Origin of the sequence: Nocardiopsis sp. FIRDI 009, from assembly GCF_003386285.1 — a bacterium.
GTDB lineage: Bacteria > Actinomycetota > Actinomycetes > Streptosporangiales > Streptosporangiaceae > Nocardiopsis.
Map to the genome: position 1 here is coordinate 115,344 of NZ_QPNC01000005.1, position 57,671 is coordinate 173,014.

At 70.4% G+C, this 57,671-nt stretch carries 46 protein-coding genes and 1 pseudogene (2 of these 47 cut by a window edge); 17 read left to right on the forward strand and 30 right to left on the reverse strand.

The genetic code is table 11. From position 1 onward, the window contains the following. Positions 1 to 2,445, forward strand: a pseudogene (gene adhE / locus DVR05_RS03070) (bifunctional acetaldehyde-CoA/alcohol dehydrogenase); its annotated part reaches 147 nt to the left of the window's first position; the annotation flags it as partial. A 776-nt stretch (positions 2,446 to 3,221) separates the two neighbouring features. Further along, positions 3,222 to 3,386, forward strand: a complete 165-nt coding sequence (locus tag DVR05_RS26885; protein WP_198659019.1) for a hypothetical protein — start codon at positions 3,222 to 3,224, stop codon at positions 3,384 to 3,386. Between the two features lie 70 nt (positions 3,387 to 3,456). On the opposite strand, the gene DVR05_RS03080 is transcribed toward DVR05_RS26885, so the two are convergent. Beyond that, positions 3,457 to 3,906, reverse strand: a complete 450-nt coding sequence (locus DVR05_RS03080) for an ATP-binding protein (protein ID WP_116244269.1) — start codon at positions 3,904 to 3,906, stop codon at positions 3,457 to 3,459. A 682-nt stretch (positions 3,907 to 4,588) separates the two neighbouring features. On the opposite strand from DVR05_RS03080, the gene DVR05_RS03085 reads away from it, so the two are divergent. From DVR05_RS03085 to DVR05_RS03110, 6 genes are all read left to right on the forward strand, one after another. Continuing rightward, positions 4,589 to 6,121, forward strand: coding sequence for a family 2 glycosyl transferase (locus DVR05_RS03085; RefSeq protein WP_116244270.1), 1,533 nt, complete (start codon positions 4,589 to 4,591; stop codon positions 6,119 to 6,121). 612 nt (positions 6,122 to 6,733) lie between these two features. Further along, positions 6,734 to 7,714, forward strand: coding sequence for an ABC transporter permease (locus tag DVR05_RS03090; RefSeq protein ID WP_116244271.1), 981 nt, complete (start codon positions 6,734 to 6,736; stop codon positions 7,712 to 7,714). A 79-nt stretch (positions 7,715 to 7,793) separates the two neighbouring features. Next, positions 7,794 to 8,705, forward strand: a complete 912-nt coding sequence (locus DVR05_RS03095) for an ABC transporter permease (protein ID WP_116244272.1) — start codon at positions 7,794 to 7,796, stop codon at positions 8,703 to 8,705. Positions 8,706 to 8,717: 12 nt separating this feature from the next. Continuing rightward, entirely contained in the window at positions 8,718 to 10,919 is a 2,202-nt protein-coding gene (locus tag DVR05_RS03100; RefSeq protein ID WP_116244273.1) for an ABC transporter ATP-binding protein, read from the forward strand. A gap of 71 nt (positions 10,920 to 10,990) precedes the next feature. Then, positions 10,991 to 12,715, forward strand: a complete 1,725-nt coding sequence (locus DVR05_RS03105; RefSeq protein WP_116244274.1) for an ABC transporter family substrate-binding protein — start codon at positions 10,991 to 10,993, stop codon at positions 12,713 to 12,715. 194 nt (positions 12,716 to 12,909) lie between these two features. Further along, positions 12,910 to 13,980, forward strand: a complete 1,071-nt coding sequence (locus tag DVR05_RS03110) for a polysaccharide lyase family 1 protein (RefSeq protein ID WP_116244275.1) — start codon at positions 12,910 to 12,912, stop codon at positions 13,978 to 13,980. Here DVR05_RS03110 and DVR05_RS26485 read toward each other — a convergent pair. From DVR05_RS26485 to DVR05_RS03160, 8 genes are all read right to left on the reverse strand, one after another. Beyond that, positions 13,973 to 14,908 carry a hypothetical protein gene (locus tag DVR05_RS26485; protein ID WP_157982379.1) on the reverse strand — a complete coding sequence of 312 codons (936 nt, stop codon included), beginning with the start codon at positions 14,906 to 14,908 and terminating at the stop codon, positions 13,973 to 13,975. The genes DVR05_RS03110 and DVR05_RS26485 overlap by 8 nt on opposite strands. Positions 14,909 to 15,373: 465 nt before the next feature. After that, on the reverse strand, positions 15,374 to 16,246 hold the full coding sequence (locus DVR05_RS03130; RefSeq protein WP_116244279.1) for a hypothetical protein: 873 nt from the start codon (positions 16,244 to 16,246) through the stop codon (positions 15,374 to 15,376). A gap of 67 nt (positions 16,247 to 16,313) precedes the next feature. After that, entirely contained in the window at positions 16,314 to 17,411 is a 1,098-nt protein-coding gene (locus tag DVR05_RS03135; protein ID WP_116244280.1) for a pilus assembly protein TadG-related protein, read from the reverse strand. Between the two features lie 193 nt (positions 17,412 to 17,604). After that, positions 17,605 to 20,025, reverse strand: a complete 2,421-nt coding sequence (locus DVR05_RS03140) for a glycosyltransferase family 4 protein (protein ID WP_116244281.1) — start codon at positions 20,023 to 20,025, stop codon at positions 17,605 to 17,607. A gap of 231 nt (positions 20,026 to 20,256) precedes the next feature. After that, complete coding sequence (locus DVR05_RS03145; protein ID WP_116244282.1) at positions 20,257 to 20,934, reverse strand: hypothetical protein; 678 nt, start codon at positions 20,932 to 20,934, stop codon at positions 20,257 to 20,259. 36 nt (positions 20,935 to 20,970) lie between these two features. Then, entirely contained in the window at positions 20,971 to 21,498 is a 528-nt protein-coding gene (locus DVR05_RS27235) for a hypothetical protein (RefSeq protein ID WP_232831951.1), read from the reverse strand. A gap of 11 nt (positions 21,499 to 21,509) precedes the next feature. Next, the gene (locus DVR05_RS27240; RefSeq protein WP_232831952.1) at positions 21,510 to 22,562 is read right to left on the reverse strand and encodes an OmpA family protein; all 1,053 of its coding nucleotides are present in this window, start codon (positions 22,560 to 22,562) and stop codon (positions 21,510 to 21,512) included. A gap of 48 nt (positions 22,563 to 22,610) precedes the next feature. After that, positions 22,611 to 22,862, reverse strand: a complete 252-nt coding sequence (locus DVR05_RS03160; RefSeq protein WP_116244283.1) for a hypothetical protein — start codon at positions 22,860 to 22,862, stop codon at positions 22,611 to 22,613. A gap of 457 nt (positions 22,863 to 23,319) precedes the next feature. On the opposite strand from DVR05_RS03160, the gene DVR05_RS03165 reads away from it, so the two are divergent. Continuing rightward, on the forward strand, positions 23,320 to 24,495 hold the full coding sequence (locus DVR05_RS03165; RefSeq protein ID WP_116244284.1) for a TIGR04222 domain-containing membrane protein: 1,176 nt from the start codon (positions 23,320 to 23,322) through the stop codon (positions 24,493 to 24,495). Positions 24,496 to 24,515: 20 nt separating this feature from the next. Here DVR05_RS03165 and DVR05_RS03170 read toward each other — a convergent pair whose 3' ends face one another. Further along, complete coding sequence (locus DVR05_RS03170; protein WP_116244285.1) at positions 24,516 to 25,529, reverse strand: LLM class flavin-dependent oxidoreductase; 1,014 nt, start codon at positions 25,527 to 25,529, stop codon at positions 24,516 to 24,518. Between the two features lie 180 nt (positions 25,530 to 25,709). On the opposite strand from DVR05_RS03170, the gene DVR05_RS03175 reads away from it, so the two are divergent. Continuing rightward, positions 25,710 to 26,051, forward strand: coding sequence for a helix-turn-helix transcriptional regulator (locus DVR05_RS03175; protein WP_116244286.1), 342 nt, complete (start codon positions 25,710 to 25,712; stop codon positions 26,049 to 26,051). Positions 26,052 to 26,085: 34 nt separating this feature from the next. Here the strand turns inward: DVR05_RS03175 and DVR05_RS03180 are convergent, their stop codons facing one another. Next, on the reverse strand, positions 26,086 to 26,784 hold the full coding sequence (locus tag DVR05_RS03180; protein WP_116244287.1) for a toxin-antitoxin system YwqK family antitoxin: 699 nt from the start codon (positions 26,782 to 26,784) through the stop codon (positions 26,086 to 26,088). Positions 26,785 to 27,228: 444 nt separating this feature from the next. Here DVR05_RS03180 and DVR05_RS03185 point away from each other — a divergent pair, with 444 nt between their 5' ends. Then, positions 27,229 to 28,707, forward strand: coding sequence for a sodium/glutamate symporter (locus DVR05_RS03185; RefSeq protein WP_116244288.1), 1,479 nt, complete (start codon positions 27,229 to 27,231; stop codon positions 28,705 to 28,707). Between the two features lie 57 nt (positions 28,708 to 28,764). Here DVR05_RS03185 and DVR05_RS26890 read toward each other — a convergent pair whose 3' ends face one another. Continuing rightward, entirely contained in the window at positions 28,765 to 29,007 is a 243-nt protein-coding gene (locus DVR05_RS26890) for a DUF418 domain-containing protein (RefSeq protein ID WP_198659020.1), read from the reverse strand. 454 nt (positions 29,008 to 29,461) lie between these two features. Here DVR05_RS26890 and DVR05_RS03195 point away from each other — a divergent pair, with 454 nt between their 5' ends. Continuing rightward, complete coding sequence (locus tag DVR05_RS03195) at positions 29,462 to 30,379, forward strand: nitroreductase/quinone reductase family protein (protein ID WP_116244289.1); 918 nt, start codon at positions 29,462 to 29,464, stop codon at positions 30,377 to 30,379. Between the two features lie 77 nt (positions 30,380 to 30,456). Here DVR05_RS03195 and DVR05_RS03200 read toward each other — a convergent pair whose 3' ends face one another. The 9 genes from DVR05_RS03200 to DVR05_RS03240 all read right to left on the reverse strand — a co-directional run bounded on the left by DVR05_RS03200 (position 30,457) and on the right by DVR05_RS03240 (position 38,886). Further along, positions 30,457 to 31,368, reverse strand: a complete 912-nt coding sequence (locus tag DVR05_RS03200) for a type II secretion system F family protein (protein WP_116244290.1) — start codon at positions 31,366 to 31,368, stop codon at positions 30,457 to 30,459. A 13-nt stretch (positions 31,369 to 31,381) separates the two neighbouring features. Continuing rightward, complete coding sequence (locus tag DVR05_RS03205) at positions 31,382 to 32,314, reverse strand: type II secretion system F family protein (RefSeq protein ID WP_116244291.1); 933 nt, start codon at positions 32,312 to 32,314, stop codon at positions 31,382 to 31,384. A gap of 58 nt (positions 32,315 to 32,372) precedes the next feature. Continuing rightward, positions 32,373 to 33,698, reverse strand: coding sequence for a CpaF family protein (locus tag DVR05_RS03210; RefSeq protein ID WP_116244292.1), 1,326 nt, complete (start codon positions 33,696 to 33,698; stop codon positions 32,373 to 32,375). A gap of 220 nt (positions 33,699 to 33,918) precedes the next feature. Further along, positions 33,919 to 34,314, reverse strand: coding sequence for a TadE/TadG family type IV pilus assembly protein (locus DVR05_RS03215; RefSeq protein ID WP_116244293.1), 396 nt, complete (start codon positions 34,312 to 34,314; stop codon positions 33,919 to 33,921). Next, positions 34,311 to 34,784 carry a pilus assembly protein gene (locus DVR05_RS03220; protein ID WP_369974489.1) on the reverse strand — a complete coding sequence of 158 codons (474 nt, stop codon included), beginning with the start codon at positions 34,782 to 34,784 and terminating at the stop codon, positions 34,311 to 34,313. Before DVR05_RS03220 ends, DVR05_RS03215 begins: the two co-directional genes overlap by 4 nt. After that, the gene (locus tag DVR05_RS03225) at positions 34,768 to 36,153 is read right to left on the reverse strand and encodes an AAA family ATPase (RefSeq protein WP_116244294.1); all 1,386 of its coding nucleotides are present in this window, start codon (positions 36,151 to 36,153) and stop codon (positions 34,768 to 34,770) included. Before DVR05_RS03225 ends, DVR05_RS03220 begins: the two co-directional genes overlap by 17 nt. 3 nt (positions 36,154 to 36,156) lie before the next feature. Continuing rightward, complete coding sequence (gene cpaB, locus DVR05_RS03230) at positions 36,157 to 36,927, reverse strand: Flp pilus assembly protein CpaB (protein ID WP_116244295.1); 771 nt, start codon at positions 36,925 to 36,927, stop codon at positions 36,157 to 36,159. A gap of 57 nt (positions 36,928 to 36,984) precedes the next feature. Then, on the reverse strand, positions 36,985 to 37,989 hold the full coding sequence (locus DVR05_RS03235) for a hypothetical protein (RefSeq protein WP_116244296.1): 1,005 nt from the start codon (positions 37,987 to 37,989) through the stop codon (positions 36,985 to 36,987). A 501-nt stretch (positions 37,990 to 38,490) separates the two neighbouring features. Continuing rightward, a complete protein-coding gene (locus tag DVR05_RS03240) occupies positions 38,491 to 38,886 on the reverse strand; it encodes a MarR family winged helix-turn-helix transcriptional regulator (protein WP_116244297.1) in 396 nt (131 codons plus the stop codon). Between the two features lie 87 nt (positions 38,887 to 38,973). On the opposite strand from DVR05_RS03240, the gene DVR05_RS03245 reads away from it, so the two are divergent. Both DVR05_RS03245 and DVR05_RS03250 read left to right on the forward strand, forming a co-directional pair. Next, positions 38,974 to 40,485, forward strand: a complete 1,512-nt coding sequence (locus DVR05_RS03245; protein ID WP_116244298.1) for an MFS transporter — start codon at positions 38,974 to 38,976, stop codon at positions 40,483 to 40,485. A 70-nt stretch (positions 40,486 to 40,555) separates the two neighbouring features. Beyond that, a complete protein-coding gene (locus tag DVR05_RS03250; RefSeq protein WP_116244299.1) occupies positions 40,556 to 40,933 on the forward strand; it encodes a DUF1232 domain-containing protein in 378 nt (125 codons plus the stop codon). A 635-nt stretch (positions 40,934 to 41,568) separates the two neighbouring features. On the opposite strand, the gene DVR05_RS03255 is transcribed toward DVR05_RS03250, so the two are convergent. Further along, complete coding sequence (locus DVR05_RS03255; RefSeq protein ID WP_116244300.1) at positions 41,569 to 41,988, reverse strand: hypothetical protein; 420 nt, start codon at positions 41,986 to 41,988, stop codon at positions 41,569 to 41,571. Positions 41,989 to 42,131: 143 nt separating this feature from the next. Between DVR05_RS03255 and DVR05_RS03260 the strand changes: the two genes are divergently transcribed. From DVR05_RS03260 to DVR05_RS03270, 3 genes are all read left to right on the forward strand, one after another. Beyond that, entirely contained in the window at positions 42,132 to 42,704 is a 573-nt protein-coding gene (locus DVR05_RS03260) for a hypothetical protein (RefSeq protein ID WP_116244301.1), read from the forward strand. Between the two features lie 905 nt (positions 42,705 to 43,609). Beyond that, complete coding sequence (locus tag DVR05_RS03265; RefSeq protein WP_116244302.1) at positions 43,610 to 44,422, forward strand: hypothetical protein; 813 nt, start codon at positions 43,610 to 43,612, stop codon at positions 44,420 to 44,422. Between the two features lie 207 nt (positions 44,423 to 44,629). After that, complete coding sequence (locus tag DVR05_RS03270; RefSeq protein WP_198659021.1) at positions 44,630 to 45,736, forward strand: hypothetical protein; 1,107 nt, start codon at positions 44,630 to 44,632, stop codon at positions 45,734 to 45,736. 9 nt (positions 45,737 to 45,745) lie between these two features. Here DVR05_RS03270 and DVR05_RS03275 read toward each other — a convergent pair whose 3' ends face one another. From DVR05_RS03275 to DVR05_RS03310, 8 genes are all read right to left on the reverse strand, one after another. After that, on the reverse strand, positions 45,746 to 47,845 hold the full coding sequence (locus DVR05_RS03275; RefSeq protein ID WP_116244303.1) for an acyltransferase family protein: 2,100 nt from the start codon (positions 47,843 to 47,845) through the stop codon (positions 45,746 to 45,748). A 139-nt stretch (positions 47,846 to 47,984) separates the two neighbouring features. Continuing rightward, positions 47,985 to 51,158, reverse strand: coding sequence for a tetratricopeptide repeat protein (locus DVR05_RS03280; protein ID WP_116244304.1), 3,174 nt, complete (start codon positions 51,156 to 51,158; stop codon positions 47,985 to 47,987). Between the two features lie 392 nt (positions 51,159 to 51,550). Beyond that, positions 51,551 to 52,066, reverse strand: coding sequence for a hypothetical protein (locus DVR05_RS03285; protein WP_198659022.1), 516 nt, complete (start codon positions 52,064 to 52,066; stop codon positions 51,551 to 51,553). Between the two features lie 260 nt (positions 52,067 to 52,326). Further along, entirely contained in the window at positions 52,327 to 54,384 is a 2,058-nt protein-coding gene (locus DVR05_RS03290; RefSeq protein WP_232831953.1) for a hypothetical protein, read from the reverse strand. Then, positions 54,381 to 55,529 carry a 5'-methylthioadenosine/S-adenosylhomocysteine nucleosidase gene (locus DVR05_RS03295; RefSeq protein ID WP_116244305.1) on the reverse strand — a complete coding sequence of 383 codons (1,149 nt, stop codon included), beginning with the start codon at positions 55,527 to 55,529 and terminating at the stop codon, positions 54,381 to 54,383. Before DVR05_RS03295 ends, DVR05_RS03290 begins: the two co-directional genes overlap by 4 nt. Then, complete coding sequence (locus DVR05_RS03300) at positions 55,526 to 56,257, reverse strand: NUDIX domain-containing protein (RefSeq protein ID WP_116244306.1); 732 nt, start codon at positions 56,255 to 56,257, stop codon at positions 55,526 to 55,528. Before DVR05_RS03300 ends, DVR05_RS03295 begins: the two co-directional genes overlap by 4 nt. A gap of 873 nt (positions 56,258 to 57,130) precedes the next feature. Continuing rightward, on the reverse strand, positions 57,131 to 57,421 hold the full coding sequence (locus DVR05_RS03305) for a MerR family transcriptional regulator (protein WP_116244307.1): 291 nt from the start codon (positions 57,419 to 57,421) through the stop codon (positions 57,131 to 57,133). Next, a protein-coding gene (locus tag DVR05_RS03310) for a DnaJ C-terminal domain-containing protein (RefSeq protein ID WP_116244308.1) crosses the window boundary here: on the reverse strand, positions 57,418 to 57,671 show its end. It continues 538 nt past the right edge of the window; only the last 254 of its 792 coding nucleotides appear in the window; its start codon lies off the right edge, out of view — the gene reads right to left on this strand; the stop codon is at positions 57,418 to 57,420. The genes DVR05_RS03305 and DVR05_RS03310 overlap by 4 nt, the downstream gene beginning before the upstream one ends.

Here is a 57,671-nt window from a genome sequence, read left to right on the forward strand (position 1 = left end):
GCCGTCGAGGAGACGAAGCGCGGCTTGGTCGAGGACAAGGCGGTGAAGAACGTCTTCGCCTGTGAGCACGTCACACACCACATGAGGGACCTGAGGACGGTCGGCGTCATCGGTACCGACGATCTCCGGGGCATCACCGAGGTCGCCGCGCCGATCGGAGTCATCTGCGCGATCACGCCGGTCACGAATCCGACGTCGACTGTGCTGTTCAAGGCGCTGATCGCGCTGAAGACGCGCAACAGCATCATCTTCTCGTTCGCCGGGTCGGCCAACGGGAGCAGTAGGAGGGCCGCCATGATCGTCCGGGACGCCGCCGTCGCGGCCGGCGCTCCCGAGCACTGCGTCCAGTGGCTGGAGGAGCCCGAACGCGCGGCCACCGACGAGCTCATGAGACACGAAGGGGTCTCCGTCATCCTCGCCACCGGCGGCCATCGCCTGGTGCGCGCCGCGTATTCGAGCGGAAAGCCGGCTCTGGGGGTCGGAGCCGGTAACGTCCCCGCCGTCGTCGACAGCACCGCGGACGTGCGTCGGGCCGCGCACGACATCGTCCTGTCCAACACGTTCGACCATGGCATGGTCTGTTCCTCGGAACAGGTCCTTGTCGTCGACGACGGTGTGGGGCAGGAGTTCACCGAAGAGCTTCGCGGTCTGCGAGCCCATGTGGCCACCTCGCAGGAGAAGGCACTACTGGAGCGCTTCCTGTTCGGTGTCGGTCCCGGGGACGACCGGTCCGAGGGCGTCTTCAACCGTGACGCCGTCGGACGCTCAGCCTCCTGGATCGCCGAGCAGGCCGGATTCCGGGTACCCGCCGATACCTCGGTCATCCTCGCCGACGTCCACGCCGTGGGCCCCGCGGAACCGTTGACACGGGAGAAGCTCTGCCCGGTTCTGGCCGTCGTCCGCGCCTCCGGACGGGAGGAGGCCGTCGGGCTCGCCCGGCAGGTGCTCGCACTGGACGGACTGGGGCACACCGCCGCCGTGCACGCCCGAGACCAGGAGTACTGCGAGCAGTTCGGCACACGGGTCGAAGCGATTCGCGTCATCTGCAACTCACCCACTTCCCAGGGAGGCATCGGGGGCGTCTACAACTTCCTCACCCCCTCCCTGACCCTGGGCGCGGGATCCTACGGCGGAAACTCCTTCGCCGGGAACGTGCACGCCGTGAACCTGCTCAACATCAAGCGCATCGCCCGCCGAACGACGAACATGCAGTGGTTCAGGGTCCCGCCCGAGATCTACTTCGAGCCGTACTCGCTGAACTACCTCTCCGAGATGCGTAACGTGGGGCGGGTGAGCCTGGTCACCGGAGCGGGCGCCCGCCGCCGCGGCCACGTCCAGCGCGTCACGGACGCGCTCGGCAGGCGTGGAACGCCCGTCGAGATCGACGTCATCGACGACGTCGAAGCCGATCCCGGCATTCCAACCGTGCGACGGGGGGCGACCAGGATGGCCCGCTTCCGTCCGGACACGATCATCGCCCTGGGCGGTGGTTCGGTGATGGACGCGGCCAAGGTCATGTGGCTGACCTACGAGCACCCCTCGGTCGAGTTCTCCGACATGCGCGGGAAGTTCTTCGACATGCGCAAGCGCGCGTTCGACTTTCCCGAGACCGGAACCCTGGCCAGCCTGGTCTGCGTTCCGACGACCTCCGGCTCCGGGTCCGAGACCAGTCCGTTCGCCGTGATCACAGACCCCGACACCGGACTCAAGTACCCGCTGGCGGACTACGCCCTCACCCCGAGCGTCGCCATCTGCGACCCGACCCTGGCGACCCGCCTGCCCCCGACCGTCACCGCGGACAGCGGGTTCGACGCGCTCACGCACGCGATCGAGGCCTATGTCTCCGTCTACGCCAACGACTTCACCGACGGCCTGTGCCTCAAGGCGATCCAGTTGGTCTTCGCCCACCTGGAACGGGCCGTGCACGATGGCAGGAACGACCCGGAAGCCCGCATGGGCATGCACAACGCGGGCACCATCGCCGGTATGGCGTTCGGCAACGCCTTCCTCGGGATCGTGCACGCGATGTCCCACACGCTGGGGGCGACCTTTCACATATCCCACGGACGTACGAACGCCCTGTTGCTCCCACACGTCATCCGCTACAACGGGTCCCCCTCCGGCAAGCTCACGGGCTGGCCCAGGTACGAGTCCCACCGTGCGCCCGAGCGCTTCCAGGACATCGCGCGCAGTGTGGGGCTGCCCGCCCGCTCGCCCGGTCAGGCGGTGACGGAGCTGGCCCGTGCCGTCGAGGACCTGCGTGACGCCGTCGGTATCGAGCCCTCCTTCGCCGAGGTCGGGGTCGACGAGGACGAGTTCCTGGGAGCGCTTCCTGAGCAGGCGATCAACGCCTACAACGACCAGTGCGCCCCGGCCAACCCCAGGATGCCTCTCATGGCGCATATGGAGAAGCTCATGGTGGCCGCGTACTACGGACACCGGTGATGCGCCGACGGAGGTGGGCTGCGTGGGACCGGTCCCCTGAGCTCGGGCGGGTAGGCACCGGTGGTGGGCGGCGCGGGAGTCTCCGGTGACTCGGCGGGCCTGGACCACTCCCAGACGGCGGCACGGGTTCTCGATCCGCCAGTGCGGGTCGGGCGTCCTCGTGGTTCGGTTCGCGCTCTTAGGGAGCGCCCGCGAGAGCACGGCGGCTTTTCCCGTCACTCTCCAGGCGTGGTCGCTCAGCCACCTCCTTCTCCAGTCGCTCGATCCTGGCGTGGAGCCGTTCGGCTTCCGCTTCGGCGGGGTGTCCGCGGCGCGGCGGGGCCCGCGCACGGTGCCGGTGGCGCGGGCTTCGTAGGCGGTGACGATGCGCGACTCGTGGTCGGTGGGGAGGGGACGGCGTCTGGGTTTGGCCGCAGGGTGCGCCATCCGCCCTGGAGCGCATCGCCGCGGGGACGGCCTCGGCGCAGTCAACACACCGCATCGCTTTCGGTAAGCCGTAGACTGCGGTGGTGGTGACTCTCTGTAGTAACTCCCGAGGGTGAGGTTCGCCCCTCAAGCGCGTGGGTTTCGGGGTCAACCCGGTATCACAGGGCTGCGAAACGACCGGGACCGACAGAGGCCACGCGGGAACAGCGGCGGGTCCTGTCCCAGGTACTCTGTGCAGTTCAGGGTGGGTTTACTCCACAAACCCCATACTTGGGGCATTGCAGGCCTTGGCGTTGCGTCATCGGAGCGTTGATTTGTGCTCTCCGGGCACTCCAGGCAGTCTGCGTCACATGGACGAATCGAACAAGAGCCTTGATGACCTGGTCCGCGACGAGCTGGGCGAGGAACCGTCCCAGGAGGCCAAGGACTACGCCCGACAGCTGTACGAACGTTTCCGGCTGCCCGCTCCGACCGACACCGGTGGTGCGGACGACTCGGTGACGGCGGGAGAGTGACGGCGACGGACGGTTCAGGCGCGGCGGCGTACCGCCGAGGCCGTCGGGGCCCCGTGGTCACCGCCGGTCCTCAGAGCGGATCGCCGTCGCGCTCCCACACCAGCTCGAACCAGACCTTGCGCCCCATGCCGTCGCCGCGGGGCTCGGTGCCCCACGCGCTGGAGAGCGCCTCGACCAGGTCCAGGCCCCGACCGTGTTCCTCGGTGTCGTAGGGGTCCCGGTGCTGGGGACGTGGCGACTCCTCCAGATTGCCCAGGTCACGCACCTCCACTCGGGCCCATCCGGGCGCCTGGTGCACGCAGATCTCGAACTTGCCCGTCTCCCGGCCGGACGCGCTGTGGGTGATGGCGTTGGTGGCGAGTTCACTGGTCAGGAGGGTCACCGTGGTCAGGTCCGGGCAGGACGCCAGGTGGCGCGCCACGAACCGGCGCGCATAGGCGATCTGGCTCGGGAGTCCGGGGAACCGGCGTCTGACCGACCTGGCGGCGGTGTCAGTGCTGTGCGGAATGGGTTCTTCCATGGATCTCGTCGAACCTTGGAACGGACGGGACGTGGAACGCGGGGACGAGAACGGATCCGACGGTGAGGGTGCGGTGCCTGGGGCGGGGGCGTGTCGGGTGGCCAGGGGACCCTGGGCTGCGGCGGGGTCACACATGGTGGGTTTCACTTCCCGATGACGTGTGTGCGCGACGGGCGGGGCAAGGTGCGCCGGGCCCTCGTGGCGTCCATGCCCGCGGAGACGGGTCACGGCGCGTTGCGGACACACGGGTCGGTGCCCCCTGGGTCAGGGAGGGAAGTGGTCTGGTGCCACGGGGCGCGCGGTGTGCGGGGGTCGGCGTGTGGGAGGGGAGGAGCCGTGGGGCTCCCCGCCTGGCGGGGGTGGGGCCGAGAGGAGGCCCGTCATGGTCGGTCATGGTGGGTCAGGGATGTGCCCTGCGACACTGGAGGGCGTATTCGCGCTTAGCATACGCTCTGTGCCTCCCCCGAAACCCGGTCGACCTGGCCTGGATAGGATATCCCCCGATGACCTGGAAAAAGGGGGGAACCGGTGAGGTCGTGACGAGGATCCCGGGCGGGCCACGGCGGCGTTTCGTGACTGGTGGGGCTCGCGGGATAAGGTAACGATTCTGTGAAGTTCCGCTGAATTTCGGTGCTTCACACGGTCTTGCGGCTGGTATGTCCGAGGCGACAAGGTATCCCCCATGCCCTCCCGTCACCCTGTCGCCCCCCTGCCTCCCGGGACGGCGGTCGAGATCGACCGTTCCGTCCGCCTCGCCGACGAGGGGCACGTACTGGTGGGCGGACACCCCCCACACGCGCTCCGCCTGACGACCGACCAGGCCAGCGTCCTGGTCCGCTGGTCGAGCGGGGCCGTCCCGAACGGCCGTGCGGAACGGGTCCTCGCCCGCCGCCTGATCGACGCCGGGTTCGCCCACCCCCGTCCCGCGGACACCGCGGTTCCCGTCGGGCCCGGGACCGTGGACGTGGCCGTCGTCGACCCGACCTCCCCCAACGACCTGGCCCGGACGTTGGACGGGCTCGCCACCGCCTACCCCGACCTGCGCCCCGTCGTCGTCGGCGCCACCGGGGCGAGCGCGTGGGCCGCCCGGAGCCGGGGGGCGCGCACCGTCCCCGGACCCGCCGGGGGCGCGTGCGCCCGGAACGCCGCGCTGGGCGCGTGCACCGCACCCCACGTGGCGCTCGTGGCGGCGGGCGCGCGCCTGGGACCTGGCTGGCTCGAAGCGGCCCTGGGGCACTTCGCCGATCCCGGGGTGGCGGCCGTCCTCCCCCGGGGGCTGACCGCTCGGGCCGACGCCCCCACCTATCTGGAGATGCTCGTGGCCGCCGTCGCCGCCGACCGGGTCGGACCCGACCGCGGAGCCGACCCGGCCCCCGTCCTGCCCTGGGGGCACGCGACCGGCGGACGGGGGCTGCCGGGAACCGCGAACGGCCACACCCGTGCCGACCCCCTGAGCCCCGTGGGCGCGCTCGTCCTGCGCCGGGCGGCCGTCGGTCCCGACCCCTTCGACCCCGAGCTGGGGGAGGGCGCCGGACTCGACGCCCTGTGGCGTCTGGCCGAACACGGGTGGTCGGTGCGCTACGAACCCCGGTCACGGGTGCGGGTCCCGCCGGTCGGCGATCTGGGGGGCTACCTGCGCGCGTGCTTCGCGCGCGGTGCGTTGACCGGGCGGCTCGCGCGGCGTCGCGGCCGGCGCGCGGTCGGCCCCGAGCTGTCCTGGTCCAGCGCGGCGGCCCTCGCCCTCCTGACCGCCGGACGTCCGGTGCCGGCGTTGGGCGCGGTGGCCCTCGGCGCGGCGTACGGCGCGCGGCGGCTCTCCGGTGGTGCGCGTGAGCGGTTGCCGGAGGCCGCGCTCGTGGCGGTGCGGGACCTGGTGTCCGCGGCCGGGAGCGGCGGCAGGTGGGTCCGGGGCGCCTGGTGGCCGGTGTTGGCCGGGGCGGCGGTCGGCGCGGGGGCACGCGACCGACGGACCGCGGCGGCCGTGGGCGCGATGCTCGTCCTGCCGCACCTGGGGGCGTGGCACCGGGGCCGGGGCGTGGCACCGGTGGATCCGGTGACCTGGACCGCTCTGGGGGTGGCCGGGGACGCCGCGCGCTCACTGGGCACCTGGTGGGGAGCGGCGGGATCGCGGTCGGTCGCCCCCCTTCTCCCGTGCCCGAGAGCGATGGTGTGCACCGAGCGGCCCGTGGAGGCTCCGAGGGTGCGGCGCCCGTGAAGGAGAGGTCGTGCCCGAGCGTTAGCTATCGTTAACTTTGACTACTCACAGTAGTGATATTCGGTCCTGTTCTGAGGGCGGGTAATGGCACATCCGATGCCCGAGGTCGAGGGCGCCGCAGGGGTGGGGCGTCGACCATGACGTGCACGTTTCTGGAATGTTTCGATCTTTTTTCATGATTGCCCTATTTTGTGAACTTTGGCCGATACACCCCTCTCTCGCTGTTCGGTCGATGGTGTAGGAGCTTGTTTTCCCAGGTCACTGTGGTTGATGGTGGCAGTGTGCCGCGCGTCTCTCACTGTGAGTACAAGTCTTGACAATTCGATCGAAGGATGAGGTCCAAACGGGCACCGTTGTCTTTTCTTGATGGGTCGGTGACCTCCGAGTGTCCAGCCGTCCCGCAGACTCTTGACATTCCGGTCACGGACCGTGAATCGGAAGGAAGCGTGTTTCGTCGGTCACTGGGTGTCACCCCGCCAGTGGTCCCGGGATCGCGAACGCTTAACGGTGGGATCCACCGAGCAACGCGCCCCCGGTGCCACGGGTCTCCCGGTCACGACCGTTCGGAACGGATGACGAGCGCCGGGCTCGGTGTGAGGTTCGGAGATAGTTTTGGGCAAGTTCCTGGCCAGGCGGCTACTGAACTACGTCGTGTTGATCTTTCTCGCGACGAGTTTCGCCTACCTGCTCGCGGCCACCAACCTGTATCCACGCGGGTACTTCGAGCAGATGCAGCCTCCCCCGTCCCCCGAGGCGGTCAACTCCCAACTGGACGCGCTCAACCTCAACGACCAGACGCCGATCGCGCAGCGTTACGTCACGTGGGTGAGCGGCGTCCTCGTCGGCGACTTCGGGAAGACCATCCAGGGCGGTGACGTCACCCAGGAGATGTGGCTCAAGGCCGGGGTCACGCTGCGCCTCATCACCGTCGCCACCGTCCTCGGCAGCGCCATCGGCATCATCGTCGGCGCCTACGCCGCGGTACGCCAGTACCGGGGGTTCGACAAGGCGGCCACGGCGGTGTCGTTCTTCGTGCTGTCGGTGCCCACCGTCGTGATCGCGCTCTCCGTACAGGTCGGCGCGAACGCCATCAACGACATGCTCGGGTTCCAGCTGCTGAGCTACTCCGGCGAGTACTCCGCGGGCTTCCAGGGCAACGGGTGGGAGCTGTTCCTCAACCGCCTCCACCACGCGATCCTGCCGACCCTGGTCCTGGCGGTCTCGCTCTTCGCGGCCTTCGCCCGCTACCAGCGGAACATGATGCTGGACGTCCTCAGCTCCGACTTCGTGCGCACGGCGATGGCCAAGGGGCTCACCCGCAGAGCGGCCCTGTTCAAGCACGCCCTGCGCACGGCGCTGATCCCCACCATCACCTACTTCACGTTCACCTTCGGCATCCTGGTGTCCGGTGCGACCTTCACCGAGAAGATCTACGGCTGGCACGGGATGGGCGCCTGGCTGATCGACTCCATCTTCAGCCACGACGTCCACGTCGTCGCCGCCGTCTCCTGGTTCATGGCGATCACCGTCATGGCGGCGTCCTTCCTGTCGGACATCCTCTACGCCTGGCTCGACCCGAGGGTGCGGGTGTGACCGTGACACCAAACCCCCGCATCCCCACCCGCCACGTTCCGTCCCGCACCACCGCGGCGCCCCTGCTGGAGACCACGCCATGAGCACGACCCAAGAGAGCACGGAGTCCGTGAAGGCGCCGACCGCGCCCCCGGCTCCCAACCGGCTCAAGGACCTGGGCCGCCAACTCCTCGGGACCCGGCGCGTCATCGTCGGCCTCGTCCTGCTTGCCCTCCTCGCGCTGTTCGCCCTCGTGGGCCCGCTCGTCAGCGGGTGGGAGGTCGGCGAGCGCGACTTCACCGACATCCTCGGCGCGCCCTCCGCCGACCACTGGATGGGCACCAACACCACCGGTCAGGACATCTTCACCCAGACCACGGCGGGGCTGCGCAAGTCCCTGATGATCGGTCTGCTCGTCGCCGTGATCACCACCGCGGTCGCGGCCCTGGTGGGCTCCTTCGCCGGCTACTTCGGGGGTCTCGTCGACAAGGGACTGATGTGGATCGCCGACCTGGCCCTGGTCCTGCCCAGTTTCGTCATCCTGGCCATCCTGTCCACCCACTTCTCCGGTGACGGAGGCTGGTTCGTGCTGGTCATCCTGCTGGCCGTGTTCAGCTGGATGGTCACCTCCAAGATGGTCCGCGGACTGACCATCTCCCTGCGCGAACGCGAGTACATCCACGCCGCCCGGTTCATGGGCGTCCCCCCGTACAAGATCATCCTGCGCCACATCCTGCCGAACATGTCCTCCCTGCTCATCGCGGACGCCACCATCATGGTCAGCTCCGCGATCATCGGGGAGACCGCGCTCAGCTACTTCGGTCTGGGCGTCCAGGCGCCCGACGTCAGCCTCGGCGTCGTGATCGCCGCCGGTTCGCGGTTCGCCACCACCGCCTGGTGGATGTTCGCGTTCCCCGCGCTGCTGCTGGTCGTGATGGTGCTGGCCGTGAACATGATCGGGGACGGGCTGCGCGACGCCCTCGACCCGTCGTCCAAGTCGCGCCGGTCCTAGGGGGAGACACACATGAGCACTGACACCGTGACGACCACCGACGCCGCGCCCGGCGAGCGCGCGGACGACGCGCCCGTCCTGGAGGTCTCCGACCTGACCGTCACCTTCCCCGGCCTGAACGGCGGCCCCGACGTACGCGCCGTGCGCGGCGTCAGCTACACGGTCCGCCGGGGCGAGGTCCTCGGTATCGTCGGCGAGTCCGGCTCCGGCAAGTCCGTCTCCTCGATGGCCGCGATGGGGCTGCTGCCGGCCCACGCCAGGATCACCGGGTCGGTCCGCCTGCACGGCCAGGAGATCCTGGGCCTGGACGACCGCGACATGGCGCGCCTGCGCGGCAGGGTCATCTCCATGGTCTTCCAGGACCCGCTCTCCGGCCTCACCCCGGTGTACACGGTCGGCGACCAGCTCGCCGAGGCCGTACTGGTCCACGACCCCAGGACACCCAAGGGCAGGGCCAGGGAGCGCGCCGTCGAGCTTCTCGAACTGGTCGGCATCCCCAACGCCGAGCAGCGGTACCGCTCGTTCCCGCACGAGTTCTCCGGCGGCATGCGCCAGCGCGTCATGATCGCGATGGCGATGGCCAACAACCCCGACGTCATCATCTGCGACGAGCCCACCACCGCCCTGGACGTGACCATCCAGGCGCAGATCCTGGAGCTCCTGCACACCGCGCAGCGTGAGACCGGAGCCGCCATCGTGATGATCACGCACGACCTGGGTGTCGTCGCCGGGTTCGTCGACCGCGTGCTGGTCATGTACGCGGGGCGGCCCGTCGAGATGGGCACGGTCGACGAGATCTACTACGGCAGCCGGATGCCCTACACCATGGGACTCCTCGGCGCGGTCCCCCGGATGGACCTCGACCGGCAGGGCGCCCTCGTCCCCATCAAGGGGACCCCGCCCTCGCTGTCGTCGCTCCCGCCGGGCTGCCCCTTCGCGCCCCGCTGCCCGATCGCCCGACCCGAGTGCGAGCTGGCCGAGCCCGACCTGCTGCCGATCGGCGGGCAACCGCCCGCGGAGACCGTCCGCGCCCCCCACGACGGCGAGGCGGCACCCGCCGAGGACGGCGGCCAGGGCGCCGGAGGACACCGGTCGGCGTGCGTGCGCTCCGGCGAGATCGCGGAGAACGCGTGGACCGCCCGGGACATCTACCCGGTCCCGGAGATCCCCGATGCACCCGCCTCCTCGGTGCGTCGGGAGGATCGGCCCGAGATGCTGCGGGTGCGGGACCTCATCAAACACCACCCGCTCACCAAGGGCGCCGTGTTCAAACGCCGGGTGGGCACGGTCCACGCCGTGGACGGGATCGACTTCGACATCAGGGAGGGCGAGACCCTCGCCCTGGTCGGCGAGTCCGGGTGCGGCAAGTCCTCCACGCTGATGGAGATCATGGGACTGGAGCGGCCCCAGCGCGGCACGATCGAGGTCATGGGCCAGGACGTGTCCGGGCTGAGCCGGGCGAAGCGGTTCGAGCTGCGCCGGGACATGCAGATCGTGTTCCAGGACCCGATGAGCTCGCTCAACCCGCGCATGCCGGTCTTCGACATCATCGCCGAACCGCTGCGCACACACGGTGTGGCCGCGTCCGAGGTCACCCGACGGGTGTACGAACTGATCGACCTGGTCGGCCTCAACACCGAGCACGCCACGCGGTTCCCCGCCGAGTTCTCCGGCGGCCAGCGCCAGCGCGTCGGCATCGCCCGCGCCCTGGCACTGGAACCCAAACTGCTGGTCTTGGACGAACCCGTGTCCGCCCTGGACGTGTCCATCCAGGCCGGTGTGGTCAACCTCCTGGAGGAGCTCCAGGCCCGGCTCGGCCTCGCCTACCTGTTCGTGGCGCACGACCTGTCCGTGGTGCGGCACATCGCCGACCGCGTCGCGGTCATGTACCTCGGCCGGATCGTGGAGATCGGCGACACGCACTCGATCTACACCCGGCCCGCACACCCCTACACCCAGGCGCTGCTGTCCGCCATCCCCATCCCCGACCCGGAGAAGGAGCGGACACGCACGCACATCGTCTTGGACGGTGACCTGCCCAGCCCCGCCAACCCACCAACGGGGTGCAGGTTCCGGACCAGGTGCCAGAAGTTCATCACTCTCTCCGACCGCGAACAGGAGCAGTGCATGACGGTCGAACCGCAGATCCGCGCCACCGACGGTGGCGACCAGGGAGCTGCCTGCCACTTCGCGGAGGGACGGCAGGCCGTCTGACGGCGGTTCGACACGGCACGGCCAGCGCCGCCCCGCGCGCTGGCCATCTCACCCCTGAGAGGAAGATCCCCATGCGAATCGGGAAGGTGCGCTACCTCGCCCCCGTCGCCGCCCTGGTGATGGTCGCCAGCGCGTGCGGCGGTGGCGGTGAGGAGAACGACCCCGAGCAGGCCCAGGAGGAGCTGGCGGCGCTGCCCGCCCAGGACCTCAACGCCGCTCCCCGTGAGGACCTACAGGACGGAGGCGACTTCGTCTGGGCCCTCACCAACTACGACGAGCAGCACAACATGGCGCACACCCAGGGCAACATGGCCAACGTGCGCCGTGTCGCCGGTGCCGTCATGCCGCGCGCGTTCCGCTGGGACGCCGAGGGCCTGCCCGAGCCGATCACCGACTACGTCCTGGACGCCCAGGTCAGCGACGACGGCCTGGAGGTCTCCTACGAGCTGAACCCGGACGCGGTGTGGTCCGACGGCGAGCCGATCACCTCGGCCGACTACGAGGCCCAGTACCTCACCTGGTCGGGCCAGCGCGACGGCGACTTCGAGCTCGGCGGTACCACCGGCTACGATCTGGTCGAGGAGTTCGTCGAGGGCGATGACGAGTACTCCTTCACCCTCGTCTACTCCGAGCCCTACGCCGAGTGGCCCTCCCTGTTCTCCCCGCTCTACCCGGCGGAGTACATGGAGGACGAGGAGCTCTTCGAGGAGGGCTACTTCAAGGCCTACCCGGTCACCGCGGGCCCGTTCGGCGACGTGGAGTTCGACGACACCACCGAGCGCATCATCGTGCACCGGGACGAGGACTGGTGGGGCGAGCCCGCCAAGCTGGACCGGATCATCTTCGACGCCCTGGCCATCGACGGCCAGGCGACCGCGTTCGACAACGGTGAGATCGACGGGTTCTACCTCGGCTACGACGCCGCCGGGTACCAGCTGCTGCAGGAGCGCGAGGGCAACGGCGCCTACTTCACCCGAGCCGTCAACCACGGCCACCGCTTCGTCTCGGTGAACGCCGGCAGCCCGGAGCTGGAGGACGTGCGCGTCCGTCAGGCCCTCGCCCTGGGGCTCAACACCGACACCCTGGCCGAGGCCGCGCTCGGCCCGATCAACTGGCCGATCACCGGTCAGGTCAACCGCCTGCTCCGCTCCTCGCAGTACGGCTTCGAGGACAACAGCGGTGAGCTCGGCGGCTACGACCCCGAGCGCGCCCGAGAGCTGCTCGACGAGGCCGGGTGGACCCTGGAGGAGGGCGCGGAGTTCCGCACCAACGAGGACGGCGACACCCTGACGCTGACCTGGGTGGCCTCCGACGACTTCACCCTGGCCCAGAACGAGGCCGACATCGGCCGCGAGATGCTCGCCGAGATCGGCGTCGAGGTCGACGTCCAGCAGGTGCCGGGCAACGCCCTGTTCTCCGAGTACGTCATCCCCGGCAACTACGAGCTGGCCACCTTCGTCTACGTCGGCTCCAACCCCTACGCCGGTGACTCCGCGGGCAACTACGGCGGCCCGGTGAGCGGTGAGGGCGAGGACGCGGAGTGGGGCAACAACCTCAGCTTCCACTCCACGCAGGAGATCAACGACAAGTTCGCCGAGCTCCAGGCCGAGACCGACCCGGACCGCTACGCCGAGCTCGCCAACGAGATCGACGCCCTCATCTGGGACGAGGTCCTGACCATCCCCATGTTCGAGCGTCCCGGCCTCTGGGTCATGGACGAGAACCTGCGCAACTGGGGTGAGTACGGTGTGGCCTCCGACTACGTCTACGAGGACATCGGCTGGCTCGCCGAGTAACCCCGTGACCGTCCGGACACGGTGAACACCCGGGCGTCGGCCCCCGCGCGGGGGCCGACGCCCGTCGCCGTTCCCGGCGCCGATCCGGGGACGGGGCATGTCAAGGGAGCCTCGGGGTTGGGCCTCCGGGGCGGGCTGTGACAGTCTCGTGGGGTCCGAGAGACCCCCTGGTTCCGTTCGTTGGAAAGCCCTCGATGAGACTTCACCCCTTCGCCGCCGCGTGTGCGGCGGCGCTGCTGTGCGCCGCGCTCGCCTCCTGCGCGGGAGACGACGAACCCGCCCAGGACACGGCCGAGACACCCGTCGGCGCGGTCGCCGAGCCGACCGCGGGCGAGTCCGGGTCCGGTGAACCCGGCTCCGACGAGGCGGACGAGTCCAGCCCCCCGGAGGAGAGCGCGGAGGCGGAACCGGTCCGTGTGCCCGTGGGATGGGCCGCCGAGTCCCTGGAGACGGAGGGGGACGAGCTGCCGGGCGTGACGGGGGGTTCCGGAGGGGAGACCGTCACCGCCTCCGACGGCGAGGAGCTGGCCGATCTGCTCGTGGCGGAGGAACCCCTGACCATCGAGGTGAGCGGGGAGATCGACCTCGGCGGTGCGGTGGCGGTCGGTTCGGACAAGACCCTCGTGGGCGCCGACGGGGGCGCCGAGCTCACCGGTGGACGTCTGGTGGTCGACGGCTCCGCCAACGTCGTCCTGACCAACCTGCGGATGGCGACCGGTGGTACGGCCGTCGTGATCCGTGACGGGGCGCGTCACGTGTGGGTGGACGGCTCCACATTCACCGGCGGCGGCGGTTCGGCCCTGGTGACGGTCAGCGGTGGGGCCGACCACGTGACCCTGTCCTGGAACCACTTCCGTGACGCGGAGGCCGCGGTGGACATCGGTGGTGAGGACGAGAAGCCCGGGGCGCTGCGGGTGACGCTCCACCACAACTTCTTCGACGGGACCTCCGCCCGCAACCCGCGCGTGCGCAACGCCGAACACGTGCACGTGTTCAACAACTACTTCCGGTCCAACAGCGAGTACGGTGTCGACTCCGGCCTCGACGCCAACGTCCTGGTGGAGGGCAACTACTTCCAGGGCACGGCGCTGTCGGCCTCCAGCGGGGGAGAGGAACCCGGCAACCTCGTCACCCGGAACAACCTGCTCGTGGACTCGGCGCAGCCCGAGCTGCGCGGTGAGGTCTCCGACCCCCCCTACGACTACGAACCCGACGACACCGTCACCGTTCCGGACCTGGTCGGCACAGGCGCGGGGGTCAGCTGAACGAGTGGTACTCGTGCGTCTCGCCGATCCCGTCCGCCGACCGTAGGACGAGTCTTCGCGGGTACCCCTCCTCGTCGATCCACAGGTCGAACTGGGTGCCCTCCACGGTGGTGAGGGTGTTGCTTCCCGTGGCGGTGTCATAGCCGCCCCGTAGGGAGGTGAAGATGCCGGTGTACAGGTAGGTGTCGTGGGCGACGGTCCGACCCGACCACTCCAGCTCCACTCTCTCCCTGCCCGCGAACGCGAGGTCGGTGGAGGTGGCCAGGATCCTCTCCAGGTGGACCGAGGCGAACGCGTCGGAGCACAGGTAGCGGTCGGCCTCGTCGGGCGGGTCCAGGACGGTCAGTCCTCGTACCCCGGCGTCGGCCGTCATCAGCAGTTGTCCGGAGCCCATCTGGTAGCGCTCGATCGTCGTCCCGGTGGTGGTCTGGAAGACGTGTTCGAACGCCGGGTTCCGTGTCGCGTCGTAGACCACCCGCCCCTCACCCAGGACGTCCTCCGGCCAGGGTTCGGTACCGGATGTGGAGGGGGCAGGGGCGGCCGGGGGCGCAGTGTCGTCGTCCCGTCCCTCCGCATCCTCCCCGGCGGCGCCGGAGCCCTCTGTGGAGCCGTCGATCTCGTACACGGAGAAGGTGATCCGGAAGGCTGCGACATCGCCCACGATGTCGGTGGCCGCACCGATGAAGGCGCGGGCGTCGTCGGGGGTCACCCCGTCGACGGACGGATCCGGCACGACCGTGCCGGGGCCGCCCGCGAGGTCCTGGGAGGGGGGATCGTCCCCCACGGTGAGCTTGGTGACACCCCAACCGGTCGCGACCACCGTGAAGCAGACCAGGACCACGGCCAGGGACACCCACCAGTCGGGCTGTGCCGCGACGGGGACCTGATCCTGCACGTCCTCAGCGGGTGAGGTGTCCGGTATCGACATCGACACGGGCTCGGCCTCGTTTCTGCGGTTCGGTGAACGGCCGGTGCGGCCGTGGGGGGTTGTTGCGGACCGTCGTCGCCTGACTCCGGGGTCGTGTGTACGTGGGGTGTGACGTGGTGACTCGCTGTCCCGTTCGATGGTGGCACGGATACGGGGACCCACCGCCGCCACGAATCGAAACGCCCGGTGACCGTGTTCTGCCCTCGCCAGGAGCCCCGGGACACCGAAGATACGGGTCCGTGCACGTTCTCGCGGTGTTTCCGTGCACGTACCCGACTCCGATCCGTTCTGCGGCCGGTGGGCGGTCGCTCTCGGTACCCGGGTTCTGGCCGGTTGTGGCCGTGCTCCGGATGGGGCTTTCGGGCATTCCTCGCGAAGGGTTCGTGTCCGACCGTGAGCGGCGGCATGTGCGCGGCGGTCGGGCGGGAGGACCCGGTGCCGGAGGGGGTACGGCTCTCCACCAGGTCAACCTCCCCCGAACGGGTGCGGGCTGCCGCGGCCGTACCGACGGATGGTTCGTTCCACGTGCCGCCGCTGCTCCTCCGTGCAACGCCAGCCACGCGCGGTGAGTTCACCCGCGATCCGGGCGATCAACCGGCCCGGGTGGCGGTGGAGGTCGTGGGGGCTGATCGAGAGCACGCTCCAGCCCCCGTCGCGCATGACCGAGTACCGCCACTCGTCCCTGAGCAGGGCTCGGCGGCCGGAGTGGTGCTCGGCGCTGTCGTACTCCAGCGCCACCCGGAACTCGGGCCAGCCCAGGTCGGCGTGGAGCGTTCCCTCGACCGTGGGCACCGGGCACTGGGGGGTGGCGGTGGGCAGTCGTGCGAGGCACAGCAGGACCCGGAGGTGGGACTCCGCGGGGGACTGGCTGCGTTCCGAGGCCAGCCGCAGGGCCGACGACAGGCGCTGGAACCGCTCCCGATGGCGTGTCGCGCACACGGTTCTGCCCAGCTGCGCCCGGGTGACCAGACCGCGGGACAGGAAGGCGTCCAGCCGTGCCGTGGCGACGAACAGGGAGGGAGCCCGGGCGGCGACGTCACAGGCGGTGCGCGCCGGTGTGGTGACCCGCACCGCCTCCACCACCGTCCGGTCCGCCTCCGGAACCCGTTCCCGGTGCGCGGTCACGGCCTGGTGGCAGACCCCGTGCACCCCCTTCGGGACGGCCACGTGCAGACGCGTCCTGGTGACCCGGGTTCCCCGGGGGTAGGCGTTGATCCCCCAGACGTAGGCGGCGGTGACGTCGCAGGTGACCGCGTCAGCGGAGATCAGGGCGAGGACGGGACGCAGGGTGCGCAGCAGGAGGGGACGGTCGGGGACGGGGTCGTCACTGTCGGTCATACACCCAGATTCGGTGGTGCGGCCACGTGCCACAAGACCCGATCCGAACCTGTGGACAAGGCGGACGTCAGAGCATGGGGCCGGGTCCCGCCGCCAGGTGGATGTGGTCGACGTGGTCCTGGGTGTTGTTTCCCGTGTCCTGGTGGAAGCGCCTGACCTGCTCCCACGGCCCCACGGGGTCCCGGGAGGCGTTCCAGATGTGGTGGTCGTAGATGAGGCCCTTGACCCCCAGCTGCTGGGCGTTCTGGATCACCCAGTTGACCACCGTCAGGGCCGTGGCGTGCATCTCGGCGGTGGGCCGACCGCCGAGCCCGGCCATCATGTAGTCGATCGCCATGCCCTGACCGTGGTCGCTGCCGGGTTCGTAGCGCCATCCACCGGCCGTCAGGTAGAAGCCGCCGAACTCCTCCTGCAGCGTCTGGTGCACCGAGCACATGGTGGGATGAAGCTGACCCAGTGACGAACAGTCCACGACGGAGCCTCCGGAGTACGTGAGAGTGGGGTTGAACCTGTACTGGCCCTCCTGGTCGATGAGGTGCACATCGATCAGGGCCCTGGCCGCGTCGAGGTCGTCGATCGCGTCGCTTCCGCACGAGACGCGGCCGTCGCCCCGGGAACACTCGTAGGGCGGCTCGACGATGGCGATGGCGGAGGCGTTGCCGACGACCGTGTCGACCTCCTCCTCCGATCCGTCGCACACCACGTCGTTCCAGGCCCGCGAGGCGTCTTCCGCCAGCTCCCGTTGGCAGAGGGCACCGCGCACCTCCACCCGGATGATGTTGCCGCTGCGCCCCATGGCGTTGTCGCTGGCCCGAATGTCGGTGAGCACCGCCCCGTTGGCGCGCGCGTACTCCTCCGCCCGCGCCTTGGCGACCTCCTCGTCGAACCACGGCAGCGGGTACTCCCCGGCCAGGAGCTCCTCGGCGGCCCTGTCCTGGAGGGCGCTGGCCGCCGCGAGCGCCGCCGCGTCCGCGGCGGTCTGTGCCTGGGACCGCGTGTCGTTGGCGGCGCCGACCCGTACGAAGAGCAGGGTGAGGGCGAGCAGGGCGAGGGTGAGGCCGAAGACGAGCAGGATGTTGGCCTGGCCGAGGTCGTTCCGGCCCTGGAGGTGGCGCTGGGGGAGGGCGGAGGGCGTCGCGCTGGGGGAGGTCCGTCGCAGTCCCATGACTGACTTCCGTGGGGGGAGGGGCCCGCCCCGCGGGCGCGGGGAGACGGGGGTCGGTCGCGGAGGGGCCTCGGGGGTCGGCCGTCCTCACGCGTAGCTTATCCACCCCTGTCCGTGATCGGTAGGCCCTGTGGAGAACGTGGAGAACGGGGAGGGTCGCGCGAACCGGAGAGCGGAAGTCCCCCGAGGGCGGTCAGCGCAGGCGACGGCTGACCGCCTCCGCCATGTGCACGTCGGCCACGGTCACCATGAGGTCCCCGCCGCCCTGCGGCCCCACGGTCACCGAACGGACGAACGGCCCGCGGCTCCAACGGCGGCTGGTCCGCTGCGGAACCGCTCTCGCCCCCACTCGTCCCAGCGCCCCCGCCGGGCCCACGAGGAGCCGCAGCTGCCACACGGCCCTGAGCGCCAACGCGGCCCCGTGCTCGGCGCGGTCCAGCAGCGGCAGCGTTCCGACCAGGCGTCCCCCGGATGACGTGGTCACCTCGTGCAGCGGGAACCGCTGCCCCGCGGCACTGCCCCGCACCACCTCCACCGCGCACTCCACACCCTCCGGCGGGGCCGTGTCCAGGCGGACGTCGAACCGCAGCCGGTCCCGGTGACGGCCCACCGGGCACACCCGGACCTCGTCCACGCCCAGGGTCGGCGCCGCGGGCGAGGTCCGCAGCCCCAGCCGGTCGTTGACCGTGTAGTAGGGTCGCACCCGCGAGCCGTACCCCCGGCGCGCCGTCACATGGCGCGCGGGATACTCGATGATCCGCCGGTAGCCCGCCACGCCGGAGAGATGGCGGCCCACCGTGTACTCCGACCCGTCGGACGACACCAGGCGCAGCTCCCACTTCTCCGACTCGCCGTGCCGTCCCCGAACCACGGCCTCCGGGTCGATGACCCCCGTGAACCGTCCACTGGCCGCCACCGGCGCGGAGAACTCCCGCACGATCCTGGACGCCGCGCGGTTGCGCACCGCGAGCCGGGCCCGCGCGTCCGCCCCCGTGTGACCCAGGACCCTCCCCTGAACGGTGATCAGGCCGTCGGCCACCTCCACGTGCTCCACCTCGGCGTGCCGCTCCGAACGGCGCACGTGGAGGACGAGCCGTCCCTTCGGGGACCGGGCCGGGAGGACGAGTGAGAGGCGTTCCACGCGGTCGGGGGAGAGGGGGTATCCCTCCTGGCGGATCTCCACGTCCAGGATCGGCGCCTCCGCGCCCCCGTCCACGCGCAGGACGTCCCACGTGTGAGCCGACAGCCGATCGGCCTCCGGGTCCACCACCACCTTCCCGTCCTCGTCGGGCGCCAGCGTCACGCGCTCGCGGTCCCGGACCAGCACGAGTCGCTCCGGCGGGTGCGTGAACGACAGCACCGCCCGGCCGTCCGACGCGCGGGCGCGTACGCGGCACGGAGCGGGGGGTTCGGGGCGGGGCGCGGGCACGAGGGAGGCGCCGGACAGCCGCTCCCCGGTCAGCCGGGCGAACAGGCGCTCGTGCTGGCGCACCACGTTGGCCGGATCGAACCGCGCGGAGTCGGTCAGCGCCGCACGGGACATCCGATGCCGCAGGCCGTCGTCGGCCATGAGCTCCTCCAGCCCGTGCGCGATGCCCTCCACGGACCTGTTCGGCACCAGGATCCCGTCCTCCCCGTGGCGGATGATGGCCGCGGGGCCGTGCGGACAGTCGGTGCTCACGACCGGCAGTCCCGACCGCATCGCCTCCACGATCGTCATCCCGAAGGGTTCCTCGCTGGAGGTCACCGCAGCGAACGCCCCCTGGGCCCACGCCTCCTCGACCCTGGGGTGGGGGCCCATCAGCCAGACCCGGTCCTGCAACCCCAGAGAACCCACCAGACGGGCCAGTGTGTCGCGCAGGCCGCCGCGACCGTAGATGCGCAGCGTCCAGCCCGGGAAGTCGTCGCACACCATCGAGAAGGCCTGCACGAGCAGGTCGTGTCGCTTGCTGGGGGCCAGGCGGCCCGCGGCGACGATCGTGCGCGAGTCCTGGCCGGTGACGGTGAAGGGCGGGGCGGGGACCGAGTTCGGGATGGACAGGACCTCGACGCCGGGGAGCGGCATGCGGTCGGTGTAGGTCCGCGCGTCCGCCTCGGTCACCGTGACGAACGCGTCCAGGTGCGGATACTCCAGCTCCATGACCCTGCGCAGGGGAAGGGAGTGCTGCTCGTAGGTGAGGTGCTCCTGGCCGACCTTGACCACGCGGGAGGGGGCCGCGCGGGCGATCGCGACGTTCAGGCCGGGGCGGGTGCCCACGACGACGTCGGCGTCGGTGGTGGCGAGGTACTCCTCGATCCGGTCGTCGGTCAACCGGCTGTGCGTGGACCCGCGGGCGTCCTCCGGGGGGAACAGCAGCGGGGGCAGCCCGGCCCGCTCCGACCCCTCGTACAGCGGGCGTCCGCCGATCCCGGTGGCCCCGGAGTCCTGCCGGACGTCGACCAGCGGTCGCAGGCGCACCTGCGCGGGGACGGGAAGGACGGGTTCGGCGCGGTGCCGGAAGACCGAGACGATCTCCACCTCGTGCCGGGCGGACAGCGCCGCCGCCTGGTTGGCCACCGTGCGGACCGTGCCACCGATGCCGTACATGTCGTTGATCAGATAGGTGATCTTCACCGCTTCCCCCGTGATCTCCCTGACCAGTGGGCTGTCAGAGGATCAGATTATGGGGGCATTTGTTATGAAATAAGTGATATCGGGGGAAATTTGGGAAGGTTTGCCCGGGTCTGTGCGTCCTTTGCGGGCCATTCACGCCGCTCTCAACAAAGCGGTGGAAAGAAGTGATGTGGGACACGCTGAGTCCGGCGGTCGGCGCGATGGACGGGCCGTGGGGCGGGGGACCGAAGGTCAGTACGAGCGGGTGGCCTGCCACTGGCTCCAGGCGGGGCAGGGGGTTCCGTAGGTGTCGGCGATGTGCTCGATGCCCCACTCGATCTGGGCGGACGCGCTCTCAGTGAAGTCGGGCGGCATGGCGCCGTGTTCGTCGGCTCGGAAACCGGGGATGCCGACCGCGCCGGTCTCGGAGTCGATGAGGGTGTGGTCCCAGCCGGAGATGTTGGACCACAGGCTGTCCAGGCACTCCCACTCCTGGTCGGTCCAACCGCGGTCGCGGGCCCGGCTCATCCCGATCGCCTGGTTGTCGGCGGTGTTGGCGGAGTCGCCCTTCCACTCGTAGGTGCCCGGCTCCTCGGGACGGTCGGCCTCCAACCAGGTCCCGTCCCCGCAGTCGGGCCCCTCGACGAGGCACACCATCTGCCGCACACCTTCGTTGAACGTCCTGCTCAACTCCAGCTGGTAGACGGCGAGCATGATCGCCGCGACGAGCAGGGTGACCGCCGCGACCTCGGTGAACGCGGCTCCCCGGTCACCGTCCGGACCACGTGGGGGGCGTGCTCGGCCGGTGGTGGGCCGAAGGCGGCTCCGCACACGCGGCGGACCGTTGCGGTCGCCGGTCCGCCGGGGCGGGCCGGCGGGGGAGGGCCGTCGGGTGTCCCCGAGGAAGAAGGGGTCGTGGGGGGTGGGCAACGCCGCCTCCAGTCGCGTGATGGGAGCCGGGGGAGATCAGGATATGGGAACGTCCTCGATCGGATCGAAGCCGGGGATTTCGACGTCCACCGAGTCAACGTCACTGGGAACGGAGAAGAGAGACCAGTAGGCGATTTGTTCGTTGGCGGGGATCTGACGCTTGAAGTCATAAGAGATGTCTCCTGAACACACACAGGCTCCAGTACCGTCCATCACCGGATGGAATCTGTTGGTTCCGTCTGCGGCTACCAAGGTCACGCCCGAAAAGTAGGGTCCGGTGTATGTGTAAGAGCGGTCCGCAATCCAGGTGATGGAGATACTCTGGTTTGTGGGGTTCTCGATGCTCCATACAGCGGAGAGTAGGTTTCCGGACTTATTTCTGTTTACCTGGTGCACGTGGGCGTTAAGTCCATTTGATTGGGGCCAGTTGCCGGACGCGCTTCCGAGTGAATCGAGGTCCGTCGCTCGGGGAGGTGTAGACGAGGCGCCTGTGCTCCCTGGTACGGTGACGAGGAGAAGTACTGTGATAGTTGCAAGAAATATTCCACGAGTCGGTTTCTTCATCAACTTCTCCTTTATTTCTCGAAGGTGATGCTTACCCGGCGGTTTCTTTCTCTTCCCTCCTCCGTGGAGTTGTCTGCGATGGGGTCATTGGAACCGTGGCCGTTGACTTCGTAGGAGACTTCGTCGCGCGTTACCATTCCAGAAAGAGTGGATTCTACGGTCTGTGCCCTCTCCAGTGACAGTTTTTCGTTCACCGAGTCACTCCCGGTGTTATCCGCATAACCGTCCACACTCACAGAGGTGGCGGTGGCATCGTTGATCTCCTGTGCGACCTGTTCAAGAATCTCCCAGGCATTGCCGCTGAGGTCAGAACTGTTTGTCTCGAAGAGGACATCTGAGGACAGGAGAATACTGACCTCTTCATTGTTCTCCGTGCGGCCGGTCTGATTCTCAAGATCGTCGGAAATCATGGTGAGATCTAAAATCACTGGGTTGGCTAGTTCCTGACTATCGACAGTCTCTGACGATTCGCTTATCGGCACATCGAAGATCGGCGGTGTCAGAGGTGTGGTGATCGTCATGCTTTCAAGGTCGTCAGGAGGTGTTGGGAACGCGACCCACAGAGCCTCGCTCGCGCCCCCTGAGATTTGTCCACCCAAGGTCTGACAGAGGCAGGAGCCGTCACTCTGGTCATAGCTGAGATAGCGCTGCTTGTTTTCGGAGTCGATGAGAGTTATCGCGCTGGCGGTGTACTGATCCCCAGGCTCTCCTAGACCGTCTCGGAGTTGGACGGTTTCGCCTGATTTATTAATTATTTTTAGGCGAAGTCTCAGGATATCATTCTCAAGTCTTTCCAGGGCTATGACGTCGATTTGAAGATTATTTCCTAGCCACGTTGATGTCGTTATGCTGCTCGCAAGGGCGTCGGCTTCTTCTGTGCCTTCATGGGGTGGGCTATATCCGACCGGAGGGCTCGGTTCCTGTGCATGATCTTCGGATGCTGTGTTCTCGTCGGGGGTGACGACGCAACCTGAGGTAAGGAATGCGAACAACATGGCCGATGCCCCAGCGCCGAGAGAGTTCGTGGTTCTCCTCTGTGGGGCTGGGTATGGATGAGAAGTCAAGACCTTCCCACCTTTTCTGGTGATTGGTGGCTAGGCGGTGGTGGTTTCTCAGTTTTCGACGGGAGTCGTAGGTGCGGGGGCGCCTGGTTGCTGCGGTCCGTTCAGAACGTTGTCGACCGCGCTCCCGATGGCCCCGGTGATGTTCTCGACCAACCCCAACTGGAAGATCGCCGTCGCGATCGCCGCGACGAGGATGATGATGGCGGCGTACTCGACCATTCCGGCACCCCTGTCGCCCCTTCGGGGAGAAGGGGCGTCGTGTGCGCTCAGGAAAACCCAGAGCTTGGTCAGGCTGCTCATGGAGGCGGCTCCTTGGGGGAAGGGGGCTTGGCGCCACGTCAGTGTGGCCTCTTGTGACGGAACGACGACTCACACGGGGCCGTCCGGGGTTCGTGCGCAGGGGACACACTCGATCCCACTATCCGACACGTGACCGCACCCAGGCGCTCCCGGTGGCCGGATGTGGCCACGTGCGTTCATAGTTCCCCCGGTCGTGCACGGGCACACACCGTCCACAGGTCGGGTGCCCGGCTGCCGGTACACCGATGCGCGCGTAGGGCACGATCACGTTCCTGACGCCCGGGGTCACGATAAGTGCTCACCGGGTGACCCATGATCGCACGCGGTCGCTCCGAGCGCCACGGGTGGGGGTGATGTGACCGCCTCGCCAGTGCGTGGGTTCCGTCGATGGTGTTGGATGTCCTGATCGGCCCCGTTTCCCCCGTGGTGGCCGAGACTGGGTGAGGAAGGCCGCGAAGTGGACACCGTTACCGTGCTCTTTCTGGCTGTGGGTGTGCTCGCGGGCTTGCTGATCGGGAGTTTTCCCTATATCACCCTGAGCAGTGGCCGGGCCGCGATCAGCGCCGCGATCGAAGCTGTTCCCGAACCTCCCTCTGCCCCGGACCCGGACGACCTCACACCCGCCCAGCTCGGCTTCCTCATCGGGGGTGAGGTCCGCGCGGCGGAGGTCGCCCTCACCGACGCGTTGCTCAGCGGTCGTGTGTCGGAGAGACCCACGGGCGGGCTCCGTGTCCGTGGCCGTGTCCGTCCCCGCCCTGAGGAGGGTGATCCGCTCCGGCGTGCCATTCTCAGGTCCATGTCGCCCCTCGGCTACGCCGACACACGTACGGTGGTGTCCACACTGATCACCAGCGGCGGTATGCGGGGACTCCGTGTGAGTCTCAGGGGGCGCCGCCTCATCGTGGACTCCCCCGAGGTCCGAGAGCACCTGCGACGTTGTCGACTGGTGCCACGCGTCAGCGGGCGGGTCACGTTGGCCTCGCTCATACCGGCACTCGTCGGCGGCACCGTGTTCCTCCTCGCCGGTCCGGACACGGCGTACTGGGGAGCGGCGGTCGCCGCGGGCGGCGTGGCCGCCGCCGTGGCCTCGGTGTCTGTCCGGTGGGCGTGCACCGCGGCCGGGAGACTCTCCCCGTCGATCACCACACGTACCGGCGACGCGGTGGTGACGGAGGCGAAGCGGCGGTACACGCTCTCGGACGCGATGAGTCTGGAGCAGGCGCTCCGCTACACGGCCGTCACCGGATTCCTGTCCCTGCGTGCCGGAGCCACGTCAGGAGGGCGTGCTCCGGCGCGTCGGAGGCGAAGGCGTTCCTCGGGTCATCAGGGCTCTGCCGCTGGCGCGGCGATCACGGCCGGGAGCCCGCCGCCCCGGACCTTCGACCTCGCAAACCTGTGCTGGTCCGCGGAACTGTGTCAGGGATCGTCGAATTCGGTGATCGGCTCCTCGATCCGCGGCGGCGACGGCTGGGGTGGCGGTCTCGACACCGGGTCCGGCGGTGGCGGAGGCGGTGGGTCCAGCAGTGGCTGGTTCGGCGGGGGCGGTGAGTCCGGCGGCGGTGGATTCAGCGGCGGCGGCAGCGGTGGCGGTGGTGGCGGGGGAGGAGACGCCGGCGGGGGCGCCGTCATCTGACCGCGCCCGCCTCCCCCGGCTCAGGCCAGCTCCACGCCCGGCCCCTCCAGACCGAACATGTCCGCCAACGCCTCGTACGACCGCAGCCGCGCCTTCCGGTCGTAGATCATCGTCGACACCATGAGCTCGTCCACCCCGGTGTCGGCGATGAATCGCTCCAGCCCCGCGCGCACCGTCTCCGGCGACCCCACGAACGAGTACCGCAGCGTCGCGTCCACGCGCTCCTTCTCCCCCGGCCGCCAGAGGGTGTCCAGGCTGTCCAACGGGGGTCGGAGCAGACCGCGGTCGCCCCGCACGATCCCGAGGAACTGCTGCTGCATCGACGTGAACAGGTGTCTGGCCTCGGCGTCGGTGTCGGCGACGACCACGTTCACCCCCGCCATCGCGTACGGTTCGCTCGCCTGCTCGGAGGGGTGGAACTCCGTCCGGTAGGCCTTGAGCGCCTCGTACAGCGCGTCCGGGGCGAAGTGCGAGGCGAACGCGTACGGAAGGCCGAGCCGTGCGGCGAGCTGGGCGCCGAAGAGGCTGGAACCCAGGATCCACAGCGGCACCCGCAGCCCCTCGCCCGGGACCGCGCGGACGGGCTGGCCCGGCTCGGCGGGCTCGAAGTAGGCGCGCAGTTCCTGGACGTCGTCGGGGAAGGTCGACGAGGCGCTCCGGTCGCGCCGCAGGGCACGCATCGTACGGGGGTCGGTGCCGGGCGCCCGCCCCAGGCCGAGGTCGATCCTCCCCGGGTAGAGGGACTCCAGGGTCCCGAACTGTTCGGCGATCACCAAGGGGGAGTGGTTGGGCAGCATCACCCCGCCCGCGCCGACCCGGATCGTCGACGTGCCCTCGGCGACGAACCCGAGTGCGACCGAGGTGGCCGCGCTGGCGATGGCGCGCATGTTGTGGTGCTCGGAGAGCCAGAAGCGCGTGTAACCCCAGTTCTCCAGGTTCTGCGCGAGTTCCCGGGCGGAGCGGAGGGAGTCTCCGGGATCGGAGCCCTCGATGATCGTGGCGTGGTCGAGCACGGACAGCGCGACTCCGGACATGGTGGCCCTCTTCCCCAGCAGACGAACGGTTCCGGCGGTGGGCGCCCCCCGCCGGACGGTCCGGGGCGGGCGTGCACGTTCGATGTTCGACGAATGTCGAATACCGAAGCTACACTCATCCCTGACCACGTTCCAAATCCCGTCCGGCCCCTGCGCCGGGCCCGTACGAGGAGGTGCGCCTTGTCCCCCAGGGAGCACACGCATCCCGCAGTCGAGGACGTGGAGCTGGTCACGGTCCTGTCGGCGCTCGCGGAGCCGACCCGGTTGCGGATCGTCCGGATGCTCGCGGCGATGGAGGGCGAGCGGGCGTGGAAGGACATCGACCTTCCGATCGCCCAGTCGACGCTGAGCCACCACCTGAAGATCCTGCGCAACGCCGGCCTCGTGCGGAACCGAGCCGAGGGCACCCGGTGCTTCGTCTCGCTGCGGGACGAGGAGCTGGAGGGCCGCTTTCCAGGGCTGCTGGAGTGCGTTCTGGCCTGCTGTGACGCCGATGCCGGGAGGGGCGGGGGCGGTTCGTGACCTTCGCGGCCTGGGCGCGCCGGGTCCCGCCCGCTCACGCCTGCACGCCGTCGTCCCACTCCCACCGCTCCGACCGCAGCAGGGCGCCCGCGTCGTCGAACACGTCCACCGCCGCGGGCCGTCCGTCGGCGTGCCACCGCCGCCACGTCCCGACCCGAACCCCTCCGCGCACGCGCTCCTCGGAGCGGATCAGTCCGTTCGGGTACCAGGTGAACCGCGCTCCCTCCAGGATCCCGTCGGTATAGCAGTCGAGCGCGACGACCAGGCCCGACGCGTCGGTCGTGAACGCCTCACCGGTGAAGGGGACACCCGCGGAGAGCATCCCTTCCGGGGCCTCCTCCAACGTCTCCACCCGCACCCGCAGCACCCCGCTGGCGGGTTCGGTGGCGAAGGAGTCCCGGACGAGGGCGCCCCGGTGGTTCCACTCACGACTCGTGGTCAGGTGGCCGACGTGGGTCCAGACCTCCTCCAGGGAGATCCGCCCGCTCGGATGCCACTCCCGCCACAGGCCGATCACCCCCAGATGACGGTCGCACTCGCCCTGGGCGCGCGGGGTGCCGTCCGGGTACCACTCCAACCACGGGCCGTGCTCGACACCGTCGAGGTAGGCCACCGACTCCTCCAGGCGGCCGTCCGCGGCCCTGCTGACCGACTCGCCGGTGAAGGGCGCACCCTGGTAGGTCACGGTGCCGTCCGCGTCCACATCGGTCTCGTCCGAGGTGACTCTCCTCACGGGCGCTCTCCTCACGGTGGGCGGACCCGGGACGACGGCTCCGTCGTCCGCGCGTCGGCGGGCCGCCCGCCTGTCTGTGTCGCAAGGGTGACCCTTCGTATTATCCGGAGGTCGGGGTCGAATGTGGGGCCGTCCCCGGATCAGCCTCGCCGCCCCACGTGAGACCAGCCACAGCGCGTGTCCGACGTGGCGTTTCCGGAGCCCCTCCCCGCCGGGAGTCCCGTGGTGGCACGACTTCGGTACCCGGTTCCTGAACACGACGTTCCGTTCACTCTGTGCTGACCACGGCGTCACGGCGTATAGGCTGCCCCGGGCGTTCGCCGTGACCGTGTCATGCCGCCGTGTGATCGCCGCCTCCCCGCGAGGCTCTGGGCCGAGGCCTGTCCCGCGCAGTCGCATCGGACACCCGCGCCCCCGCGGTACGTGTAACCAAGAGAGGTAGAGATGTCCCCTGACACCATTGGCCTCGCGCTCCTCCTGCTGGGGGTGTTGCTGCTGGTCTCGAAGCTCGTCCGGGTCAAGTGGAAGCTGACGCAGAGGCTCTATCTGCCCGGGGCGATCATCGGTGGCGGGATCGCTCTGCTTCTCGGACCGGACGTCTTCGGGCGGCTCATGGGGCTGCTCGCCGACCGGGGGGTGGCGGTCGGTCTCGCCGAACGCGCCGCCGAGGGCGGGCTGTTCGGCGCCGACGTGATGGCGGTGTGGTCCTCCCTGCCCGGGTTGCTGATCTCCGTGGTGTTCGCCGGGCTCTTCCTGGGCAAACGGATGCCCCGTCTGCGTGAGGCCGCCAGTCTCGCCGGCCCCAACCTCGCCTTCGGTATCACCGTCGCCAGCGGTCAGTACGTCATCGGCCTCGCCCTCGCGCTGCTGGTCCTCGTCCCGCTCCTGGACGTGCCCGCGATCTCCGGCGCGCTCATCGAGATCGGTTTCCTCGGCGGGCACGGGACCGCCGCGGGCCTCGGCGGCACCTTCGCGGAGGTCGGCTGGGCCGAGGGTCAGGACCTCGCCCTGGGCATGGCCACGGTCGGTCTCCTGTCCGGGATCATCGTCGGGATCACCCTCATCAACTGGGGAGCCCGGCGCGGCAAGACCACCGTGATCAGCTCCGAGGCCAAGGGGACCGACAACGAGCAGGCCGGTCTGGTCGAACGGGGCAAACGTTCCGCGGGGGCGACCATGACGATCCACCCCTCCTCCATGGACCCCCTCACCCTGCACTTCGGTCTCGTCGCCCTCGCCGTACTCATCGGTCAACTGCTGCTCATGGGGCTCCGGGCGCTGGAGCAGGCGCTGTGGGCGGACCACATCGAGATCATGGCCTACGTTCCGCTGTTCCCGATGGCGATGATCGGCGGCATCCTGCTCCAGCTGCTCATCGACCGATTCGACCGCAACGAGATCGTCGACCACAAGACGGTCGAGCGCATCCAGGGCCTGTCCCTCGACATGCTCATCATCGCCGCCATGGCCACGCTCTCCCTGAGCGCCATCGCCGAGAACTTCGCCGCGTTCGCCATGCTCACGGTGGCCGGTCTGCTGTGGTGCCTGTTCGCGTTCCTGGTCCTGGCCCCCCGGATGATGCCCAGCCACTGGTTCGAGCGGGGCATCGGCGAGTTCGGACAGTCACTGGGGGTCACCGCGACCGGCCTGGTGCTCATGCGCGTCGTCGACCCGGAGATGCGCACCCCCGCTTACCCGGCCTTCGGCTACAAGCAGCTGATCTTCGAACCGTTCTTCGGCGGCGGGCTGATCACCGCCGCGGCGATCCCGCTCATCGTCAGCCCCCAGGTGGGCCCGGTGGGCATGCTGGTCTTCATGGCCGTGGTCATGCTCGCCAGCCTCTACACCGGCCTCGTCGTCCTCCGGCGGCGGCACCGGAAGGCCGTCCGGGGTCAGGAACGGGCCACCGAGTCGACCCCCTGACCCGTGTTCCTTCGGCACCTCGGGTGCGGCGCCGCAGCGGCACCGCACCCGTCATGGTCACTGGCTGGGAGTGTGGCCCGTCCGGGCATAGGTGAGACGGCGCAGCAGGACCTCGGACGGGCCGCTCCGGCCCGTCTGCCGCCATGCCTCGGTCAGGGCCACGGTGCCGAACCACGTGCCGACGGCCACCGCCGCGGCTCCGGCGTAGCCCAGCGTCGCGCCCAACCCCGGGCAGCAGGGCGTGAACACCAGCGTGAACGCCACCGGCAGGAACAGGGTGGCGTGCGCGCATCCGATCACACCACCCAGTCGCGCCGCCGCAGCACGACCCGTGCGTGGACCCCCTCCTCCCACCCCTGCTGGCCCCACCCCGGCGCTTCGTGTAGGCTGCCCGCCGTGTCGCGTGCCCCCGGCCAAGAGAAGTGGGTCGGCCGGGCGGTATGGAGGCACCTTTGACCTGTGGGGAGCCAGCAGTGAGTAGAACACACCACGCGCATCGCGTCTGACGGTCCGTCCCGGCGGCGTGCGCCCCAGGCCACGTCGGCGACGTCGACCCCGCGACCTCCCCGTCCCCTCCCGGTCACCGGTACACCCGGATCCCTGGTCACGTCCACCCGAACCCGCCCGGCTCCGTCGCCACACGGGTCTGGGCCGTGGACGGCCCTGCCCCGCCACCCGTGCGCCCGCGCGCCCGGGCCGCCGAGGGCGTCTTCGGGGGTGGTCGCCCACACCACCATCGTCGAAGGAGATTCCTGTGTCACAGAACCCCCACGCCCGGCCCGAACCCCACGTCAGCGACTTCAACGTCCCCGTCGTGGAGGAGTTCCGCGCGAGCGGAGGCCGCGTCGGCGGCATGTTCGAGGGCGGCGACCTGCTGCTCCTCACCACGGTCGGCGCGCGCTCCGGCCGTGAGCACACCACCCCGCTGGGGTACGTGCGCGTCGGCGACCGCCTGCTCGTCGTCGCCTCGGCCGGCGGCTCCGACCGCAACCCCGCCTGGTACCACAACCTGATCGCCCACCCGATGGTGCGGGTGGAACTGGGCACGGAGGAGTTCGGCGCCGTCGCCGTCCCCCTGGAGGGCGACGAACGGGACCGGATGTTCACCGAGATCGTCGGGCGGGCCCCGGGATACGGGAACTACCAGGCGGGAACCGACCGGCTGATCCCGGTCGTCTCGCTGGAGCGCCGCTACGTCTGGGGTGAGGCCGCCACCCTCGCCGACAAACTCGTCGAGGTGCACACCTGGTTGCGCTCGCAGCTCAGCCACGTCCGGTCCGAGGCCGAGGCGTACCTGGCGGACCGGGACGCCGGGGCCGGGGGGCCGGCGCCGCTGGGGCTCAGCCTCCAACTGCGCCAGCACTGCCTGGCCTTCTGCGAGTCCCTGAGCTTCCACCACGACGGTGAGGAGTTCATGTTCCCCCACATGGCGGAGCGGAACCCCGACCTCGCGGACGTGGTGGAGCGGTTGACGGCCGAGCACCGCACGGTCAACCGGCTGCGCGGTGAACTGGAGGGCCTGCTCGCCGACCTGGCCACGGCCGACCCGGCGCGGTTCCGCGCCGACCTCGACCGAATGGCGGAGGAGCTGGAGGCCCACCTGGATTACGAGGAGGCCGAGCTGTTCCCGACCCTGACGGCGATCCCGTTCCCGCCGCCCGCTCCGGCCTAGCGGTCACCGCCCGTCGGGTCCCGCAGCCGGGGACCTGCCGGGTCCCGCGGCCCGCGCGAGGTCCGCGCGGGCCGCGGTCACCCGCCCAGGATGGTGGTGAGGTGGACCTCGGTGCCCAGGAACATGGAGCCCACCACCAGGATCAGCAGACCCGGTAGTAGCGTCACCGCGGTCACCATCGTCACCCTCGGGTTCATCCGCTGGGCCTTGCGGCGCATGTACTGGGCGTCGGCCCGGCGCATGTCCTGGCTGATGTCCACCAGGGCGTCGCTCAGCGGCGCACCCAGCTCCTCGGCCTGCTGGATCGCGGTCACGAACTTGCTCAACGACTCGTTGCGGTTGCGACGGCGCAGCGTCTCGAACGCCTCCCGGCGCGAGGTCCCCAGCTCCATCTGCTGGAGGGCCAGGGAGAACTCGTCGGCCAGGACACCCGGCATGGACTCGGCCACCCGGGCCACCGCGGCCCGGAAGGACATGCCCGCGCTCACCGTCACCGCGAGCACGTCCAGGAAGTCCGGCAACTGGGACTGCACCCGATCCGAGCGCTCCTGGCCCCGCACGTAGAGGTTGAGGTCGGTCAGCCCGGCGAAGGCCAGCACGATCAACGCCATCAGGGGGTTGCCCGACAGCAGCATCAGGACACCGACACCCCCGTACAGCGTCACCTCGCCGATCTTGCGCCGCACGTACCGTTCGAGGGTGAGCCCCTCAGGGCGGCCCGCGACCTCGATCCGTTCCGTGATCGACGCGCGCCGCCGCTCGTTCAGCGAGGCCAGCACCGACCGTGAGAACGGGCGTCCGATCGCCTCGGTGATCCGGTGCAGCACGAAGGTCCGGTCCGACCGGGTGCGCGGGGCGAACGCCGCGGGGTCGTCCACCCGGACCCGGGTCTGGGACAGGGTGAGATATCCGCCGTAACAGGCCGTCAACACCACCAGCGCCGCGGCCAGCGCCGCCGCGAACGGCACCAGGGAGTACACGCCACTCATCGGAGAAGCCCCTCTACAGGTCGAACTTGGTGATCCGGGCGACCAACAGGAAGCCGACGGTGTAGAGCGCGGCCACCACCAGCAGCACCGCGAGCCCCGCGGCGGAGGTCGTCATCGTCCGCATGATCCCGGGTTCGATGGCGTTGATCATGAACAGGGCTCCCACCGACATGAACCCCAGGGCCCAGACGGTGCTGGTCGTCTCGCTCAGGACGGTCTGCACCTCGCGCCGGGTCTCCTTGCGGTTCTCCAACGTCGTGGAGATGTTGCGCAGCGCCGTGACCAGTGAACCGCCGGAGCGGGACGCCACGACCAGCGTCGACAGCAACACCCCGAGCTCCCGGGAGGGCATCCGCTCGCGCAGTTCCGCGACCGCCTCCTCGAAGCTCGCGCCCACCTTCATGGACTCGGCCATCCGGCTCAGCTCCTCGCCCGCGGGACCGTCCAGCTCCTCCGCGGCCATCGACACCGCGGTCGGCAGCGCCAGCCCTGCCGAGGTCGCGTTGCCCAGCACCCGTGCCAGGTCCGGCAACTGCGCGGTGAACTCCTCACGCCGCCTGGCCTCGGCCCGGTTCAGGTAGGAGAAGAACAGGAACGCCACCCCGCCCGCCGCGAGCACGCCAAGGGCCGGAGCCAGGACCTGCCAGACGATGATCACGGCGAGCAGCGAACCGCCCACGAGCGCGCCCACGAAGGTCGACAACCTGATCTGTGCGCCCGACCGGGTGATCCGCCGGTGCAGCCGGGCCCCCCACTGCGTGCGGTGCATCGCCGCGTCCAACCGGGCCGACAGGGTCGAGGCCTCGTACTCGGCCTGGGTCAGGGCACTGCGTGCGGCGATCATCCGCCGTGTCTCGGCACTGGCCACGAACTCCCACAGTGCCCACAGGGCCAGTGCGAGCACCACGGCCAGGCCGCCGAGAATGGCCACGAACTGCCAGGTCACCGGGGCTCCCTTCGGGGTTGGTCCAACACGTGCGCCCGGGCGGGCGCGGCCGGGCGGCTCACCGCTCGCCCCCCGGACGCTCGTCGGGCACCACGCCGAACGCGGCCGGGACGCTCTCGCCCACCTGGTAGATGCGCCCGGCGACGTGGCGGGGGAGCGGCCGGTGCCGGAACTCGCCCTCGACGGCCCGGTTGGGGCCCATCGGCAGCGCCTCGAAGGTCATCACCGGTTCCAGCCGGAACTCCTCCCGGCGGCGGGAGGAGACCACGGACACCTCGTTGACGCGGCGCGACCCGTCGGGCCAGCGGCCCAGGTGCACGATGGCGTCCACGGCGTTGTTGATCTGGTCGCGGATCGCGTCGTAGGGGACCAGCCCCTCACCCAGGGTCGCCAGGGTCTGGAGGCGGTGGATCGCGTCGTCGGCGGAGTTGGCGTGCACGGTGACCAGCGACCCGTCGTGGCCGGTGTTCATGGCCTGGAGCATGTCGATGGTCTCGGCGCCGCGCACCTCACCCACGATGATCCGGTCCGGTCGCATCCGCAGCGCGTTGCGGACCAGGTCGCGGATGGCGATCTCGCCCTTGCCCTCGATGTTGGGCGGTCGTGACTCCAGGCGGACGACGTGGTCCTGCATGAGCTGGAGCTCGGCCGAGTCCTCGATGGTGACGATGCGCTCGCTGGTGGGCACGAACGCCGACATCGCGTTGAGGAAGGTCGTCTTGCCGGTGCCGGTACCCCCCGACACCACGATGTTGAACCGGGCCCGGACCATCGCCGACAACAGGATGCCCGTGGCCGCGTCCAGGCTCCCCATCCGCACCAGCTCGTCGATCGGGTACGGCTTGGGGAAGCGCCGGATGGTCAGGACGGGGCCGGACAGGGAGAGCGGGGGGATGATGACGTTGACCCGCTCACCCGTGGGCAGGCGGGCGTCCACCATGGGCGAGGACTCGTCCACCCTGCGGTTGACCAGGGAGACGATCCGGTCGATGGTCTGGTACAGCTGCTCCTCGCCGTTGAAGGCGGCGTCGACCCGCTGCATCCGCCCCGCGCGCTCGATGAACACGTTGTCGGGGCCGTTGACCATGATCTCGGTGACGGTCTCGTCGGCCAGGAGGGGTTCGAGCACGCCCAGCCCGAGCGCCTCGTCGACCACCCGACGGATGAGCATGGAGCGTTCACGTTCGGAGAGCACCGGCCCCTCACGGGACAGGATGTGCCCGACCACCTTCTCCAACCGCACCCGCCGCTGCGCCAGGGTCAGGCGGGTGAGGTCCTCCAGGTTGATCTCCTCGAGCAGACGCCGCCGCCAGTGCGTCACGCTCCCGCGGTCGCCGCGCCCCTCGTTGGCGCGGTCCTCCTCCAGGCGGTCCTTCAGGCCCACGGTAGTACTCTCCTCACGTTCGGGTTGCTCCGCACGCGTCGCGATCACCGGTCGCACACGGGGTGCCGGTCGAGAACCGGGTCAGCACGGCGTCTCCTCACACTCGGGGCGCCGAACCGGGTCGGTTCGGCACCCGACCGGTGATCGGGTGGGACCCGGCCGCTCGCCGAGCGACCGAGCGGCGTGTTCCGGGAGTCCCCCGCCTTCGTCGGGGGAGGGGTCAAACATGGGGCATGTCCACGCGGCGGGTGAGGGTCAGGTCGAGGCCGACGGAGGAGAACACGATCGGGATCGGATGCGAGACCTCCACGTAGTATCCGTCGCTGTCGTTGACGCCGCTGGTGATCGTCGCGTCGTCCAGCCACGGCGGTAGCGCCTCGCGCGCCACCGTCTCCGCCCCCGCCAGTTGTTCGGATCCGGCCACCCGCGCCCCGGCGCGGGCCGCCGACTCCAACCGTTCGACCGCCACGAAGGCCAGGAACGCCTCGATCGCCAGGACGCAGACCATGAGCAGGATCGGGAACATGGCGGCGAACTCCAGGAGCGGTCCGCCCCGGTCGGAATCGCGGCGGGGAACCCGGTCCAGCAGCGGTCGCCGCGGGGGCGTGGGTCTCACGGCGTCACCTCCCTGGGCTCGACCTCGGTCACGATCCGGGACTCGGCGGTGATGTCCCAGGGGCCGCCCACGCCCGGCAGGAAGACCGGCATGGCCATGGTGACCTGGGCGTACCGGACGCCGTCGCGTTCGACGATCGCCACGGTCAGCACGTCCTCCCCGTCCCAGGGCGGCCGGATCCGCTTGCGTGTCTCCTCGTCGACGCGCTCGAGGTCGTCCGGGGTCACCGCGGCCTGGCGGGCGGCCTCGGCCGCGCCGTGTGAGGCGTACATGGAGGTGATCCCGAGCAGCAGCACCTGCCACACCAGCGCGAGGGCCAGCATGAGGAACGGCACAGCCGCGGCGAACTCGACGATGACGCCGCCGCGGTCGTCACGCAACGGGTGCGCGCCCGCGCCGGGGCACGGTCTCGCCGTGCGGTCCCGGCCGTGGGCGGAACGGCCGACCGGGCCCTCAGACACCGAACCCACCCGGCCCTCCCGGGCCGGGCGTCCCGGAGCCCGGACGGCGGCCGTCGACCGAGGCGGACGCGGACTCGGTCATCGTGGCGTTGAGGAACCCGGACACGTCGCGGGTCGACGGGGAACCGTCGTGCGGCGCGACCGGGGGAGGAGGCGGCGTGCCCATTCCGCCGGGCGGGACCGGTGCCCCGGCCTGAGCCCCGCCCGCCCCGTGCTCGGGCGGGTTGAGCAGGTCCAACTCTGCGGCCAGGCGGGCGAACGCCTTGCGCAGCGCCTCGTCGGTGACCTTGGCCGGGTCACCGTTGTTCTCGCCGGGTTCCAGGGCGCGGTAGTTGGCCGGGACGGGGGTGCGCAGGACCCGCGTGCCCAGCAGTTGGCGCAGGAAGTCCGGCTGCACCTCGTTCTTGCGGCTGTGCCTGGTGATCAGGGAGAACACCGAGTCCTGGGGGCGGATCTGCAACCGTTCCCACATCGCCATCAACCGTTGGGCGCCACGCATCGCCGGAACGTCCGGGGTGACGGTGACGGTGGCGGTGTCGGCCAGCTCCACGGCCATGGCGGTGGCCTCGTTCATGGTGGACCCGCAGTCCACGACGACCAGTTCGTACCGGGAGCGCAGCGCGGACAGAATCCGGCGGGCGGCGCGAGCGTCGACGTCCTCGCCGCGTTCCCCGTGCTCGGGGGCGAGCAGGACGTGCGGTCCGCGCGGGTCCACGTACAGGGTCTCCGACAGCATGCCCGGACTGATGTCGTCCCCGGCGTCCACCAGGTCACTGATGGACCGCCGGTGCCGCAGGTTGAGGAAGGCGGGCAGGTCGCCGGTCTGGAGGTCGAGGTCGACCAGGCAGACCACGCGTCCCGCGGCGGCCGCCGTCATCGCCAGGTGCACCGCGCACGTGGTGGTCCCCACCCCGCCCTTGGCGCCGCTGACCGTGACGATGCGGCCGCGTACCCCCGAGGCCGGCAGGTCCAGGGAGGCCGACTCCAGGTGGCGGCGGAGCGTGCGCGACCACTCGGCGGCCTTGGACACCCGGGCCTCGAGTTCGGCGATACCGGAGTCCTCCGAGAGCACACCGCGGGCCCCCGCCTCCATGGCTCCGGTGAACGTGTCGGGGTCCATCGTCGTGGACACCAGCAGGATCGCCAGCTGGGGGTGGCGGTGGGACAGATCCCGTATGGCGTCGAACACCGGCGCCGGTCCCAGGTCCTGGTGGACGAGGACGACGTCGAGGTCGGGGAACTCCCCGGCCGCGTCGATCAGGGCGGAGGTGGTCGGCCGGGTGGCCACCAGATCGGCGGTGTCCAGTTCCTCGAAGCGCGCGGCCAACACCATCTCCGCCTCGGAGTTGGGCATCCCCGCCAGGACTCGGAAGCTCAACGTCTACTCCCCCCGCGGCGCGCGCCGCTGGTCGGTCGTGATGGTGTCGTCCTCCTGGGCGCCGACGATGTCGGCGAAGTCGCCGCTGCAGAACTCGGCGTCACCCGGCGACCCCCCGCCGTCGGGGCTGACCAGGGCCAGGCGCAGTTTGGTGGAGAAGTCCTCGGCGTAGGCGAGCTGGAGGGCGTCCTCGGGTTCGAGTCGGAAGGTCACCGGGACCACCCCAGCGACGCCGCCGGTCGGGTTCTCCTGGGTGCGCAGCTCGCCGATGTCGAGGACCTCGACCTCGGTGATGACCCGTACCGCGCAGGCCTCCCCGTGGTCGCGTGCCTGGAAGGTGCCGTAGATGTCCACGATCGAGCCCCGCCGGACCTTGCCCGCCACACCCGTCTCCGCGTTGACCATGATGGCGATCTCCCGCTCACCGGTGGTCAGGGTGGGCTGCGGCATGACCATGCCGCGCTGGAGGTAGACACCGGCCTCCATGAACGAGGCCGCGACCAGCTGCTGGTCCGAGGGCGTCTCGATCTCGGAGAGGTCGGTGATGAAGACCTCCGGGTCGAAGTACAGACGGGGCACCTGGACCCGTTCGACGGAGTCCTCTCCGATGGGCTGGTAGGCGTCCACGTCCTCCGCCAGGCGCAGCACGGTCGCGGTGTCGCCCAGCCGCTCCTGTTGGGAGCTGAGGTAGGTGAACACGGAGGCGAACACGGCGACGGCACCGATCGCCGCCACGATCATGAGCAGGACGCCTCGTCGCTGACGGGGGTTCATAGGGGGCTTTCCGTTTCCTGTGTCGTCGTGGGCGGTCCGCGCGACCGGGGGAGACCGCTATCGGGAGTAGGTGCGCGGGGTGTCGGGCCGGGGCGCCCGCCTCTCGGACCGGGGCGCCCCGGGGGGAGGCGCCACCGGGGGCGGGGGATGCTGTGGGGCCGGCGCGAGGGTCCGTGCGGTCGTCGGGGGCGCCGGAGGAGCGGCGTTCCCGTGGGCGGCGGTGGCGGCGCAGAAGGGGCAGCGCCCGGCCGTCATGGGTTCGCCGCACCACGAACAGGTGGCGGTGCGCAGGGAGCTGGCCGCGTAGGCGAGCGCCTGGGGGTGGGCGCTCAGCGCGACGAACTCGACGTACTTGCCCGTGCCCCAGTACCGGGGACCGAGCGGTTGGGCGGGCAGGGAACGGGTGGCCACGGGCTGGATGGCCTGAGGCAGGTGATCGTCGAAGACGCCGGTGATGCCGGGGTCGGGGGTGGAGCTCAGTAGTTGGACCGGGGGGACCGGGCGGAAGGGAAGACTGCCGGGGACGTCCGCGGGGCGGAGGCGACCCACCCGGGGGGTGGGCGCGCAGTAGGCGAGGAAGGACACCGACGGGGCGAAGGAGCCCACGTGCTGCCGTAAGGAGGTGGGGATGGTGGACAGGCCGGAGACCGTGCGTAGCCAGGCGCCCGCCAGGATGTGTTTGGGGAGCTCGTCGCAGAGCGCGGCGACCATTCCCGGGGGGAGGTAGGGGGCCAGGTAGGCGAGCTGGTCGGCGACCAGGGACAGGGCCAGGGGCGACAGGTCGACGGCGATTCCGGCGATGTGGTCGGTGCGCAGGGACGCGCGGGCGAAGTTGATCGCCCGCTGTGCGTCCGCGGCCCGCCAGGCGGGATGGAGGGCGATCACCTTGCGGCCGGCCGAGACCTCCTCGTGGGCGAAGGCGACGAACGCCGCGCTGCGCTCACCGATCCCCTCGCCGTGCAGGGGGAACCTGTGCGCCCGTGCGTCGCCCACGTGACCCGTGCTCGGGATGTCCGCCAGCAGGGCGACGGTCGTGGCCGATCGCGGTAGGGCATTGGACACTGGGCAAGCTCCATCGGTTCTGCGCATGTGGATCCTCCGGGACGGGGAGCGGCGTCCCGCGCCGAAGGTGCCACTCGGTCGCATCGTAACGAATGTGTGGGTCGACGGGGGAGACCTCGCGTTTGTCTGCGTTGGCCGCGGTGTACGGGAGGACTCGGGGGACAGAGGGTGGAGGTGGGCCGGGAACCGATCACGCTGGGGCGTTCCGACGCTGGCCGAGGTAGATCGTGCCCCGGCAGCGGGACGCGTGTGTCGACGGGTGTTCCGGACACGGCGTGACCGCATGTGGTCATAGCGTAGACAAAGGGGTGGATGACCGCTAGCGCTTGGTGGGACGCACCCCTACGGGCGGTGTCGGGGCGAGATGGGACACGGTGTCCCGGTGCCTTTCCCTTCGAGGATGCCGCGCGTCCGGGGCCGACTCAACGGCCTCTCTCCCGCCTGTGGACAGAGCTCGGCCCGCGCGCACCGGTGCGGCGCCGCGGAGCGCGCCGCCGATACTCATGCCTGGGGCTGGAGTTCACCGAGGTGTTCGGTGAGGACGGCCGTGTGGGTGGGGGCGGCCTCGGCGTGGAGGCGGCGGCCCTCCTCGGTGGGGGTGACGCTCACCGCCCGGCGGTCGTTGGCGCACATCGCCCGTGTCACCAGGCCGCGCTTCTCCAGGCGGGCGACGGTGCGGGAGAGCGCGCTCTGGCTCAGGTGGAGGCCCGAGTGGAGTTCGTGGACGAACTGCTTGCCCCGGGGGGACTTGACGAGGAGGTCGAGGGTCTCGAACTCGCTGACCCCCAGTCCGTGCCGCTGGCTGAGTGCCCGTTCCAGCGCACACGAGACGTCGTGGTAGCAGGCCATCAACTGCCGCCACCGCTCGCACAGATCGCCGTCCGGTGTCAGGGGCATGATCGGGATCCTAACACGCGGTGATGTTTGATGCAAGGGAATTTAATGCTTGGACATTAGATGCGCACGCATGTAATGTCTTGCCGCATGACCTCTCCACAGACCCACGGCGCCTCCTCGAGCACAGGGGGCACGGATCGGTGGTCCCCACGCCTGTGGGCGCTGCTGATCGTCCTCTCCCTCGCCCTCTTCCTCGACGGCCTCGACGTGTCGATGGTCGCCGTGGCGCTGCCCTCCATCGGCGGTGAACTCGGGCTCTCCACCGCCACCCTCCAGTGGGTGATCAGCGGCTACGTCCTCGGCTTCGGCGGGTTCCTCCTCCTGGGCGGCCGTACGGCCGACCTCCTGGGCCGCCGTAGGGTGTTCCTCGTCGCCCTGGGCGTCTTCGCCCTCGCCTCGGTCGTCGGCGGCCTGGTGGACAGCGGAGCCCTGCTCGTCGCCACCCGCTTCGTCAAGGGCATCGCGGCCGCCTTCACCGCGCCCACCGGCCTGTCGATCCTCACCACGACCTTCGCGGAGGGCCGCCAGCGCAACCGGGCCCTGTCCGTGTACACCGTCTTCGGCGCGAGCGGATTCTCCTCCGGTCTGCTGTTCGGCGGCCTGCTCATGTCCCTCGGCTGGCGCTGGACCTTCTTCTTCGCCGCCCCGTTCGCGCTGCTGGCCCTGGTCGCCGGCGCCCTCCTGATCCCCCGGGACCGCCCCGACGCCCGGGGCGGCTACGACATCGCCGGCGCCGCCACCCTCACCGCCACCATGCTCCTGCTCGTGTACACCGTGGTCACCGCGCCCGAGACCGGATGGGGACACCCGCTCACCCTGGGTTCGTTCGCCGTGGTCGCTGTGCTGCTGGCCCTGTTCGTCCGGGTCGAGCGCCGGGTCAGCTTCCCCCTGGTCCGCCTCGGCATCCTGCGCAGCGGCACCCTCGTGCGGGCCAACGTCGGGGCGGTGGCGCTGATGGGCTCCTTCATCAGCTTCCAGTTCCTGCTCACCCTCTTCCTCCAGCAGGCCCTGGAACAGAGTCCGTTGCAGATGGCGCTGTCGCTGCTGCCCGCCGGGCTGCTCGTCGCCTTCAGCGCGCCGTTCGCCGACCGGCTCATCGAACGCTTCGGCACCCCCGTTCTCATCGCGGGCGGGCTGATCGCCCTGTCCGCCGGGTACCTGCTGTTCCTGCGGGTGGAGGCCGAGTTCTCCTACCTGCCGATGCTGCTGCCGACCGCGCTGCTGCTCGGTGTCGGGTTCGCGCTCGCCTTCCCCGCGATCAACGTGCAGGCCACCTCCGGCGTGGCCGACGACGAACAGGGGCTGGCCGCCGGGCTCGTGCAGACCTCCGCGCAGGTGGGCGGCGCTCTCGTCCTCGCCGTCACCACCGCCCTCATCGCGGTGGACCACGCGACGGGGGAGGGCGCCGAGGGAGGGGCCGCCGGGATGCTCGACCAGTTCCAGCCCGGTCTGATCTTCGTCACCTCCGTGGCCCTGGTCGGGGTGGTGATCGCCCTGGCCCCCCTGGTCGCACGGCGGTCCCGGCCGCGGGCGGTTCCGGAGGCCGAGGGACCGGAGCACGGTGCGGCGCGGGAACGGGAACCGCAGCCCCTGGGCTGAGGATCGGGAACTTATCGGCGTTGCTTCGCGTCATATCGTAAGAAGCCCCGTTGCTCCGAGGAGGCGAGCGATGCGCAAGGAGAACCGCGCAGCGGCCGGTGCGGCCGCCTGGCAGGTCATCCGGAACACCGACGACCGTATCTCCGTGTGGCAGCGGATCGGCGCGGTCCCGAGGATGGTCGGGGCCAGGCTGAGCGGACGGTACCCGGAGCTGAGCGGAGTCAAGCTGGTCGGGATGCTGGCCCTGCTCCTCTACGTCGTCTCGCCGATCGACTTCATCCCCGAACTGCTCGTCCCGTTGCTGGGTGTCGCCGACGACGTCGGCGTCGCGGTGTGGCTGACCACCATGCTGCTCGGCGAGGGCGAGCGCTTCGTCCGGTGGGAGCGCGACGGTCGGGCCCAGCAGGCTTTCCAGCGGGCCAATCCGCAGGCGGCCCCGAGCAACTGAACAGACCGACGCCGAACGCGCCCGGAGGACCCCTCCCCCGGGCGCGTTCGGCGTCCCCCCACGGTCGGCGGGCGACCCCGTCCCGAGGGTGTCGGTGGGCACCCGCCACTTCTCGGCCGCCCTGTGCCACACCGGGCCCCGACCAACCGCTCGGCCCCCTCCTTCTCCCCCCGGCACGTTCAGGCGCCTGCGGTCCCCGACGACCCGACCGACCGAGCCACCTCCGGACCGGCCCACGGTGGAGGAAGGTCCGGAAGACGTCGACGGACGTGCCAGTGCGCTCGACGTCCCACTCCACGGCGCGCCGCACCTCGTCAGCGGAGAGGGGCGCCGGGAGGTCTCCGGCCGGGCCGGTCGCGTTCTCGGTCGAGGTTCCGGGAATCGTTCGGGTCCGCTGCCGGGTTTCTCCTCATACGAATGGCCCTGCCTTCTGAGAGACATCTGAATCAGTCCTCCGGCGCAATGCGGTCCACCGCCTTCGTGCGTCGGTCGCACCGCTCCCGCTGCCGGGGGGTGGGACCGGTGTCTTCGCTGGTCATGGGTGTGTATGGTGTGAAATCGCCAAAATCGACATAAATTGGACGTTCGTGCAGCCATCCCCCAAAACCGCCAGGTCCCATCAGCCCCACCTGTCATCACCGCGTCGGCGACGCGAGGACCCGAAGACGCTCGGCGGTTTTCGGGTACGCCGCCGTACGATCAACACGGCAGCCGGTCTCATGGAGTTCGGGGTCACCGACGACCGCCGCGCCTGGCACGTCGCGCGCTACCTCGGACAGGGCGGGCCCCTGCCCGCGTGGCGGCGCGAGGCGATCGAGGAGCGGGCGCGCCTGCTGGGCGGTGTCGACTCTCCCCGCGTCCAGCCCGTGGTCGCCATGGACCTGGCATCCGACACGCCCTGGCGCGTGTGCCCCTACCCGGACGGCCACGACCTCGGCTACCACGCCTCCGTCTGGGGAGCCCTCGACGAGCAGCATGTCCGGTTGCTCGCCGTGGGCGTGGCCGAGGCGCTCGCGGTGATCCACCGGGCGGGGGTGACCCACGGCGATCTGCATCCGGGCAACGTCCACCTCACCCAGGACGGACCGGTCGTCGGCGGTGTGGTCGAAGGTCCCGAGGGCGAACGGGACGTCTGCGGGGCCGACCCGGCCCTGCCGCTCGAGATCGGCCCGGCCGACCCGGCCCCCCGGCCTCGGACGTGTTCTCCTGGGGCTTGGTGGTGCTCGTCGCGGCCACGGGCACGGAACTCCTCCACGAGGACCAGGAGGTCCTCCCCTTCGGCCTGGACGAGGACGACGACACCGAGGAGACGGTCCGGCGTTTCCGGGAACGCTTCCGCCGGGCCCTGGACGACGGCACGGTCAACCTGGACGGAGTACCGCAGGACCTGCGTGGTCTCGTCGCCGCGGCGCTGAGCCCCCGGGAGTCCGACCGGCCCACCACCGAGCACCTGCTGACCGCTCTCACCGGTACCGACGCCCACCCGGAGCTGGACCCGCACGAGGTGGTCCGGGCCGCGATGGACGAACACTGGCCCGAGACGCCCTCCACGCTGGAGACCAGGCCCGGTTATCTCACCCCCAGGCAGAAGATCATGCGTCTGGTCCTCATCCTCATCGCCGTCGCCGTCGGCATCGCGGCCCGCCACCTGGAGGAGCGAACGGAGGAGGACACCGGGGACGTCGGGGCCGCCGCGGTCCCGACCGCTCAGCCCAGCGCCCACCCCCACACACCGGACAGCCACCGCAGCGCGACCACCACCGTCCGGTAGCGGACCAGGACGGCCGGCCCACCGGTCACCAGGTACCCCGTGACGGCGACGACCGGCCGGGTGGGCCGGTGCGGCAGTCCTCCGCGCGCCTCCCTCCCTTCCGCCGGCTGCCCCTCAGGCACGGCCACGCCCCGGGATCACCCCGCGTTCGCCGGGCATCCACGAAAACGGATCGGTCACCCGGTGGGGCGGGGCCCTGCCCGCGCGGTAGCAGGTCGGTGACGCGTTCGAGCATGTGCACGAGCCGGTGACGGTGCGCGTGACGGCGTCGGGCCTCGGGGACACCGGGCGGACACCCGGGAGTGGGGAGAGGGCCGGGGGTGTGCACGGACGCACCCCCGAAGACGGGCTTTCACGCGGTGAATACGCGGGTGCGGTGCGGGTGGCGGGAGTTCACCCGCCTCGACCCGGCATGATCCCCGGTGTGAGGGCGGGGCCATCGAATCACTGGCCGAAATCGGACAGAAGTGTGACCGGAAACGGGAAAGCGGGAGGTGGCGGAGGGGTTGTGGGGGCGAGGGGTCTCCCTGTATTTCCGGGACACCGGAAAGCGGACCCCCGTCCCCCTTCACGGACGGTTCCGGTCACGGGGGCGGATGCGGAGAAAAGGAGGAGACCCGGTCCGCGGTTCCCGTGCCGGCCACTCCTGGACCCTCCCGGGAGAGCGCGGCCCACCGGTGCGCGGATCGCGGCAGCGCCCAGCGGGACCGAGCACCCTTTTTCTCGCGCACCGGCCCCGATCCCGGAAGGGAGAACCGGAGCGCACGGAGACGGGGTTGTCCACAGGCCGGTTTGATCGCGGCGGTGAAGGCTGCCACCGTAGTAGTGGGCGGGGCGGCGCGCCCCGCCGTTCACCCCTGACGCGTGTCCGACGCCTTCGGGCAGTGAGAGGAAAAAGAGTCCACGTGTCCCCGACCTCATGGCCCAGAAGGCTGATCAGCCCCAGCGGTCTCGCCTTCGTCCTCCTCTGTTTCTTCATGCCGTTCTTCACGGTGTCCTGTAGCGGGGCGATGGGCGACCTCGCCATTACCTACAGCGGTTACGACCTGGCCTTCAACGGCCTGCCGAGCGTCGACGGATCCTTCGCCGGGGAGTTCTCCGACGCCGACCGCGAGGACCTGCGGTCGGGGGTCCAGGTCCTCGCTCTGATCCCCCTGATCCTGGTCGTCGCGGGCGCCGCCACCAGCGCCGTGCTGCCGAGGCCGTTCCCGCGCTCGGTGGCGGCCGCCGCGGCGGCCGGCCTGGCGCTCGTTCTGGTCGTCGTCAACCAGATGGTGACGCACGCGGGCGCCCGCGAGGAGATGTCGTCCGAGGCCGAGGTGGACGCGTCGATGGCCACGATCCAGACCACCGCCGGTGTGGGGTTCTGGTTCACGTTCCTGGTGCTCCTCGGGGTGACGGTGTTCAGCACCGTCGAGATCGTCCTGAACCGGAGAAGGGCCTCGGGGCCGTCGGCGGGCGCGCCCCTGGGAGCCACGGCACCGCAGGGGACGGTGGGGCCGCCGCCCATCGCGCCGACCCAGTGGGGGCCGTCCGGGGACGGCGTCCCGCCGGGACCGGTCCCCGGACGCGTCCCCCCGGGCTTCCCGGAGGCCCCGGGACAGCGGCCGTCTCCCACGGGACCGGGACGATCCCCGGCGGAGCCCGGACAGTCGCCGACGGGACCCGGGCGACCCCAGCCCCCGACCGGACCGGGGCAGTCGCCGGACGTTCGGTGACTGCGCCCCCGTGAGTCACCGGGCCCGGGCAGCCGGCTGACGGTCGGGAGGCGGCCGGGATCCCCCTGTGACACTCCACTCCCGTCCGGAGCACCGTTCCCGTCCCGACCAGCCGGGGACTCGGGCAGACTGTCGGGGCGGCACCGCACCAGACCCCCGGTCGCGGGCCCGCTTCCCGACGCCGCACCGCGAGAGGAGACGCTCCACGTGTCCCCCGTCCTCCGTCCGCGTGTCCTGGCCGTCGCCGTGGTCACCCTCGCCGTCTCCTGCGTCGCCGGCTACCTCCTGCCGTTCCCGTGGGCCCTGCTGGGGATACCGGTCGGCCTCCTGGCGGTGGGCACCGCCCTGGTCCGTTACGGCCACCTCACCACCGTGACGTCCGGCCCCGGTGCTCCGGAACCCCCTGCCTCCGGGAGACGGGTCCCCGCCGCCCGCGGGTCCTTCGACGACGCAACGTCGGGCACCCGGGTACGCACGGTCGCGCTCCCCAGCGCCGCGGAGGACCACCGGTTCGACTTCTCCGCCGTCGTCCACTGGCGTTGGGACGGCCACGTGGACCTGCGCCTGCGCCATCCCGCCGGTTCGGCCGTGCACGCCGTGGTGACCCGGGCGGCCGAACTCGCCCGGGAGGTCGACCCCGTCGACCACGGCCTGGCCGAATGCGAACTGGGGGCGCTCCTGGCCGTCGAACGGGCGGTCACCGGAGCCGGGATCGTCGTGTGGGCCGAGGACGTGCGGCTGCGCCTCCCGGACGAGGACGTCGAACGGCTGTGCCGGATGGCCGCGCTCCGCAAGGACCGCGCACTGCGGGAGGCGATCCGTGCGGCCGAGGAGGACCTGACCGCGCTGTCGACTCCGTCGCGCGCACCGTCGGCGGACCTGAGGGGAACCGACGAAACCGACCACGTCATCGACTACGAGGAACTCACCCCCTTCGACGGCCCCGACCTGCTCCCGGAATCCGGCCCGGGCAGTGACGTCGACGGTGAGGGCTACGAGAGCTACTGGTGGCCCGCCGACGACGCCTCCGCGCCCCACGCGGTGGAGGAGGACGTCCAGGTGGCGATCATCCGCGGCCTCATCGACTCCGCCGGGGGTCCGGACGAGCGCGCGGCCTTCGCCCGGGAGCAGGTACGCATCCTCGAACGTAACGGTTTCACCGAGGTCGCGAGCCGCCTGCGCGGGCTCTTCCCCGAGGCCGCCGACCCCCTCCGGTCCGCCGAGGACGTCGAGGCCGACGGCGTTCCCCGCAACCGCGGCGGACCCTACCGGGAGGTGGACGACGATCCGCCCGCCCGCGGCGACCACGGGTAGGCGTTCCCGTCAGTCCAGCACCGCGTCGAGGCGCTCGCCCAGGTCCTCGCTGAGCATCCGGGAGTAGGTGCCCGTCATGTGGTGGGAGTCCCGGTAGACGACCACGTTCCCCACCACCGCCGGGCATGTGCCCGCCACGCAGAACCGGTCGTTGAGGTCGATGAGGGAGGCGTCGCCGTCGATCATCCGGACCGCCCTCTCCTGGGGATCGTCGCGTTCCAGCGCCTCCTCCTCCGCCCGCTCGCACCGGGACAGGTCATCGGTATTGGCGGTGAGACACTCCAGGACGTCCTCGTGGGCGCGGGGCGTGTCACGGATCATGACCACGTCCATCCCGGTCCCGCCGAACCGGTTCCACAACCGGCTCATACCCTCGGCCATCAGGTTCCGGGCCCTTCCTGGAGACACCTCGTCGGCGGGGTTGGCCATCACCGACGAACTCGTCACCGCCACGTCCGGACGCAGTTCGAGGAGTTCGTCGACCACGGCGCGGTTCCACGTCCGGCACTCCTCGTAGGTCCGTGACTTCCCCAGCCTGGTCAGCGTGTCCGTGAACGCGCACGCGGACTTCGTGAACACCACCAGCCGCCAGCCGCGCTCCAGCGCCAGCTCCTCCAGCGCTGGTATCCACTGCGCGCTGTGCGAGTCGCCCACGACCGCGACCGTCCGGTCGGCGTCCTCGACGCCGTAGACGCACGAGGTGTCCGGTGTCGTGGCGTCCTCGGATGCCTGGCAGCCGTCCTCGTAGACCGCGGGCAGGTCCCCGGCGGCGTCCAGCGGGGCCGGGTACATGAGATCCCCGGAGGAGGGCGTCCACCGGTCGAGCGCCGCCGGCCCCGTGTGCACGGCGGGGTCGAACGCCACCGATCCGACCCGCTCCACCCGGACCAGACCCGCGGCGGCCACGACGCCCACCACGAGCAGGCCGCAGAGGACGACGGTGAGCGCCCGGCGCCCGTCGGGCACCAGGCCGCGGTCGCGCACGGGATCCTCCACCCACACCTTCGTGCCCCAGGCCAGCAGAAGGGACAGCGCGGCGACGACCACGACGTCGAGCGCCCCCAACCGGTCCCGCCCCGTCACCGCGAGGGTGAGGACGATGAGCGGCCAGTGCCACAGGTACAACGAGTAGGACACGTCCCCGACGAAGCGGGCGGGGGCCGTGCTCAGCAACGCCGACGCCGCCGGACGCCCGGGGGAGTCCCCGGCCGCGATCACCGCGACGGTGCCGAGGACGGGCAGGGCCGCCGCCCACCCGGGGAAGGCCGTGCCGGAGTCGTAGAACACGGCGGCCGCGATGATCGCGGCCAGTCCGAGCCAGCCCAGGGGAAGCCTGAGCCGGGAGGGCGGAGTACCCCGTGCCGACCCCACCGCGAGCAACCCACCCGCGGCCAACTCCCAGGCACGTGTCGTGGGGAGGAAGTAGGCCGCGGCCGTACCCTCCACGGCCGACAGGACCGAGGCGGCCAGTGACGCCGCGAACAGCGCGCCGAGGACCGCGACCAGGACCCCCGCGTCGGCGCGCGTGCGCCGCCGGGCCAGGGCCCACACGGCGAACAGCAGCGGCCAGACCACGTAGAACTGCTCCTCGACCGACAGCGACCAGAAGTGCTGCACCGGGCTGGGCGGTGCCTCGGCGGACAGGTAGTCCACCGCCTGGTCGGCCAGGTAGAGGTTCTCGACGTAGGCGGCGGAGGCCGCCAACTGCCACGCGGTGTCGGCGAGCCGGGTCAGCGGCAGCAGGACGAGGGAGGCGGCTCCCGTGGCGACGAGTACGACCGTCGCGGCGGGCAGCAGCCGCCGGACCCGGCGCACGTAGAAGCGGCCGAGCGCGACGCGGCCCCGCCCGGTGGCCTCGCGGTGCAGCAGCGAGGTGATGAGGAAACCGGAGATCACGAAGAACACGTCGACGCCGACGTAGCCGCCCGGAAGCAGCCGGGGGTCCAGGTGGTAGACGAGGACCAGCAGTACGGCCAGGGCGCGCAACCCCTGTACCTCGGGGCGGAACCGGCGACCGCCGTGCACGGCCGCGGGCGGCGTGAGCCCACCCCCCTCGTTCGGCCGGGAGGTGGTTCGTGGCGTCGAACGCCACAGGAGGTTCGGACGCATTTCGTTATGTTGCCGTCGTCCGCACACGGGGCGAAACCGACACGGTGGGTGTTGGCGCAACCTCAGCCCGAAGTTCACCCAATGGACGTCCGGGGTCCGTCTTCCCTTCCCCGGCCGTGGTTCCCGGAGCCGCGGGACCCTACCCGTCGGCCTCCACCCGGGGCGGGACCGTGCCCGGGACGTAGTTCAGATCGTTCTCGGTGACGATCAACTGGTTCCGGATCTCCTGGAGCAGCGAGGCCGGCACCACACCGAGGCGGACGCCCTCCTCCGCCATGTCCACCGCCTCCCTGAGCGTCCGCCACGCCTCCAACAGGTCACGATCGGTCAGGGTCGTGGCGAGCAGCCGCATCGCCCGCAGCTGTCCGGAGCGGTGTCGCAGGCCCTGGTACCCCTCGACTGCGGCCCGTGCCAGTTCCTCGGCCTCGGTCGACCGACCGGCCTGCTGCAGCGCCTCCGCCGCCTGGCGCCGCGCGCGTGCGTGCCACCACTTGTCTCCCAGCTCGTGGAAGCCCTCGGCGGCTCGCAGCATCTCCTCCTTGCCGGAGTCACGGTCCTGGGCCATCAGGACCTGACCCAGCACCAGGCACGTGCGCCACCGTCCCCAGTCGTCGCCGAGCTGGGCGAAGGACCGCTCGGCCTCCAACAGCCGGGCGACCTGTTCCTGGGCCTGCCAGGCGTCCCGCACCCGGGGGCGTCGACGGAACCGACCGGGCGGAGGCAGCGGTTCGGCGAAGCGATCGGCGTAGGTCTGGTCACCCTCGACGAACAGCGCGGTGACCCGGGCCCGCTGCCGCTCCGGCCACCGCGGGTCACGCACGGTCAGCCGTCGCCGTTCGCGCCCGCGGTCGGGACTCAGCAGCAGTTCGCACTCACGGGCCTCCCGGTTGAGTTCGTTGGTGGGCAGACGGCCCAGGGAACGCAGGAAGCGGGCGTGGTACCAGTCGCCGTGGGGCAGGTGGGCGATCCGCTCCCGCTCGTCCTCCAACACGAACCAGGAGTTGAGCGCGAACCCGCGCAGCCGCAGCACCTCGCCCTTCTGCAGCTGGACCCGGGCCCACTGCTCGGGGATGTCCTGGGAGCCCACGAGCAGCTCCTGCGCCAGGGCCAGGAGGTCGTAGGCGCGCTTCAGATGGCCCTGGAACCGGTCGACCTCGGCCAGGTTGCACAGCGCCCGGACCTGCCACCACCGGTCGTTGTGGTCGGTGAAGACCCCTACGGCCTCCTCGATCTCGGCCCGGCCGTCGTCGAGGTCACCGCTCCGGTACAGGTTCACCCCGACCGCGCGTCGCGCGCGTGCCGTCCAGCGGGGGTCGATCCCCGCGAGCTGTTCCAGGACGTACAGCGCGGTCAGGGCGCGTTCGTGCCCGGCGTCGTGTTCACCGTGGCCGCTGGCCACCTCGGCGCGGTCGAGTTGGGAGATGCCGTAGGCGAGCGGATCGCCCATCTCCAGGGCGAGCGTCGCCGCCTCCCGGGTGGCCTCGCGCATCGCCTCCCAACGGGTGTGGCCGGTCCGGCACAGGACGGCGAAGGCACGGCGCAGCCGCCACCCGTAACCCACGGCCCTCGTGTGCCGTCGCCGCCTCTCCTGGGAGGCTCGGGAGTCGGGGGCGCCACCGGGCCGTGTCCACTGGAAGCAGGCCTCCAGGCCCCGGTACTCGGAGTCCAGCCAGGCCACGGGGTCGGTCGACGGGGGCAGGCCCGACTGCCTCGGCTCCCAGAGGTCGTCCCCGGGGCCGCCGTGTCCGGGGAGGGCGTCGCCGAAACTCCACTCGTGCGGGGCGGCACGCCGCGCCGCCTCCTCCGCCACCCGGTCGAAGGCGCACAGCAGCCGCTCCACGGCGCGTTCGAGCTCCTCACGCGACCAGTCCGCGAGCTCCTCGTCGGGGACGCCGAGCATGTGCGGACCGGTCGAGAGCAGGGTGTCCCGGACGTGGTCGTGTAACTGGAACCGGTCGAAGCCACCCGACTCGTACAGGTAGGTGACCAGGTAGCGGTGGCTCATGTCCAGCAGGAGCGGTTTGGCCTCGTCCTCGGAGATGCCGAGCAGGGCGGCGGCCGACCACGCGGTGAAGGTGGTCAGGCCCGCGCCCGCCAGCCGGTTGAGCAGCAGCCGTTCGCGCGGTTCGCAGCGGCGCAGACTGGAGGTGAGCGACGATGTGATGGCCCGCTGCCCGGGCAGGGTCCGCCAGAGGGCGGGGTCCCTCATGTGGCGGAGCAGGTCGGCGGCTCCGGGGCCGCGTTCCTGGGTGATCTGCGCGGCGACCAGGCAGATGGCCAGCGGGAACCCGTGGCAGGCGGCGGCCAGGCCGGGCAGGGCGTCGCGGTCGGCCGCCGAGAGGGGGCGGGGCGAGGCGCGCACCAGTCTGTTCAACAACTCCAGGCCCTCGTCGGAGGAGAGCGGGTCCAGGCGGCGGCGGAGCATGGTGTGCGGGGCGTCGGGAAAGCCGTTGCGGCTGGTGACCAGGACGGCGCAGCCGCGTCCGAGCGGCAGCAGCGGTTCGACCTGGGCGTGGTCCTCGGCGTTGTCGAGGACGATGAGCAGCCGGCGCTCCTCCGTCTCCGTACGCCACAACCCGCTGAGTTCGTCCAGGTCGGCGTCCTCGGGGAAACGGACACCGATCTCGGTGAGCATCTGGGCGAGGACGTCCTCGGGGCTGCGGGGCCCACGGCGGGCGGGGGCACCCGCCTCGGTGTCGTGGGGAACCTCGTCACGGGAGCGCCGATGCGGCCAGCCGGTACGGCCGAAGAGGCCGCGCCTGGTCGGCCGGGGCGTCGCGGGCCCGTCGGGATCGGTGCCGCCGTAGAGTTCGAACTCCAGCTTCCCGTCCGGGAAGCGGTCGGAGACCTCGTCGACGATCTGGGCGACCAGCTGGCTCTTGCCGGTGCCGCCCTCGCCGGTGACCACCACGGTCAACGGGCCTCGATGCGGCCGCGGGCGGCGGAGCAGACGACGGGCGCCCCTGGGACGGAAACGGTCGAAGGCGTCCCGCAGTTCGACCATGAGGTCGGAGTGACCGGTGAAGTCCTCGATGGGAGGGGGCAGCCGCCGGCGCAACGCGGGTTTCTCCGTGGGAGCGGGCGCGTCGGGGGCCCGTTCGAGCATCGCCTGGGCGGTGGCCGCCACGCCTCCGCCGAGGACGGCGAGTGCCGCGGCGATCAGCCCGTCACCGCCCGGTACGAGGTCCGGGAGTTCCTGGAGCACGGTCCCCAGGCCCAGGAGCAGAGCCAACCCCGTGGCCACGCCGACACCGAACGGTCGCCGACCGCGCGGACGCCGGTGGACGAGCTTCGAACGCGAACCGCTGTCCACACCCACTCCACTCTTGTTGGAGACACTCCCGCTGTCCCGGGTTCGCGCCATCCGCCGTTCGGTGGGGACCGGTCCCCGCTCCGTCGGACGGCCGGTGCCCGGGGGCTCCGGGGGCGGGCGGCGCTGTCCGGACACGGCGGCGTGTTCCCTGGGGCCGGGCAAGGGCTCGCGTGTCCGGTCACGAACGGTGACCGGGCAGGCAGGACGCTAACAGTGCCCTGACCGGCGGGGCAATCCCCGCTCACCTGCGCGGACACCGGGACGGGCGGAGGAGTGCGGCCTGATCTGGGAGGTTCTTCCAGGGGTCGGCGCTGGCCGTTTCCGGCCACACGGGTCCTCCTTCGGACCACGGACGGTGGGCGACGCCGGTAGCGGGGCGCCCGGAGGCCGTGTCAGGAGCCAGGGTCCGTCCGCCGTGTCCGGGCCCTCTCGGGACCGTGCCCGTGGTGGTTGTCCTGCGTACCGACGATGCCGCCCCTGGCCTTGGCTCCGCGCAGGTCGACATGGTCGCCCGAGTACTGGGTGTTCTCGAACCGGTCGACCTTCCCCACCTGGAAGAGGGTCCCGTGCACGTCGCCGATGTTGGTGTTGGTGATCGTGCCGCCGCGCCCCCGGTCAGGGGCGCACTCGTCCAGGAGGGCGCGCAGCTGTTCCGCGGCCTCGGGATCCTCGCGCAGCAACCGCTTGAGCCTGCGGCGCCATTCGGCTTCGATGTCCGGCGCCTCGTCGGGGTCCTCGAGCAGATCCTGTCGGGCCTCCTCGAGCTCGGTGAGGGTCCGACCGTCCTCGGCGCCCCGGCCGAAGAGACTGGCGAAGCCGCCCCTGACCAGGCTCCACCCCGTCTTCGTCATCTCCCCCACCAGGACCCTGGCGCCTTCGTCCGACAGTCCCGCCACGTCGATCTCCACGAACGCTCCCTTGACTCAGGCGAACTCTCATGGAGAGGACGCGCCGACAGCCGTCCCGGTTCCCCGGTGCGGGATTCGGACAGAGCCCTGGTGGGAGAAATGTCTTCCTTTTTCCGGTATCAACGCGGATATCCAGTTTGTGGGGAGTGGGGCGATTCCACTTGTTCCGCTGGGCGAGGCGCACCCGGGGGCCCGGAGAACGTCTCCGTGGCGCACCCCGGCGGGCACACCACGAAGAACACGGGAACCGGAGACGTGTCTCAGTCCGAAAGCGGATGCGGTGGCCGCTCGCGCACAGCCACGCCGTTCCGTGCCGGTGCCGAGCCACCCGGCGGTGGAGGTTCGTCGGACACCGGCCGGTCGGGGATGAAGCCGGGCGACTGATCCGCGTCACGTTCGAACCACGGTTTGCCCTCGGCGGCTATGCCTTCGAGGATGCGGAGCGTGTGGGAGAACCCGGCGGCGTCGAGGTTGATATCGGACGTCTCGGTCTGCGACTTCTCGTCCATCGCGTCGTGGGTGGGCGCGTCAGCCACGACGATGCTCTTCGCGGGTCCGTTGGTCAGGGTGATGTCCAGGGTGTAGTGGTGTGTGCTCGCTATCTTCACCTGGACCGAGGAGACCGCGTCGAACCGGTAGTTGATCCGTGCGTTGTTCCGCCAGTGTGCCCGCTCGAAGTCGAGGGTGGCCGTGGCCTCGCGGACCCCCTCCTCGGTGACCAGGAAGACTCTGATCTCGTACTTTGCATAGCGCCACGGGCCGCGCCGTATGTGGGCCGACTTGCAGGGCCGTTTCGGAGTCGGGAGGAAGGCGTGGGCGGCGACCTCGTGCCAGGCCAGGCGGTAGTGCTTCAACGTCTCGTCGAGGATCAGGGTCTTGTCCGCGTCCAGCCAGGTCTCCATATCCTTCTCCGAAGGGCGCAGAGTATCCAGTTTGCCCTTCCACCGTCGGTACTCGGCCTCGCGGGCGTTGAGGATCTCCTGCTCCTCCTGAGCCTCCTCGTCGTAGCGTCGGCGCTCGCTGTGGATCCTCAGCCACAGGGGAATCGCGAACCTGGAGGTGACCACGGTCAACAGGAGGCACCCCACCGTGGCCACCGGTGCCTGCTGGAACGCGGCTGCCAGGGTGATCACGGTCGCCGCCGCCAGGAGCAGGCACAGGACCACGCATCGGACCCTGGTCCCCGTGTCCACCGCGTGGATGTCGTGCGGCTCCAGCGGCATCCCTTGGGTCCAGCGCCGCCGCACGTCGCGCACCATGAACCGGACCAGCCAGCGCACCTGGTCGGCCTCGACACCAGTCTCTCGGTAGACTCGGGTGACCTCGTCGCGCAGGGAACGGCGCACGCCCCTGGTTCGCTCCAACCACGCATCCCGGTGCGCCGGTTCGGGGGCGTACTTGGCGAAGTAGTGGTCGAACATCCGATCGACCCGATCGGTGAAGCCGTCCTTGGGGGGAGAGGAGAGGGAGCGCCGGTAGCCGTACTCCCGTTCCTTGGCGAGCATGCGCTGGTGCCGATGGTTCCAGGACGAGATGTGTCGGCCCGCTGAGGGGCCGAGGACGAGTACCGCCAGGCAGGAGACCAGTGGTAGCAGATCGCCCTGTGACAGGGCGGATCTCATGATGACCGCGACGGCGAACAGGGACACGCCCGCCAGGATCACTCCTCCGAAGACGTCCCGGCCGGTGGTGGAGTTCGGTGCGGGCTGCCTGGCCCTGGGTTTGGCGGGCTTGGGCTCGAAATAGGCCCAGACACGATCGAGCCGTTCCTGGGCGCACTGCTCCGCCTCGGCGTTCTGGCGGATCCGGTGCCATACACCCTGCTTCATGCTTCCGGTGAGCACCAGCCCGAGGTGCCGCAGGATCAGGTCGTGTTGCGGGTTGGGCAGGTCGTGCAGTCGCGTCATCGCGGCTTCTGTGTCGCCACCTGACCCGTCCACACAGGACAACAGCGCGAAGACGACCTCCAAGCCCCGCCGCCACGGGTCACCGTTCGCCGGTTCCGTACGTGCGGACATCTCTTCCAGGACCGCACGGTCCTTCTTCGTGAGATCCCGGTAGGAACGCTTGCTGAGGATGGCCAGGACGTGATGGAAGCGGACCTCGGGGCTGTCATGTCCCCGGGCGCACGCGTGTTCGATGTGTTCTCTCGCCTTGCCCGGGACACCGTCGTCCAGGTAGCGGCAGCCCACCTCGTAGATGTGCTCGGGCGGATCGTCGGGTCCCACCACGTAGATGGTGGAGTCGTGCACCTGGCCCGCCTGGACCCCGACGAAGGAGCCGGACTCGGCGGTATTGACTGTGCCGGGCCCGTTCATGAGAGCCCCTTCACCGTGGTGATCAGTGACGCGACCTTCGCGGCCAGCGACGCCAGGTCGCCGATGAGCCCCCGCAGACGCTTCAGGGCCAGGATCGAGGTCTTCCTGCTCTCGGGGGTTCCTTCCTCCATCCCTTTGTCCGCGATGTCGAGTTCGTTCGAGGCCGCCTCGTGGGTGTCCTCGTCGAGGTGGCCCGCCGCGTGCGCCCTCGCCAACTCCTCCCGCAGTGCGGCGAGCTGGTCCGTCGGCCCGCCTGAGGCCTCTCCGGAGGAGGTGAAGGACACGTGGAACGTGCTGTCGTTCACGTGGCCCGCCTGGACGCCGACGTTCCCGTGGGCGGTGTTGATGACGTTGCCGCCGCCACCGGGCTTGTGGTCCTTGCGCATGCTGGGGGACTCCTCCTGCTTGATGAGTTCTTCCGCCAGGTCGAGGGCGAAGGCCGCGGCGTTCGCGGCGGCGACCGGCTGCCAGGCCCGATCCGCCTCGGTGGCCTTGGTGCCGTCGGCCCGGTCGCTGATGCCGCGCACGATCGCCACCGGAGCCCCGCTCAGGTGCCCGGCCTGGGCGACACCCGCGCCCTCCATCTCGATGGCCAAGGCGTCGTTGTAGGTCCGCCTGATCCACTCCGCCTCGCGTGAGACGCGGGAGTTCTGCACGATCTCTCCCGCGGCGATGGGACCCAGGTGCGCCTGGGGCCGTCGCTGCTCCGGCGGTGTGCACCGGGCCCACGCACCGACCCTGGCCAGGTGGGCGGCTGCCTGGCTGATCTCGTGGGGCGACTCCCAGGCGCGCGGGCGTGCTTTGAGGCCGTCGTCCTCACTGGTCCCACCGTGGTAGGCGTACACGTGCGTCGCCACGACCACGTCGCCCAGCGGCGGTGTGTCCCACAGGGCTCCGGCCACGCCCACGAAGAGGAGAGCGGCCGGGGAGAACTCCTGGACCGCCCTCTCGGCCAGTACCGCGGAGGGCTGGTTGCCCTTGCCGGTGAGTCCGAGGGCTATGCGGCCGTGACCGTTCGGCAGGGCTCCGATCTCGAACCGGGTTCCCCTGGAGTGCCGGTACGTCTCGGGGGAGAGGAGCCGCTCTCGTACGGCCTGGTATTCGAGGTTCAAGGCGGTCAGTACCACTATGAGGTCGTCGCTCATCGCTCCTTCTCGTTTCCGGTTCGGGGGACGGGGCGCATCATCGGCGGGCGCAGCACCTGTTCGGGGCCCGCTCGGAAGAGCCGGGCGGGACGCCCCTTGGTGGGGCGCCGGTCCGGGCCCACCGGGGTGAGGAAGCCCGGCACCGCCTGGACCTTGCGGTAGAAGTTGCGCGGATCGAGTTCGAACCCCCACACGGCCTCGTAGACCCGTTGCAGCTCGGTGAGGGTGAAGGTCTCGCCGCAGAAGGCCGTGGCCAACGAGGTGTGTTCGAGCTTCGAACGGGCGAGTTCCAGGCCGTCGTCGAGGATCTGCCGGTGGTCGAAGGCGAGCCGCACGTGGCCGGAGAAGACCTCCTCGACAGGCCGCCACGAGGCCGCGGAGGCGTCCGTGCCGGCTTCGGGTTCGGGCAGACCGGGAGCGATGGCGAGATAGGCGACGGAGACGATGCGCCCCCGGGGGTCCCGGTCGGGGCGCCCGTAGGCGCCCAGCTGTTCCAGGTGGAGGACGGTCGCGTCGAGGTTGGCCTCCTCCCGCAGTTCTCTGCGGGCCGCGTCGAAGATGTCCTCGTTGGAATCCGCGATGAAACCACCGGGAAGTGCCCATTCTCCCTTGTGGGGATATATGCCCCTTTTGATGAGGAGGGCGTGGAGGGACGAGGAGCGCAGGGTCAGGATGACCAGGTCCACGGTGAGCAGTACGGGGGGTGGTCGCCAGGTTTCGTTCGACATTCGGCGAGTCTATCTTCTTGTCAGTTCAACAAAAAGACGTTCTCGAAAAATGGTAAATAAGTTATTTTTGTTAACTTAGTTCTGTTTGTTGCTCTGTGTTGATGTTTCTCGTGCTTCTTCAGATTATTCTTGAGGCATATGTGATCAGATGGCCGCGACCCGGATGTTTATCCCGTGGTGCTCCCCCGAGTCGGACACCCGGTCCGAGTCCGAGCGGTCACCCTCGATGAGTGTGCCGCCCACCACCGTGGAGCAGCGCCCGTCCTCGCGACCCCGGCCCGGCGTCTGTTCCGGCCGCCGGGTCGAAGACCGGCGATGGTCTCGCAACCCAGGAGAAGGCCGTCCAGGAAAGGTCGGTAGGCCCCGCCGATGTCGGAGCTGTCCGCGAACACCGGTCCATGCACGGGGAACCTCGATGTCTCCGGCGCGCTGGACCGGTTCGGTGTCAAACCCTCCTCGCCGTCCGGGAGGGGAGCGGCCCGGGCGCGCTGCCAGGAGACGGGTGATCAGGAGAGTCACACGAGGAGCCGGGAGGAGCGGGGGAGCCCCCTTCCAACGGGAGCAGGAGGAGGACGTGTCGGTGAGGAGTCCCTCCGCTCCCGTTCCGGGTGTGTCAGCCGTCCTGCAGAGGGCCGTCGCGGCGTCGGTGGCCGGATCGGTCAGAGCCCCGGCCCCGTTGTCGAGCGCGGTGATGGGCTTGCCGGCGGTTCGGGGGGGGCGGCCTTGGGCACCGGCTCGCCCACCTCCGATCCCCGCGGAGTGAGGGGACGGAGCCACTCGGCAGGGGACCTTCGTCCCCGTGCCCGTTCAACCGGGACGTGCGCCGTCGCCGTTCGGGACGGGTGCGGGTCGCAGCCGTATCGGGCCGCTCCCTCACGCCTCGCCGGGCCGCCCGTCGCCGCGCAGTCGGGTGTTCTCGTCCTGCAGGTCGAGGATGCGCTCGATCCCGGTGAGATTGATCCCCTGGTCCAGGAGTTCGCTGATTCGGCGCAGGCGCATGATGTCGTTGTCGCTGTACAGGCGGGTGCCACCCGTGGTGCGCGCGGGGCGGAGCAGTCCGCGCTGCTCGTACAGCCGCAGGGACCGGGCGGAGACACCGGCCAGCGAGGCCGCCACCGAGATCGTGTAGAGCGCCTGGTCGGGGTCGGGGCGGGTGTCGGTCATCGGCGTGGTTCCTTCCGAGGTGCGGGCAGCACACGGTCGAGGCGCTCCAACGCCGCGCGCTGGTCCGGTGAGAGCCTTCCCGTGGGGACGTCGACGGTCACGTCGAGCACCAGATCGCCCCGGGCGCCGCCGGAGGAGGGGACGCCTTCGCCGGGGAGGGTGATCGTGCTTCCCGGGACCGTGCCGGGTGGGACCGGCACGGTGATCTCGCGGCCGTCCAGTGCGGTGATGACGGCGTCCGTGCCCAGAA

Coding starts and splice junctions, on each gene's coding strand:
- DVR05_RS26885 (WP_198659019.1), top strand. CDS start 3,222: ATGGACGAATCGAACAAGAGCCTTGATGACCTGGTCCGCGACGAGCTG.
- DVR05_RS03080 (WP_116244269.1), bottom strand. CDS start 3,906: ATGGAAGAACCCATTCCGCACAGCACTGACACCGCCGCCAGGTCGGTC.
- DVR05_RS03085 (WP_116244270.1), top strand. CDS start 4,589: ATGCCCTCCCGTCACCCTGTCGCCCCCCTGCCTCCCGGGACGGCGGTC.
- DVR05_RS03095 (WP_116244272.1), top strand. CDS start 7,794: ATGAGCACGACCCAAGAGAGCACGGAGTCCGTGAAGGCGCCGACCGCG.
- DVR05_RS03100 (WP_116244273.1), top strand. CDS start 8,718: ATGAGCACTGACACCGTGACGACCACCGACGCCGCGCCCGGCGAGCGC.
- DVR05_RS03105 (WP_116244274.1), top strand. CDS start 10,991: ATGCGAATCGGGAAGGTGCGCTACCTCGCCCCCGTCGCCGCCCTGGTG.
- DVR05_RS03110 (WP_116244275.1), top strand. CDS start 12,910: ATGAGACTTCACCCCTTCGCCGCCGCGTGTGCGGCGGCGCTGCTGTGC.
- DVR05_RS26485 (WP_157982379.1), bottom strand. CDS start 14,908: ATGTCGATACCGGACACCTCACCCGCTGAGGACGTGCAGGATCAGGTC.
- DVR05_RS03130 (WP_116244279.1), bottom strand. CDS start 16,246: ATGACCGACAGTGACGACCCCGTCCCCGACCGTCCCCTCCTGCTGCGC.
- DVR05_RS03135 (WP_116244280.1), bottom strand. CDS start 17,411: ATGGGACTGCGACGGACCTCCCCCAGCGCGACGCCCTCCGCCCTCCCC.
- DVR05_RS27235 (WP_232831951.1), bottom strand. CDS start 21,498: ATGAAGAAACCGACTCGTGGAATATTTCTTGCAACTATCACAGTACTT.
- DVR05_RS03160 (WP_116244283.1), bottom strand. CDS start 22,862: ATGAGCAGCCTGACCAAGCTCTGGGTTTTCCTGAGCGCACACGACGCC.
- DVR05_RS03170 (WP_116244285.1), bottom strand. CDS start 25,529: ATGTCCGGAGTCGCGCTGTCCGTGCTCGACCACGCCACGATCATCGAG.
- DVR05_RS03185 (WP_116244288.1), top strand. CDS start 27,229: ATGTCCCCTGACACCATTGGCCTCGCGCTCCTCCTGCTGGGGGTGTTG.
- DVR05_RS03200 (WP_116244290.1), bottom strand. CDS start 31,368: ATGAGTGGCGTGTACTCCCTGGTGCCGTTCGCGGCGGCGCTGGCCGCG.
- cpaB (WP_116244295.1), bottom strand. CDS start 36,927: ATGAACCCCCGTCAGCGACGAGGCGTCCTGCTCATGATCGTGGCGGCG.
- DVR05_RS03240 (WP_116244297.1), bottom strand. CDS start 38,886: ATGCCCCTGACACCGGACGGCGATCTGTGCGAGCGGTGGCGGCAGTTG.
- DVR05_RS03245 (WP_116244298.1), top strand. CDS start 38,974: ATGACCTCTCCACAGACCCACGGCGCCTCCTCGAGCACAGGGGGCACG.
- DVR05_RS03250 (WP_116244299.1), top strand. CDS start 40,556: ATGCGCAAGGAGAACCGCGCAGCGGCCGGTGCGGCCGCCTGGCAGGTC.
- DVR05_RS03255 (WP_116244300.1), bottom strand. CDS start 41,988: ATGCAGATCGCCGTGGGTCACCCCCGCCCGGTGGATCACCGCGAGCGC.
- DVR05_RS03275 (WP_116244303.1), bottom strand. CDS start 47,845: ATGCGTCCGAACCTCCTGTGGCGTTCGACGCCACGAACCACCTCCCGG.
- DVR05_RS03290 (WP_232831953.1), bottom strand. CDS start 54,384: ATGAACGGGCCCGGCACAGTCAATACCGCCGAGTCCGGCTCCTTCGTC.
- DVR05_RS03295 (WP_116244305.1), bottom strand. CDS start 55,529: ATGAGCGACGACCTCATAGTGGTACTGACCGCCTTGAACCTCGAATAC.
- DVR05_RS03300 (WP_116244306.1), bottom strand. CDS start 56,257: ATGTCGAACGAAACCTGGCGACCACCCCCCGTACTGCTCACCGTGGAC.
- DVR05_RS03305 (WP_116244307.1), bottom strand. CDS start 57,421: ATGACCGACACCCGCCCCGACCCCGACCAGGCGCTCTACACGATCTCG.